The organism is Mycobacterium sp. ITM-2016-00316 (assembly GCF_002968335.2).
Lineage (GTDB): Bacteria > Actinomycetota > Actinomycetes > Mycobacteriales > Mycobacteriaceae > Mycobacterium.
In genome coordinates this window covers 3,819,950-3,877,620 of sequence record NZ_CP134398.1, presented here as the reverse complement: position 1 = coordinate 3,877,620, position 57,671 = coordinate 3,819,950, and the positions used below count along the sequence as shown (strand labels likewise).

The window sequence follows — 57,671 nt, the reverse complement described above, 5'->3', positions numbered from 1 at the left end:
GAAACCGAGGTCGGTGTCGCCGGTGGCCGCGGTGAAGGTGACGTCGAAGGTCATCCGGTCCAGTTTCGCGCCGATCGCATCGGCCATCATCGCCGCGGATTCGGCGAACACTTCGCTTTCCCGGCGCACGCTCTCGGCCAGCCCAGGGGTGTCCGGGTCCTGTGAGAATCCCATGGCGGTCTGGGTTTCCGCGGATTCGTAGGTCGAGCAGTCCACCGACTCGGTGATCCTGATCTCGTCGACCCGCTCGCACGAGCCCGAGAGCACCATGGCGACCATATTCGTCATTCCTGGGTGTGCGCCGCTGCCGAAGATCGTGGAATTGCCTGTTGCGCAGGCTGTTCTGATGCGATCCAGATCTTCGGGCGACTGCTTGCCGCCGGTGATCCAGGCCGCACTCGAACAGACGTTGATGCCGGCCGCCAGCAGGGCGACAAGCTCGTCGATGCTGGGCCACAGCGGGTTGTAACAACAGGCATCCGGTTTGAGGGCGATCAGCGCGTTGATGTCGTTGGTGGCCGTGATCCCGGTGGGGGTCGGCCAGCCCGCGAGCTCGGCCGCATCGAGACCGACCTTGTCCGCGCCGTGGGCGTAGACGCCCACCAGTTCCATATCGTCGCGGCCGATGATGGCGTGCAGCGAGCGGGTGCCGATGTTTCCGGTGGTCCACTGGATGACGCGGAGGGGGTCACTCATGGATGTGAACATTATTCGAAAGATGTTCACCCGTGTAACCCGGGTCACAAATCGTCTCCTCCCGGTTTTCGGGTTACGATACGAAACGTGTCGTACTTGAACCGGTCTGCAGATGAGGCGCGGCGCGGAGGTCGTCCCCGCGACGAGGCGCGGGAAGCCGAGATCCTTGGCGTCACCTATGCGCTGCTGACCGAGGTCGGCTACGACAATGTCACCTTCGAGGAGGTGGCCCGGCGGGCCGGCGCCTCCAAGGCCACGCTGTACCGGCGCTGGAAGTCCAAGCGCGAGATGGTGACCGCCGCGTTGAAGGCCATCCCCGCGCACCGCGACGGACCCGACGAGATCGACACCGGCAGTCTGCGCGGAGACCTGCTGGCCCTGTGCCGGAGGCTGATCACCACGATGCGTTCGACCGACGGGCAGACCGCATTACTGCTGCTGCAGGCCGGTCTGGAGGATCCGGCGTTGTGCGAGGAGATCGAGCGGACCGTGGGACCCACCGGTGCTCGGTTGCCGCCGACCGTCATTTCAGCCGCCGTCCGGCGCGGCGAACTGCCGCACGATATCGATCCGTTCGCCTTCGAAGAGGTGGCCGGTGCGGTCCTGCTGCTGCGACGGATGAACGGCCTCGACACCGACGACGCCTACCTGGAGGCGCTCATCGACGCCATCCTGTTGCCCGCGCTGCGCGCCGCGCCACCGGCAGCGGCGCGGCTGCCCGCCGGGATCTTCTCCGGCCATCCCGTCCATGCGAAGGAAACCCATTGAGCACCATGACCATCCACGGATTCAGCTACTCGACCGAGATCGGCGAGGACGGTGTCGAGATCAACGTTGCCGTCGGCGGCCACGGCCCGGCTGTCGTTCTGCTGCACGGCTTTCCCCAGACGCACTACATGTGGCGCCGGGTCGCCGAGGACCTGGCCGACGAGTTCACCGTCATCGTCCCCGACCTGCGGGGCTACGGAGACAGCGGAAAGCCGGCGGAGGCCGGCGCTGACACCTACTCCAAGCGCACCATGGCGCGCGACGTGACGAAGGTCGCGGCCGCGTTGGGGCACCACCGATTCGGTGTGGTGGGCCATGACCGCGGCGCGCTCGTCGCGGTGCGCGCCGGGCTCGACCAGCCGGAGACCGTGCAGTTCCTCGGGATTCTTGACGTGCTGCCCACCCTGGACACCTGGGATGTGCTGCACGGGGTGAATGCCAAGGTCGCTTGGCATCTCTATTTGATGGCGCAACCGGTGGGACTGCCGGAGAAGATGATCACGGCGGTGGCCGAGGAGTTCTTCGCATCCTTCCTGGACGCCTGGGACACCGACGGGGCCACCTTCAGCCCCGAGGTCCGGCGGCACTACATCGACAGATCGGCGGCCGCCGTGGACTCCATCGTCGCCGACTACCGGGCCACCGCCGGGATCGACCTGGACATGGACCGCGCCGATCGCGAGGCCGGCAGGCAACTGCAGATGCCGGTCGGGGTCATCTCGCAGGACTGGGGTGCGCAACTGGGCTTCGACCCCGCCGCCATCTGGGCAGCGTGGGCACCCGACTTCAGCTACGAACCGATCGACGCCGGCCATTTCATGGCCGAGGAGAAGCCCGCCGAGATCTCACAGTTCGTCCGGAAACTCGCCGGGCGCCGCCGGTGATCAGCGGTCCTGCGCTCTAAACTCCCGGCATGGCTGTGGATTCCGGGACGGTGGGCCGCTGGTTCGACGAGTACCTCGAGGTGTTCGCGGCGGTTGTCCGCGGGGAACGTCCGATCGCGGCACTGCTGGACTGCTATGCCGTGCCGCTGACATTGACCACCGACGAGGGGGCCATCAGCCTGTCCACCCATGACCAGCTCGCCGCTGTGATCCAGGGCCAGGTGGACGGTTTGCGCGCCCAGAACTACCACCACACCACGTTGTCTCACGCCGAGGTCACGGTGCTGAACGCCTCCTCGGCGCTCTACCGGGGAGCATTCGTGCGCCACGACGTCGACGGCGCCGAACTGGGCCGGGTCGCGGTCACCTACCTGTTGGTCGAAGGCCCGGACGCTGCGCAGATCGCGGTGCTCGCCTCGCACGGCACCTGATCCGGTTCATCCACAATGCCGGATCCATCCACAACCTGAGGTGTCACGACCCGCGACGACGCCGGTAGGTCGGTCCGCGTGCCTACCGTCGGCTCATGGACACCGAATCGCCCGCGCAGCGTCTGACGCGTCGCATCGGGACCGATCGTGACGCGGTAACCGAAGCGCCAGAAGAGGAATCGGACACCGTACTGGCCCGGTGGCTGCCCGATGGGGACAGTCACTCCGCACGGGATTGGCTCGGTACGCTGCGGGCAGATCCGGGCCGTGCCGGTGTGATCGCGCTGCTCGGCGTCGGGATCATCGCCGTGCTGGTCACGGTGTTCACCGTGTTGCGTGATTCACCTGCGCCGGTCTCCTCGGCCAATCTTCCTGCGGTGCAGATGGTTTCCGGATCTCCCACCGCGCAGGCCGGCGCCGCGCCAGGCCCGGCGGAGCCGCCGGATGGACCGGTGGTGGTCAGCGTCGTCGGCCTGGTCAACACGCCCGGGCTGGTGACGCTGACGGCGGGGGACCGGATAGCCGACGCACTGGAGGCCGCCGGCGGCGCGGTGGACGGCGCGGATCTGGTCGGGCTGAATCTGGCCCGCCGCGTCGCGGACGGCGAACAGATCATCGTCGGGTTGGCGGCACCACCTGGATCACCGTCACCGATGGGCAGCTCGGTGAGTTCGGCGGCTCCACCCGCACAGGCGTCCCCTGCGGCGCCGAACGCAACCGCCGCGCCCGGGGCCCGGGTCAACCTGAACACCGCGACCGCGGAGGACCTCGACGCCTTGCCCGGCGTCGGGCCGGTGACCGCCGCGGCGATCATCGCGTGGCGGGAGGCCAACGGACGATTCACCAGCGTCGACCAGCTCAGCGAGGTGGACGGTATCGGCCCGGCCCGCCTGGACAAGCTCCGTGGCCTGGTCGATGTGTGAACACCGACGAGCGCCACATCGATATCCGGCTGGTCCCGGGCGCGGTGACCTGTTGGACGGTGACCGCCGCCGGGATCCTCTGGTCACCCGCGGTCATCGTGGCGATCGTGGTCGGTGCCGTCGCGGGGACGGCGATGGCGGGGCGGTGGTGCGCGCGGCGCGGGATCGCGCTGGGGGCCGCCGGGGTGGCCGCGGTCGCGGTCATCGGCACCGCCTTCGGTCTGTCGATCGCCCTGCGTGCCCACGATGCGCGGCATCATCCGATTGCTGCGCGGCACGGCCACACCGCGACCGTCGGTGTGGTCCCCACGGAGTCGCCGCGATCACTGGGGCAGGGCCGCATCATGTTCCGGGGCGGGCTGCTGGAACTGGACGGCAACCCGCTGACCGGCATGGTGCTGGTCTTCGCGCCGGTGACGGATTTTGCCGAACTGACCGTCGGCCGCCCGGCCACCTTCCGGGCACGCATCGGGCGTCCGCTGCGGCCAGATCTCAGCGTCGCCGTGCTCACCGCGATCGGCGAGCCGACGCTCGGAGCTATCCCTACGGTGCGCCGCCTGTCCGGGCACATCCGCTCGGAGTTCGCCGACACCGCGCGCCGGGTGCTGCCCGCCGAACAGTCCGCGATGCTGCCCGCCTTGGTGCTCGGCGACATGTCCGCGGTCCCTGCGACGACGGCCGATGACTTCAAGATCGCGGGCCTGACCCATCTGACGGCGGTTTCGGGAGCCAACGTCACCATCGTGTGCGGCACCGCCCTGCTCGTCGCCGCGTTGGTAGGACCCCGGATGGCGGCCCTGCTGGCGTTGGCGGTGCTGATCGGTTTCGTCGTCGTGGTCGAACCGTCGGCGAGCGTGCTGCGCGCGGCCGTCATGGGCGGGATCGCCCTGCTCGCGGTGCTCACCCATCGCCGTCGGCAGGCGATCCCGGTGCTCTCGGCGAGCGTCGTCGCGCTGATGGCGGTGGCGCCACAGCTGGCCGTCGATGCGGGGTTTGCGCTGTCGGTGGTGGCGACGGCCGCCCTGGTCGTGATCGCCCCGACCTGGTCGGCCCGCCTGGTCGAGCGCGGCTGGCCCACACCGCTGGCCGCCGCGGTGAGCATCGCGCTGGCCGCTCAGCTGGTCACCGCCCCGCTGATTGCCGGGATCTCGGGCCGGTTCAGCGTGCTCGCGGTCCTGGCCAATCTGCTGGTCGCCGTCGTCATCCCGCCGATCACGGTGATCGGCACCGTCGCGGCGGCGCTGTCGGCCTTCTCGCCGGAGGCAGCGGGCATCCTGATCCGCTTCACCGGGCCCGAGCTGTGGTGGCTGCTGTCGGTGGCGGACCGGATCGCGGCGGTGCCGGGGGCCTCGGTCACCGTTCCGTCCGGCTTCGTCGGTATGGCGTTGGTCACCGCGGTGAGCATCACGCTGATTCTGAGCCTGCGGCGGCGGTGGGGCCGGATGTTGTGTGCCACCGCGGCCTGCTGCCTACTGGCCTGGACCCTCTCCGGGGTTGTCGGCGCGGCGTGAAACGATCCTTGGGTGACAGACACCGCGGAACTGCACCTCGTCCTCGGCGACGAGGAACTGCTCATCGAGCGTGCGGTGGCCGGCGTGCTGAAGACCGCCCGCAAGAAAGCGGGCACGGTCGACGTCCCAGTGGACCGGTTGCGCGCCGGTGAGGTCAGCACCAGTGAGCTCGCCGAACTGCTGAGCCCGTCGCTGTTCGCCGATGAACGGGTCGTGGTGCTGGAATCCGCCGGTGAGGCGGGCAAGGAGGCGGCAGCCCTGATCGTCAGCTCGGCGGCCGACCTGCCGCCGGGTACCCAGCTGGTCGTGGTGCACTCCGGCGGAGGTCGCGCCAAGGCGATGGCCGACCAACTCAAAAAACTTGGTGCTCAGGTGCATCCGTGCGCGAAGATCGCCAAACCCGCCGACCGTGCCGACTTCGTGCGCCGTGAGTTCCGGACGTTGAAGGTGAAGGTCGACGATGACACCGTCACGGCGATCCTCGATGCGGTCGGTTCGGACATCCGTGAATTGGCGGCGGTGTGCTCACAGTTGGTTGCCGACACCGACGGCACCGTCGATGCCGCAGCGGTGCGCCAGTACCACCAGGGCAAGGCCGAGGTGAAGGGCTTCGACATCGCCGACAAAGCGGTCCTGGGTGACGTGCCCGGAGCGGCGGAGGCGCTGCGGTGGGCGATGCTCAGCGGGGAACCCCATGTGGTGCTCGCCGATGCGCTGGCCGAGGCGGTGCACACCATCGCCCGGGTGGGCCCGCTGCGGGGTGACCCGTACCAGTTGGCCGGGGAACTGGGCATGCCGCCGTGGCGGGTGCAGAAGGCGCAGAAGCAGTCGCGGCGTTGGTCGCCCGACCGGGTGGCCGAAGCACTGCGGGTGGTCGCGTCGTTGAACGCCGACGTCAAGGGCGCGGCGGCCGATGCGGATTACGCGCTGGAGGCTGCGGTGCGCAAGGTCGCCGAACTCGCTACCGACTGAGCCCGGACACGCAAAAACCCGCGCGTGACAGTGGATCGTCGACGCGCGGGTGTGCGGACAGAAATCAGAGCTGGTTGACGGCCAGCGACAGCGCGGACTTCTTGTTGGCGGCCTGGTTCTTGTGGATGACGCCCGCGCTGGCAGCCTTGTCCAGCTTGCGGTTGGTCACGACCAGCAGTTCGCCTGCTTTGTCCTTCTCACCGGCGTCGATGGCCTCGCGCAGCCCGCGCACAGCCGTACGCAGCGACGACTTCACCGACTGGTTGCGCAGTCGACGACGCTCGTTGGTCTTGATGCGCTTTTCCTGCGACTTGATGTTGGCCACGCGTGTAGTTCCTTCGTAAAACGTCGGTTGGGATACGTCTTGGACGCCCGGCCGTGCAATCGCGGCTGGGCAGCGGTTGTTCAGGTTACCAGCGAGGGCGCCAAACCCCCAAAGCGGAGCGACTGGCCTGCCGAAATGACGGACTTACGGCAGCATGGCAGTGGTGAGCCTACGAACCCTGCCGAACGAAACTGCCCGTACGTCGCGCTCGGGTTCCCGCGCGGTCAAACGCCAGGCCGGCATTTTCGACGGCTACGAGAATCTGGGCAGGTACTCGGCGGCCTTCGACGAGATGTTCGACGCCGAAGGCAACGTCCGCGGGCCCTACAAGGGGATCTTCGCTGAACTTTCGCCGTCGGACGCCTCCGAGCTGGCCGCCCGCTCCGAAGCCCTCGGCCGCGCCTTCATCGACCAGGGCATCACCTTCTCGTTGTCCGGTCAGGAACGCCCGTTCCCGCTCGACCTGGTGCCCCGCGTCATCTCCGCGGCCGAGTGGTCACGCCTGGAGAAGGGCATCGCGCAGCGCGTCAAAGCGCTCGAGCTCTACCTCGACGACATCTATGGGGAACAGGAGATCCTGCGCGACGGGGTGATCCCGCGCCGGCTCATCACCTCCTGCGAGCACTTCCACCGCGAGGCGGTCGGCATCGTGCCCCCCAACGGCGTGCGCATCCACGTCGCGGGCATCGACCTGGTCCGCGACGCGCAGGGCACGTTCCGGGTCCTGGAGGACAACCTGCGTTCGCCGTCGGGGGTGTCCTACGTGATGGAGAACCGCCGCACCATGGCGCGGGTGTTCCCGAACCTGTTCGCCTCCCACCGGGTTCGGGCGGTGGGTGACTACTCCTCGCACCTGTTGCGCGCGCTGCGCAAGGCGGCGGCCACCAACGAGGCCGATCCGACCGTCGTCGTGCTGACCCCCGGCGTCTACAACTCCGCCTACTTCGAGCATTCGCTGCTGGCCCGCCAGATGGGTGTCGAACTGGTGGAGGGCCGAGACCTGTTCTGCCGCGACAACACCGTCTACATGCGCACCACCGAGGGGGAGCGTCAGGTCGACGTCATCTACCGCCGCATCGACGACGAGTATTTGGATCCGATGCAGTTCCGGCCGGATTCGGTCCTCGGGGTGGCCGGGGTTCTCAACGCCGCCCGCGCGGGCAACGTGGTGATCTCCAGCGCGGTCGGAAACGGCGTCGGCGATGACAAGCTGGTGTACACCTACGTGCCGACCATCATCGAGTACTACCTGGGCGAAAAGCCGTTGCTGGCCAACGTCGACACCTTCCGTTGCTGGCTGGATGAGGAGTGCGAAGAGGTGCTCGACCGGGTCGACGAATTGGTGATCAAACCCGTGGAGGGCTCTGGCGGCTACGGCATCGTGTTCGGTCCGGATGCCAATGAAAAGGAACTCGCGACGATCAGCAAGAAGATTCGCGCCGACCCGCGGGGCTGGATCGCACAGCCGGTCGTGCAGCTCTCGACGGTGCCGACCCAGATCGGCGACCACCTGGCGCCGCGGCATGTGGACCTTCGCCCGTTCGCGGTCAACGATGGCGACGAGGTCTGGGTGCTCCCCGGCGGCTTGACCCGGGTCGCGCTTCCGGAGGGCTCGCTGGTGGTGAACTCCAGCCAGGGCGGTGGATCCAAGGACACCTGGGTGCTGGCATCGCGGACGTCGGCAGCAGATCGTGAGCTGGCCGCCGCCGAGGTGGTGCGTTCGTTGCCCGACGCTCCGAAGCCCGGCAAACCGTCGGTCGCTGAGAAGGCTGCCCGCAACGGCAAACCCGGCCGAGAGGCCAAGAGCGAACAAACCCAACAGCAGCAGACCCAGGGGGCCCGTGGCTCAAGTCAACAGGACCAACAACAACAGCAGCAGCAGCAGCAGCAGGCGGTGGTCGACTGATGTTGGCCCGTAACGCGGAATCGCTGTACTGGATCGGCCGCTACGTCGAGCGCGCCGACGACACCGCTCGCATCCTCGATGTCGTGGTGCATCAACTGCTGGAAGACTCCAGCGTCGATCCCGATCAGACCTCACGGGTGCTGCTGCAGGTGCTCGATATCGAACCCCCGGAACAGCAGCTGGACGTCTGGTCGCTGACCGATCTGGTGGCCTTCGGCAAGGACACCAAGGGCGGCTGTTCGATCGTCGAGTCCATCACCGCGGCACGCGAAAATGCCCGAGGCGCACGCGAGGTCACGTCCACCGAGATGTGGGAGTGCCTCAACACCACCTACAACGCCCTGGCCGAGCGGGAACGCGCGGCACGACGCCTCGGCCCGCACGAGTTTCTGGCCTACGTGGAGGGCCGGGCTGCGATGTTCGCGGGCCTGGCCGATTCGACGCTGTCGCGCGATGACGGTTACCGCTTCATGGTGCTGGGACGGGCCATCGAACGCGTCGACATGACGGTGCGCATGCTGTTGTCGCGGGTCGGTGACAGCGGTTCATCGCCGGCCTGGGTCACGGTGCTGCGTTCGGCGGGCGCCCACGACACCTACCTGCGCACCTACCGTGGTGTCCTCGACGCCAGCAGGGTCGTCGAGTTCATGTTGCTGGACCGGCTTTTCCCGCGATCGATCTACTACTCGCTGCGATTGGCCGAGCACAGTCTCGACGAACTGCTGCACCGCAGGCACAGTCGGGTCGGATCGACCGCCGAGGCGCAGCGGTTGCTCGGCCGGGCCCGAAGTGAGCTGGAGTTCCTGCCGCCCGGCGCACTGCTGGAGTCACTGGAAGATCAATTGGCGGCCCTGCAGCAGACGTGTGTCGACGTCGGAGACGCCCTGGCGCTGCAGTACTTTCACTCGGCGCCCTGGGTGGCGTGGACCGACGCCGGACGCGCGGGTGGCACCGTCATCGAAGAGGGGGAGATCTGATGTGGCGCATGCGAGTGGTCCACGCAACGGGCTATGCGTACAAGTCGCCGGTCACCGCGTCGTTCAACGAGGCGCGGCTGACGCCGCGGTCGGATTCGCGCCAGAACGTGATCCTCAACCGGGTGGAGACCACTCCGGCCACCAGGCAGTACCGGTACGTGGACTACTGGGGCACCGCCGTCACGACCTTCGACCTGCATGCGCCGCACACCGAGTTGGAGGTCACCGCATCCTCGGTGGTCGAGACCGAGAAGCCGGACGCCCCACAGTCAACGGTGACCTGGGCGGACCTGGAGACCGCGGCGGTGATCGACCGTTTCGACGAGCTGCTCACTCCGACGGTCTACACACCGGCCAGCAAGCGCATCGAACGAGTGGGCCGGCGCATCGCCAAGTACCACGAACCCCAGCAGGCGGTCATCGAGGCGGCGCGCTGGGTGCATGGCGAACTCAAGTACGTATCCGGCACCACCGGTGTGCACTCGTCCGGCCTGGACGCGCTTCGTGAAGGCAAGGGTGTCTGCCAGGACTATGCCCACCTGACGCTGATCCTGTTGCGCGGCATGGGAATTCCAGCCCGTTACGTCTCGGGATACCTGCACCCCAAGCGCACCGCGAAGGTGGGCGACACCATCGAAGGACAGAGCCATGCCTGGATCCAGGCGTGGACGGGTGACTGGTGGCACTACGACCCCACCAACGACAAGGCCATCAACGAGCAGTACATCAGCGTCGGCGTCGGCCGCGACTACGCCGATGTGACACCGCTGAAGGGCATCTACTCCGGGGAGGGGTCCACGGACCTCGATGTGGTCGTGGAGATCACCCGGCTGGCCTGACGCGGTTTGAGGAGTTTTTGTCGGAATGAGTCCGACAAAAACTCCACAAATCACTGGGGTTTGGTGCAGACGCCGGGATGTACCTGCACCCGGTGCAGGTCGTCGCCGAGTTCGATCTGGCGGTCGAACACCGTGGCCGCCAGGGCGCGCCAGTCGTCGTACTGGCCTCGGGCGGGGCTCGGCACGTAGTGGGTGAGGATCAGGATGCCCACTCCGGCGCGTGCGGCGGTGTCGGCGGCCTGCTCGACCGACGAGTGGTAGTCGCAGATGTCGCGGATTCGCTGCAGCGGCATGGCGTCGATGAGATCGTGACGGATCGCGGTGTGCACCAACGCCCCTGCGCCCGAGGCGAGCTCGTCCAGGGTGTCGCACGGCACGGTGTCACCGGCCAGCACCACCGACGCGCCGTCGTGTTCGATGCGGAAGCCGATGGTCGGTGCGACCGGACGATGGTCGGTCGGCGCCGCCTGAATCCGCACACCGTCGACGTCCCACACCACACCTTCGGTGTACTCGTGCACCTCGATGGCCGGTGGTTCGGTGAGGTCGGCGTGATGGGCGATGCGGTAGCCGATGTCGTGGGCGAATGCCGCCAGCGTGGCGGACACCACGTCCGCGGTCCCCGGTGGGCCGATGATCTGGAACGGTGCGGGGTCTGGGGTGAACGTGGAGATCCAGCGGGTGATGATCACATCGCCCAGATCGGCGATGTGATCGCTGTGCAGGTGCGTCAGCAGCAGTGCCGTCAGCAGGTTGGCCGCGGATCCGGCGGCGGCCAGTCGCTGCTGGACCCCGCGACCGCAGTCGACGAGAAAGGTCTGACCACCCGCGCGGATCAGCGTGGACGGGCCGGCCCGATCGGGGTCGGGGATGGGGCTGCCCGTGCCCAGGAGCGTCACTTCGATCATGGCTCACATATACGCGTCCATCGGCGTGGGTTCGACTCAATCGGCCAAACGGATGCGGATCCGACGTAGCCTGGACTGTGTTCGAGGTCACATTCTGGCGGGAGGTTGCCATGCGCATCGCCGACGTACTGAAGGCCAAGGGTGCCGCCGTCGCGACGATCACCCCGGAGACCCCGGTGTCCGTGCTGCTCACCGGCCTCGTCGACCGCAATATCGGTGCGATGGTGGTCGTCGGCCCGGACGGGCCGGTGGGCATCGTGTCCGAACGCGATGTGGTGCGCAGACTGCATGACCTCGGTGCGGACCTACTGAGCAGGCCGGTCAGCGAGATCATGACCAAACATCTGCTGTTCTGTTCGCCCGAGGATTCGGTGGACAGCCTCAGCGCTGCGATGACCCACAACCGGGTCCGCCATATCCCGGTTCTGGTGGACGGCCGGCTGGCCGGCATCGTGAGCATCGGTGACGTGGTCAAGACCCGCATGCAGGAGTTGGAGTCCACCAGGGAGCAGTTGCAGGCGTACATCACGCAGGGCTGAATGGACGGCGTGAACAACTCCGACGACGTCGCGGTGCGGTCCGCGGCGCGAGCCGATATCCCGGCGCTGTCGCACGCGCTGGGCCGCGCGTTCTTCGATGATCCGGTGATGACCTGGCTGTTGCCCGACGCGCAGGCCCGGCGGCGCAAGCTGCACAAGCTGTTCGCGGGACTGACCCGCCATCACCACCTGGCCCACGGTGGTGTCGAGGTCGCGTCGGTGGGGACGAACATCGGCGCCGCGGCACTGTGGGATCCGCCGGGCAAGTGGCAGCACACCACCGTCGAGGAGTTGCGTGCCGCGCCGAGCATGCTGCTTGCCTTCGGCACCGCGGTGCGTCGCGGCATGCGGATCACCGAACTCATGAAACACGAGCATCCCGAAGAGCCGCACTGGTATCTGGGGGTCATCGGCAGCGACCCGCAGGTGCGCGGAGCCGGGCTCGGGCACGCCTTGATGCGGTCCCGGCTGGACCGTTGCGACGCCGAATTCGCACCGGCGTATCTGGAGTCGAGCAATCCCGACAACATCGGTTACTACCAGCGGTTCGGTTTCGAGGTGACCGGGGAGATCGAGCTGCCCGACGGAGGTCCCGTCATGTATCCGATGTGGCGGAATCCACGATGAGGTGCAGGCGGTAGAGTGCGGGTGCTGACCTGCAGGGAAATCCGGTGAGAACCCGGAGCTGACGCGCAACGGTATGAGGCCTGACCTCTGAGCCCGAATGCCTGCGGTCGTTGAACCGTCGACGGCTCCGCGCCTGGGCCCTGCACCGAAGGAAGTCACCGCCGTGCGTGCACTCATCACGCTTGTATCCCTGCTGCTCCTCGTGACCGCGTGTAGCCGAACCGAGACGCCGGCGCCTGCACCGTCGCAGGCCGACCACCCCGACGCCACCAGTTACCCTCTGACACTGCAGAACTGCGGCGTGGAGGTCACCTTCGAACACGCGCCGCAGCGGGCGGTGTCGCTGTATCAGGCCTCCACCGAGATCCTGCTCTCCCTCGGGCTGGCCGACCGCATGGTGGGCACGTCGACCTGGTTCGACCCGGTGCTCCCCGAACTGGCGGCCGACAACGACCGGGTACCCCGCCTCGCGGACAACGACCCGAGCCTGGAAGCCGTACTCGATCTGGAACCCGACATCATCACCTCGGCGAGCGCGCACACCTTCACCCCGGCGGTCGTCGGTGAACGTGAACGCCTGGCCGAACTGGGGATCCCCACCTACCAGTCGCCGTCGGTGTGCACCGACGCGGTGGTGGACGGGGAGACGGTGACCCGCACCGCGCCGCTGGAAATGGACACCCTGTTTCGTGAGATCACCGAACTGGCGCAGATTTTCGATGTACAGGACCGCGGTGCACAGCTGGTGCGTGATCTGCGGCAGCGGCTGGGCGATGCGCCGGGGATCCCGCAGCAGGGTGCCACCGTCGCGTTCTGGTTTTCCGGGTTGCGCACGCCGTATCTGGCCGGATGCTGTTCGGCTCCGGGCCTCTACGCCCGGGAGGTCGGTGCCACCAACGTGTTCGCCGATGCCAGGGAGGACTGGCCCGAGATCAGCTGGGAGGCGCTTGCCGATCGCGACCCCGACGTGCTGGTACTTGCGGATCTGAGTCGCAAGCGCATCGACGGTGACGCGCTGGACACCAAAATCACGTTCCTGGAGTCCAATCCGGTGACCCGCAACATGACGGCGGTCCGGGAGAAACGCTATGTCGTGCTGACCGGCTCGGAGCTCGATCCGGGCATCCGGCAGGTCGACGCCGTCGAAAAGCTCGCCGCGGGTTTCGCGACCGTCGGGCAGCCCGGATGATCGGCCACCGGATCCTCGTCGCGGCTTCGTTGATGGTGCTGACCGCGTGCGGTCAGCCCGACGCTCCCGTCGAACAGGGCGCCGCGGCAGCGGGTTTCCCGATCACGGTGCAGAACTGCGGCCGTGACGTGGTGATCGACACGCCTCCGCAGCGGGCGGTGTCGCTGAACCAGGGCTCCACCGAGATCCTGCTGTCGCTGGGCCTGGCCGACCGCATGGTCGGCTCCGCGACGTGGACGGATCCAGTGCGGGAGAACCTCGCCGAGGACAACGCCAAGGTCCCACAGCTGGCGGTCAACAAACCCTCCCTGGAGACCGTGCTGGACGCCGAGCCGGACTTCGTGTCCGCCTCGTTCGCCGGGACGCTGGGACCGGGTGGTGTCGCCGACCGCGATCAGTTCGACTCGCTGGGTGTACCCACCTACCTTGCGCCCAGCGACTGTGTGGGCAAGGTGTCGGTCAACGCCGACGGTGCCCGCACCGAGCCGTTCACGATGGACGCGATCTACGGCGAGATCCGGGATCTGGCGCGGATATTCGATGTCCCCGAGCGTGGTGAGGAACTGATCGCGGGTCTGGAGCAGCGGATGCGCGACAGCAGGCTGCGCGCCGATGCCGACCTGGCGTACTGGTTCTCCGATATCCGGGCCCCGTACTTCGGCGGCTGCTGCGGCTCACCGGGGGTGATCACCGACACCGTCGGCGCGCGCAACATCTTCCTGGACACCACCGAGGAGTGGCCGCAGGTGAGCTGGGAGGTGATCGCCGACCGAGACCCGGATGTGCTGGTGCTCGCCGACCTCAGCCGGCGCACCATCGACGGCGACGCGCTGGCCGCCAAGATCGCGTTCCTGGAATCGAATCCGGTCACCGCGCGGTTGACCGCCGTCCGGGAGAAGCGCTATGTCGTGGTCAACGGCGCTGACCTGAATCCCTCGATCCGGACCGTCGACGGCACCGAGAAGGTGGCAGACGGCCTGCGCCGACTCGGATTCGCCGCCGGCCGTTGACCGTGCGTACGCGTTCGCTGCCAGTCCTGTGGGTGCTCGGACTGGCCTTGCTGGTCGTCTCGGCGGCGGTGGCCATCACGATCGGTCCGGCGGCACTGTCGGTGCGCGACGTGTACGGGATCGTCGCCGAGCATCTGGGTGCCGGACCGTCGGGCGCCACCCGGATCCAGGACGGCATCGTCTGGCAGCTGCGGCTGCCCAGGGTGCTGCTGGCCGCGGTGTGCGGTGCGGGCCTGGCGCTGTGCGGGGCGATCCTGCAGTCCTTGCTGCGCAACCCACTCGCCGATCCGTTCGTGCTGGGGGTCTCCTCGGGCGCGTCGACCGGGGCGGTGCTGATCGCGGTGCTCGGCGTGGGTGCCGGCACGCTGACCCTGTCCGGTGGCGCGTTCGTCGGGGCGGTGCTGTCCTTTGGGGTGGTGCTGCTGCTGGCGCACGCCGCGGGCGGCGGTACCGATCGGGTGGTGCTCGCCGGAGTGGCAGCCACCCAACTGTTTTCGGCGCTCACATCGTTCATCGTGCTGTCCTCGGCGGATGCCGAGCAGACCCGCGGGGTGCTGTTCTGGCTCCTCGGCTCGCTGGCCGGGGTGTCCTGGAACGATGTCGCGGTGTGCAGCGTCGTCGTCGGCGCCGGCCTGGTGTGCTGCCTGGCCTACGCACGCGCCCTGGACGCCTTCGCCTTCGGCGACGATGCCGCCGCCACGCTCGGCGTGTCGGTGCGGCAGGCGCGGATCGTGCTGCTGGTCATGACCGCACTGATCACCGCGTCACTGGTCAGCGCGGCGGGCGCCATCGGCTTCGTCGGCCTGGTGCTGCCGCACGCGGCGCGATTCGTGGTCGGGCCGGCGCACCTGCGGCTGCTGCCGACGGTCGCCATCTTCGGCGCGGTGTTCATGGTGTGGGTCGACACGCTGGCCCGCACCGTGTTCGCGCCGCAGGAACTGCCCACCGGCGTGGTGACGGCGCTGCTGGGTGTCCCGGCGTTCGCGCTGATCCTGTTGCGCCGCCGGGGGATACCGTCATGACCCTGCATGCGGACCAGGTCAGCTGGACGCGGTCGGGCCGGCTCGTGCTCGACGGTGTCACGGTGGAACCGGCGCCCGGGGCCACGGTCGGCCTGCTGGGGCCGAACGGCTCCGGTAAGTCTTCGCTGCTGAGACTGCTGGCCGGGGTGGACCGGCCGAGTCGCGGCACGGTGCACCTCGACGACGAGCCGGTGGCCCGGATGCCTCGGCGCGCACTGGCCCGCCGGGTGGCGATGGTCGCCCAGCACGCCGAGACCGAACTGCACGTCACGGTGCGCGATGTGGTGCGGCTGGGCCGCATTCCGTACACCGGGATGATCGGCGCGGACCCGGACGGCGCGCGGGTGGTCGACGCCGCGCTGGCCGCCACCGGGCTCGCCGGCATGACCGACCGCTACTGGCACATGCTCTCGGGCGGGGAACGCCAGCGGGTCCAGATCGCCAGAGCCTTGGCCCAGGATCCCGATCATCTGCTCCTGGATGAGCCGACCAACCACCTCGACATCGCCCACCAGCTGGAGATCTTGGCACTGGTGCGGCAATTGAACGTCACCACGGTGGTGGCGCTACACGACCTGAACCTGGCTGCGATGTTCTGCGACCACGTCGTGGTGCTCTCCGCCGGCCGGGTCGTGGCCACCGGCGCCCCCGTTCAGGTGCTCACCGAGCCTCTCATCGCCGCCGTCTACGGCGTGCGGTGCCGCGTCAGCATCGAGGACGGCCTGCCGCACGTGCGGTTCGCGCGGGGTTGATCAGGCGCTGGTGCTGAGACTCTGTCGCTGGTGCGGGGCGGGCTCCGGTACCTGATCGGCCAGCGAGTTGTCGGTGAACGCGCCGCGGTACCTGGCCGCCGGATGACTGGCCGGCAGCCGGTCACCGCGCCCGAGCAGCTTCTGGCGCAGCGTGCCCGACTTGTCGGTGCCGATCAGCCCACGCTCGCGCAGGGTCGGGAACAATCGGTCTGCCACCTCGCGGAACGACTGGGGCACGGTGGCGTGGTAGACGTTGATGCCGTCGACACCGGCCTCCCGCCACTCTTCCAGGCGATCCGCGATCTCCTCGGGCGTGCCGACCACGCGGTTGGCGCCCTCGAGCACCCAGGCCATATCGCGGATGGTGGGTTCCTCGTTGCCGGATACCTCGGCGGCCCAGCGCTTGAAGCTCTGGATGCCGGTGAACTCGCCGAGTTCACTGATCGGGGTGTCCAGCGGCAGACCACCGGCGTCGATACCGGCATCGCCGAGCGCGTGCAGGGCGATGCCCTCCAGATCGAGATAGCGCTTGAGTTCGTCGTTGCGACGGATCGCGTCGGCATGGCTGTCACCGATGACGAACGACAGGCCCTGCGCGAAGGTGATGTCCTGCGGGTCGCGGCCGTGTTCGGCGGCCAGCGCCCGGGTTTCGGTGGTCAGCGTGTAGGCGTCGGCCGGCGTGGGGCTCCCGATATAGACGCCTTCGGCGTTTCGGGCGGAGAACAGCTGGCCCGCCGGTGACGAGCCGGCCTGGAAGAGTACCGGCGTGCGCTGCGGGGACGGGGAGGTGAAATGCGGCCCCTCGACGCTGTAGCGCTGCCCGACATGGTTGATCTTGTGGATCTTGGCCGGATCGGAGTGCACGCTGCGCTCCTTGTCCTGCACCAGCGCGTCCTCGTCCCACGAGCCCTCCCACAGCTTGTAGGCGACGTCGACGTACTCGTAGGCCCACTCGTAGCGTTCGTCGTGGGCGAGGGTGCCTTCGTGGCCGAAGCTGCGAAACATGTTGGCGTTGAAGCTGGTGACGATGTTCCAGCCGAGCCGGCCCTCGGTGTAGTGATCCAGCGAGGACATTCTTCTGGCGAAGTTGAACGGGTGGTCCTGGATGATCGAGCTGGTGAACACGATGCCCAGGTTGTCCGTCGCCGCCGCCAGCGCCGACGCCAGTACGGAGGGATCGTTGACCGGGATCTGGATCCCGCCCTCGACCGACTTGCGCCAGTTACCGTTCCACGGCGCCCGCAGACCGAACACGTCGGCGAAGAACAGCAGGTCGTAGCCGGCCCTGTCGACCTCGGCGGCCAGCGATGTCCAGTGCCGCAGCGAGTTGAACTTGTGGTTCTGCGCTTCCGGTGCCCGCCAAAGACCGTGCAGCACATGGGAGGCGGTGTTCATGACGAACGCCGAGTAGTAGAGCGGCTTCTTGGTGGTCACGATGTGGATTCCGCGCTCTCGGTGCCGGACGCGCCGATCGGTCCAAGGGTGTCGCGAATCAGCGCATTGTCGGTGGTCTCCAGGAACTCGGCGATCCTCGGATCTTCGAAGGTGGCGATCAGCTTCTGTACGTTCGGGTCGTCGAGATGCTTGTTGCTGACCACCAGGCCGCCCTCACTGCCCTCCGGCGCGGGGTGACGGTCCAGGATCTGATCCTCGCGAAGGCCGGCCGCGTACACGTCGGAGATGTGCACGACGACGGCGTCGACATCGGGCAGGCTGCGGGCCAACTGCCCGATCGGCACCTGGACGAACTCGTAGTTCTTCGGGTTCGTGGCGACATCATCGAGCTGGGGCAGCCCCGCGACGGTGTCCTTGCCCGGCTTCAGCGTGATCTGGCCGACCTCGGCCAGGTCGAGCAGTGCGATGGCCTGACCCGCCGGATCGTCGCGCAGCGCGACCTTCGCCCCGCGGGGCAGCTCATCCCAGCTGTTGTACTTGTCGGAGTAGGTGGCCTGATCCCAGGTGAATGTCGGTGCGGCCAAGGTGAGTTCGAAACCGTTGGCGGCGATGGCGTCGTTGAGGAAGGGCTGGTGTTCGAAGAAGTTCCCGGCCACGGTGCCCGCGTCGACGGCCCGGTTGATCTCGATGAGGTTGTCGATCTGGACCGGCTTGATGGTGATGCCGTGCTCGGGGGCGATATTCTCGGCGATGTAGGCCAGCAGGTTCTCCGCGGCGATATCGGTGCTCCAGGTTGCCACCTCGAGCTCGGTGCCGAACGGCTTGTCGCGGTGGGAGAGCTGACCGTAGGCCACTCCGCCGGCGATCGCGACCACCGCCACCACCGCGCCCGCGACCCAGGGCCAACGCGTGCGTTTCTTGATCTCGATCTCCAGGCCGGGAGTGCTGCTCTGATCTGCCACAGTCGTTCCTTCTGCTTGTATGGGGTGTATGGGGTTCAGCGGGTGAGCGCTTTGACGGCACGATCGCCGGTGAACTGCACCAGCTGAATGGTGAGGATCAGCGCGATCACCGTGGCGATCATGATGTTGTCGTCGAAGCGGTTGTAGCCGTAGGTGATTGCCAGGTGCCCGACACCACCGGCACCGATGGATCCGGCGATGGCCGAGTATTCGATCATGGCGATGGTGTTGACCGTCAGTGCCCCGGCAAGCGCAGGCAGCGCCTCGGACAGCTGTACCGAGCGGATGACCTGGACGTGAGATCCGCCCGACACCAGACCCATATCGGTGACATCGGAGCGGACCTCGCGCAGCGCGTTCTGGACGAGGCGGGCGAAGAACGGCACGCCCGCAACCGTCATCGGAACGATGGCCGCCGCGACACCGATGGTGGTGCCGACGATGAATCGCGTGACCGGGATGATGGCTGCCATCAGGATGAGAAAGGGCAGCGACCGGCCGACGTTGACGATCGTGTTCAGCACGTTGAACACCCGTGGGTCCGGAAACAGCCCGAGGGTCGAGGTGTTGTGCAGCACGATGCCGACCGGGGTGCCGATCAGCACGACAAGCGCCATCGTGATGCCCACCATCAGCCAGGTCTGGCCGTAGGCGGGCAGCAGTAGATCGGGAACCCTGGACCACGGTGTGCTGAAGTCCTCCTGGGCCAGATAGTTCACGCCGCTTCCTCGTCGGAGGTGGTGCTCACAGGCCGCACGTGCAGGCCGCGGTCACGCAGCTGCCGCTCGAAACCGGCTGGGGTGGTGGGGGACAGGGCCAGCACGGCGCGTCCTACGGCGACCCCTCGAATGGCCTCGACACTGGCGCTGAGCACGCTGACCCGGGTACTCGCCAGGCCCGGCATCGTTTGGATGGAGGTCAGCCAGTCCAGCGGGACATCGCGGGACGCGTAGGACACTTCCCAGACGTCACCGGCTCCGCTCAGCGGCACGCTGGGCCGGTCGGGCAGCAGCTCGTGGGCCAGCGGCGACGCCGGATCCAGGATGATGTCCTCCACCGAACCGCTTTCGATGATGCGACCCTCATCGATCCGCGCCACCGAGTCGGCGACCTCCCGGACCACTTCCATCTCGTGGGTGATCAGGATGATCGACAGACCGAACTCGTCGCGAAGATGACTGAGCAGGTTGAGGATCGACTTCGTGGTGGCCGGGTCCAGACCCGACGTCGCCTCGTCGGACAGCAGATTCGACGGCCCCAGCGCCAGGGCGCGGGCAATGCCGACACGCTGCTTCTGCCCGCCGGAGAGCTGAGCGGGAAAGAACTCGCGGCGATCGCTCAAGCCCACCCGGTCCAGCAGCTCTGTGACCCGCGTGTCGACCGAGCCGTCGGTGGCGTGCAGGTATTGCAGGGGCAGCGCGATGTTCTGCGCCACGGTGCGGCGCCGCAGCAGCGGCGCGGTCTGGAAGATCACCCCGACACTGCGCCGTGCGTTCACCAACTCGTCGGCGTCGAGGCGGGAAAAGTCCTTCCCGTCGACCCGGACGGTGCCGTTGGTGGGACGCTCCAGGAAACTGACACACCGCGACAACGTGCTCTTGCCGGCGCCACTGGGCCCGACCACGGCCAGGATTTCTCCGCTCTCGACGGACAGGGAGATGTCGTCGAGGACGGTGCGGTCACCGAACCGTTTGGTCAGGTTTTCGATCTCGATCACGGGAATGCTCTCTTGGTCGAACGGCTTTCGGTCGCGCGGCGTCGCGCTCCGTTGTGTGGCAACACATATGGGTTGATCGCAGGTGGATCCGTCTTGCGGTGTGGTCGGGTTGTGGGGTTCGCCTGCGGACCACGGTCGAGGGACGTATCGAAGCTACGCATGCCGGCGGATCGGCGAAAGAGTAGTGATCGGGCTGATCCGAAGTGGCTCTGATCTGCTCAAAGTGTGTGCACGCGAGTATCTTTGTAACGTGTCATCTGAAAATCGTCATCCGAGGTTCGGCGTGTGGCAGCAGGCGAGGGCCGCATCATGAAGTTCCATTGGTACCTGCCGACCCATGGCGACACCACCACCATCGCGGACAATCGGGGTAGCGCCTCGGAGCGGGTGCAGTCGCATCTGCAGCCGACGCTGGAGAACCTGACCGCGTTGGTGCGCAGCGCCGAGGATCTGGGCTTCGAGGCGGCGCTGACCCCGACCGGCTCGCACTGCGAGGATTCCTGGCTGGCCACCGCCGCACTGGCGCAACACAGCCGCCGGCTCAAGTTCCTGGTGGCGTTCCGCCCTGGAGTGCTGTCGCCGACGCTGGCCTCCCAGCAGGTCAGTACCTATCAGCGATTCACCGGAAATCGGTTGGCGCTCAACATCGTCACCGGCGGTGACGATCTGGAGATGCGCCGCTACGGCGACGGCATCGACAAGGCCGCCCGGTACCGGCGCACCGCAGAGTTCCTCACGGTGGTGCGCGGCGCCTGGAGCAATCCGGAGTTCACCTTTCACGGCGAGTTCTACGACGTCGAGGCGGCCAGGATGGCGTACCCGGTGGACGCCCTGCCGACCATTTACTTCGGCGGTTCCTCACCGGAGGCCATCGAGGTGGCCGCCGAGCACGCCGACGTCTATCTCACCTGGGGTGAGCCGCCGGCGCAGGTCGCCGAGAAGATCGAGCGGGTGCGCGACGCCGCCGCACGACGCGGACGGGAGCTGAGGTTCGGTCTGCGATTGCACACGGTGGCGCGTCCCACCGAGGACCAGGCCTGGCGGCGTGCCGACGAGCTGATCGCCGGGCTGTCCGCCGATGAGGTGCGTCGCGCCCACGAGCGCTACCTGGCCAGCGGATCGGAAGGTCAGCGCCGGATGGCGGCGCTGACCACCGGCGAACTGGTCGGTGCCCGCCGTCTCGAAGTCCATTCCGGGCTGTGGGCCGGGCCGAGTCTGCTGCGCGATGGCGCAGGCACCGCGGCGATCGGGAGCTATCGGCAAGTGGCCGACGTGTTCGCCGAATACGCCCGCCTCGGCATCAGTGAGTTCGTGTTGTCGGGCTACCCGCAGGCCGACGAGATCCGCCACGTCGGCGAGGGGGTGCTGCCGCTGGTGCGGGCGGGCATCCCGGTCGGCTGACTCAGCTCCAGGAGAACTCGGCGCGCAACCGGGTCGCGATGATCTCGAAACGATCCTTGTCGAGGATGGCGCCCTCCCGGCGGATGCCGTCCTCGGGCACGTCGAGCACCCGGTCCAGCCGCACCCAGGAGGGCCGGCCGTCGTAGTCCCAGCTGCCCGTCCCGATCCCGACCCAGCCGTCGTCACCGGCGTGGTGGTCCTGGCTGGACAGCATGAGTCCGAGCAGGGTGCGCTGATCGCGACCGACCACCAGCACCGGGCGGTCCTTGCCGCGGGTCGGATCGTCCTCGTAGACCACCCAGGTCCAGACGATCTCGCCCGGATCGGCCCGGCCGTCCAGGTCGGGGGAGTAGGAGATGCGCCGGGCCCGCTGTGCGGTGGGCACGCCGGTGCTGGTCACCGGTCGTCCACTGGTGAGGGCGACCGGTGACGGGTTGGCCTGGGCCGCCAGCGCCTCCATGCCGATCCGCAGACCCTGTTGAAGGACGCGTTCGGGGTTGGGCAGCTGGCGGATGAGCTTTGGGGCCTCGCTGAACACGAGTTTCTCCGCAAACCTCTGGAAGGCCTTCCACTGGGACGCCATAGCCGCCAAGCATAGCGAGGGCGCCGCATGCCCGATTGTGTCCAGCGGGCCCGCTGTCGATACCCTGGGACTACACGATCACGCCAGGACCAGGAGATTCCCATCAGCAGTTTCGCCGACAAGACGTTCACCGCGCCGGCGCAGATACGGAACTTCTGCATCATCGCTCATATCGACCACGGCAAGTCGACGCTGGCCGACCGCATGCTCGGCATCACCGGGGTGGTGGCCGACCGCGATATGCGGGCCCAGTACCTGGACCGCATGGATATCGAGCGCGAACGCGGCATCACCATCAAGGCGCAGAACGTCCGGCTGCCGTGGCAGGTCAACGGCGAAGACTTCGTCCTGCACCTGATCGACACCCCCGGCCACGTCGACTTCACCTACGAGGTGTCCCGGGCCTTGGAGGCCTGTGAGGGCGCAGTGCTGCTGGTCGACGCCGCCCAGGGCATCGAGGCGCAGACGCTGGCCAACCTCTACCTGGCCCTGGACCGGGAACTGACCATCATCCCGGTGCTCAACAAGATCGACCTGCCCGCCGCCGACCCGGACCGCTACGCCGGCGAAATCGCCCACATCATCGGCTGCGAACCCAGCGACGTGCTGCGGGTCTCCGGCAAGACCGGTGTGGGCGTGCGTGAGCTGCTCGACGAGGTCGTCCGTCTGGTCCCCGCCCCGGTCGGGAAGGACGACGCACCGGCGCGGGCGATGATCTTCGACTCGGTCTACGACATCTACCGCGGTGTGGTGACCTACGTCCGGGTGGTGGACGGCAAGCTTCATCCCCGCGAGAAGATCAAGATGATGTCCACCGGGGCGACCCACGAGCTGCTCGAGGTCGGCATCGTCTCCCCAGATCCGAAGGCCTCCGACGGGCTCGGCGTCGGCGAGGTCGGCTACCTCATCACCGGTGTGAAGGACGTCCGGCAGTCCAAGGTCGGCGACACCGTGACCTCGGCGCGGCACGGTGCCACCGAAGCGCTTGTCGGTTACCGCGAGCCGCGGCCGATGGTCTACTCGGGCCTGTACCCGGTGGACGGCTCGGACTATCCCGTGCTCCGCGAGGCCCTGGACAAGCTGCAGCTCAACGACGCGGCGCTGACCTACGAACCGGAGACCTCGGTGGCGCTCGGGTTCGGTTTCCGCTGCGGCTTCCTCGGTCTGCTGCACATGGAGATCACCCGGGAGCGCCTGGAGCGGGAGTTCAACCTCGATCTGATCTCCACCGCGCCCAACGTCGTCTACCGCGTGGTCAAGGAAGACAACACGGAGATGATCGTCACCAACCCGTCGGACTGGCCCGAGGGCAAGGTGCGGGCGGTCTACGAGCCGGTGGTGAAGACGACGGTCATCGCGCCCAGCGAGTTCATCGGCACCATCATGGAGCTGTGCCAGGCTCGCCGCGGCGAACTGGGCGGGATGGACTATCTGTCCCCGGAGCGCGTCGAACTGCGCTACACGATGCCGCTCGGCGAGATCATCTTCGATTTCTTCGACTCGCTGAAATCGCGCACCCGCGGTTACGCCAGCCTCGACTACGAGGAGGCCGGTGAGCAGGAGGCCGACCTGGTGAAGGTCGACATCCTGCTGCAGGGCGAGGCCGTCGATGCGTTCAGCGCCATCGTGCACAAGGACGGCGCGGCGGCCTACGGAAACAAGATGACCACCAAGCTCAAGGAGCTCATCCCGCGCCAGCAGTTCGAGGTGCCCATCCAGGCGGCCATCGGATCGAGAATCATTGCCCGCGAAAATATCCGGGCCATCCGTAAGGACGTGCTGTCCAAGTGCTACGGCGGTGACATCACCCGTAAGCGCAAGCTGCTGGAGAAGCAGAAAGAGGGCAAGAAGCGGATGAAGACGATCGGCCGGGTCGAGGTACCCCAGGAGGCGTTCGTCGCCGCGCTGTCGACCGATGCGGCAGGCGACAAAGCCAAGAAGTGACTCCGGGCCCGTCATCGGTCACAATGACGCGGTGAACAGTGCCGCAGGATTGCCGCGCGCGCGGTATGCCCGTCATGCCCTCATCGCCGTGTCGGTCGGATGCGCGCTGCTGACCGGGTGTTCGGCCACCGTCACCGGTCAGGCCGTCCGGGACCAGAACGCGGCGCCCGTCGACGCGCCGCCGTTGAAGGAAAGCCAGCTCGACGACGTCCTGCTGTCCATCGGCGACATCAACGACATCATGGGCTCGGACAGCATGGAGGTCACCGGTGAGCTCGACCAGATGGTCGACCACTCCAGCGATGTGTCCGAACCGGATTGCCTCGGTTCGATCTTCGGCGCCGAACAGCCGGTCTACGGGGACAGCGGGTACACCGCGGTCCGCGACCAGGTGTCGCGCGAACCCGACGAGGACAACGCGCACTGGGTGGAACAGACCGCGGTGCTCTACCCGTCGGCGGACAAGGCGCAGCGCTTCTTCGACGATGCGCAGTCCAGCTGGGACGCCTGCGCGGGGACGTCGATCGCCATCGACGACGGGATGGACAGCTACACCTGGCAGATCGAGGACCTGACGGCGACCGACACGGTGCTGACCCAGGTCACCACCCAGGATGACGCCGACGGCTGGGAATGCCAGCACGCGCTCTCCGCGGTCACCAATGTGATCGTCGAGGCCTGGGCCTGCAGCTACGGCGCGGGCGACGAGGCAGCCCAGATCGCGGCAAAGATGGTCGAGAACGCCGTCGAGTAGTGGGCGACGCCGACCGCACCCGCTGGGACGCGGCGTACGCCGCGCGGGCCGTCGCGTTGACACCCGCGCTGCCCCCGGTGTTCATCGGATACGAGGACCTGTTCCCGCGCCGCGGCACCGCACTGGAAATCGCCTGTGGCGCAGGCGGTGCCGCGGTGTGGCTGGCGCAACGCGGTCTGAACGTACACGCCGTCGATGTCTCGGGGATCGCCATCGGACAGGCTCGGGTGCTGGCCGAACAACACGGCGTCACAGTACGTTTCGACACTGTCGCTCTCGATGGCGGGCTACCACCCGGTGACCCGGCCGATCTGGTGTTGTGTCACAAGTTCCGCGCCCCCGACCTCTACGCGGATCTGTCCGCCCGGCTGAAGCCGGGCGGACTGTTGGCGATCTGTGTGCTCAGCGAGGTCGGCGCCTCGCCTGGGCGGTTCCGGGCTGCTGCCGGTGAACTGCGCTCGACGTTCGCCGGCCTTGATGAGCTGGCGGCGGGGGAGGGCGACGGGCAGGCCTGGTTGATTGCCCGTCGCCGCTGACCGCGAGCTGTCGGTACGGAAAAACGTGTCATACCGGCGTGGCATACTCGAACACATGTTCGAAGATCGGGGTGCTACTGCTCACCTCGATGCTGCGCGCGATCAGCTGCGCGCCGAGCGGATGGCCGTTGCGCTCAAGGTGATCGAGGCCGGCCGGTTCGCGCTGGCCAGGATGGCCGAACTGGGGCACGCGTTCGAGGACCTCATCGTCGATGACTGGGAACTGGCCGCCGCCGAACTGGGTGCCGAACTCGGGATCAGCCGCGGCCGGGCCTGCACCCTGATCACCCAGGGCCGCGACCTGCTCACCCGGCTGCCGGCGTTCACCGACATCTTGGCCACCGGCACCGTGGACCTTCGCGTCCTGCGCGTCATCCTGCACCGCACCGCCCTGATCACCGATCCCGACGTCCTGTCGGTCCTCGACACGCAGCTGGCCGCGGCGGCACCGGCATGGAACGCGCGCTCGGATGAACGCATCACCGAACTGGTGGACTGGATGATCATCGAGGTGGACCCCGAGGCCGTACGCCGGGCACGGCAGGCGCGCCGGCAGCGTGGGATCACTGTCGAACCCGTCGGGGACGGGATGGTCGAGATCCACGGGCGCGTCGATGCCGCCAAGGGCGCGGTCTTCGACCAGCGCCTCGATGAACTGGCCCGCACCACCTGCCCCGATGACCCCCGCACCTTCGATGAGCGCCGTGCCGATGCCATCGACCTGCCGGCCCTGGGTGCGACCGCGTTGCCGTGCGAGTGCGGCAAGGACACCTGCGCGGCCGCCGGTACCGAAGCACCCGCCGGCCATATCGTCCTTCACCTGCATGGTGACCGTGACACTGTCGAGGGCCGCTCGGATCGTCCGGCCCTGCTGCCCGGGTATGGGCCGATTCCGGCCGAGCAGGTCCGCAGGATGGCCCCGCGGGCCGAGGTCCGGCCCGTGCCGGCGGCGGCCGATCTGGGAACCGAACGCGGCTACCAGCCATCGCGCACGCTCGCCGAGTTCATCGCCTGCCGTGATCTGACGTGCCGCTGGCCCGGCTGCAACGTCCCGGTTGCCCGCTGCGATATCGACCACACCACGCCGTGGCCCTACGGCCCGACCCATCCGTCCAACACGAAGCTGTATTGCCGGATCCATCACTTGATCAAGACTTTTCACTGCGGCCCGCAGGGTTGGCGCGATCAGCAACACCCGGACGGCACCATCACGATCACTGCACCCAACGGCCGGACGTACACCACTACACCCGATGGCGCCCTGTACTTCCCACAGTTCGCGGTGCGCACGGCTGAACTGGGGCCGATCACGATGCCGCCGCCGAGCCGACATCGCGAACTCGCCGCACCCAAGCGCTCCCGCACCCGGGCACAGAACCTCGCCTACCGAATAGCCCACGAACGAGCGCTCAACCGTGCGGACTACGAGGCCAACCCACCGCCCTTCTAGGTGCGAACCGTCAGGCCGGCGCGTTCGCGGGCTGGAAGACGCCGGTGCTGTCGGCCTCCTCCTCGGCGCGGATGACGTGCACCACCGCGTTGATCAGTGCCAGGTGGGTGAACGCCTGCGGGAAGTTACCCAGGTGGCGTCCGGTGCGCGGCTCGATCTCCTCGGCGTAGAGGTGCAGTGGGCTGGCGAAGGACAGCAGCCGCTCGCACAACCGCTTGGCGCGGCTGACCTCGCCGATCTCGACCAGCGCCGACACCAACCAGAACGAACAGATGGTGAAGGTGCCTTCCTCGCCAGACAGGCCGTCGTCGGTTTCCTCGGTGCGGTAGCGCAGCACCAGTCCGTCCTCGGTGAGTTCCTCGGCGATGGCCAGCACGGTGGCCCGGATGCGCGGATCGTCCGACGGCAGGAACCGGGTGAGCACCGCGAGCAGCAGCGACGCGTCGAGCGCATCGTCGCCGTAGCGCTGGGTGAGCACACCGCGGGAGTCCACACCGTGGGCCAGGATGTCGGCCTGGATCTCCTCGGCGATCGTGCTCCACTGCTGGGCGTAGCTCTTCTCGCCCTGCAGCTCGGCCAGTTTGGCTCCGCGATCCAGTGCCACCCAGCACATGATCTTGCTGGAGGTGAAGTGCTGCGGCTCGCCGCGAACCTCCCAGATGCCGCGGTCGGGTTCGCGCCAGTGCTTGATGGCCTCCTCGACCTGATTCTTCAGGATCGGCCACAACGCCTCGGGCATCTGCTCACGCGACTTGGCGTGCAGGTACACCGAATCCAGCATGGTGCCCCAGATATCGTGCTGCATCTGGTTGTACGCGCCGTTGCCGATGCGCACCGGCCGGGAGTTGTCATAGCCGGACAGGTGGTGCAGTTCCTCCTCGACCAGGCTGCGTTCCCCACCCACGCCGTACATCACCTGTAACGGGTGCCGTTCGCCGTTGGTGGCCCCGGATACGTCGGCGATGAAGGAGAAGAAGTCGTCCGCCTCGCGGTCCAGTCCGAGGGTGTACAGACCCCACAACGCGAAGGTGGAATCCCGTATCCACGAATAGCGGTAGTCCCAGTTGCGTTCTCCCTGAGGAGTTTCCGGCAACGACGTGCTGCTGGCCGCCAGCAGCGCGCCGGTCGGCGAGTACACCAGACCCTTCAGCGTCAGCGCGCTGCGTTGCAGGTACGCCCGCCACGGATGGTCGGGGAAGTCACCGATGTTGATCCACTGCCGCCACGACTCACTGGTCTTCCACATCTTGTCGGCGGCTTCTTCGAAATTCTGCGGCGCAGGGTGTTTGGACCAGCTGAGCGCCACGAACACCTTGTCACCCTCGGTGAGCCGGGTGCGCGCGCGGGCCTCGTGGCCTTCCAGGCCGATGCGCAGGTTGGTGGTCAGACGCAGCGTCGGGTTGGCCTCGGGATCCTTCCGGGCGCGGGCGATCGCCTCACCGTAGGCCGAGGAGGAGTATTCCCAGGTCGCCGGACTGCGGCCGTAGTCGAAGTTCGGCTCGCAGCTCATCACCAGCTCGACGGTGCCGCTGACGCAGCGCACGGTGCGCAGCAGGATGTGCTCGGCGTCCCAGTCGGTGGGGGTGCGGCGGTGGGTCCGCGAGCGGGTCTCGGTGTCGTGCCAGGGGCCCATTACCAGGGCGTCCCGCACGATGATCCAGCCGGTATGGGTCTGCCAGGTGGTTTCCATGATGAGGCTGCCGGGCAGGTAGCGCCGCGCCGAGGGCACCGAGACGCCGTACGGGCTCAGCTTGAAGTGACCGGCGCCACGGTCCAGGATGGCGCCGAACACACTGGGCGAATCCGGCCGCGGCACGCACAGCCACTCCACGGCCCCCGCCGAGGACACCAGGCAGGTGCTCTCGCAGTCGGACAGGAACGCGTAATCCGCGATGGGCGGGAACGGGTTTCGCAGGGCTCCGGACGGGGCGTAGGCGATGGGAGCCGATGCCGTGAACGGTGTCGGCGTCGGATCGTGCTCGGTATGTTCCAGAACCATGTCGCCCATCATGAGTGCAGAAACCGCCGCCGTCTAGTCGCGGGGAACCGGGTGTCAGCGCCGGGCGAAGGCGGGTATGTGCTCGGGTAGCGGCCCGATCGCCACGCCGTAACCGATGATCCTGCGCAACAGCGCAACCCGGCCGACCAGTCGGACGGCGGCCGGCGCCCGTGCGGGGGCGCCCTCGGACACCGCGACCGCGATGACCCGGTTGTGAACGGTCTTCTGCACGCCCTGGACCAGCACCGTGGGTAGCCAGCGGCGGGCCTGTACGCGCCGCAGTCGGCGCGTCGGCACCTCACCGGCACACAACGGGGCGGCGAGCAGCCGCGCGGCCGCCACCGCGTCGGCCACCGCCAGGTTGATGCCGACGCCGCCCACCGGGGACATCGCATGGGCCGCGTCACCGATGAACAACACTCCGTCGGCGTACCAGCGCCTCAACCGATTCAACTGCACATCAAGCAATTTGACCTCGTCGAAGGATCCCACCGAGCCGACCCGGTCGGCGATCCACGGTACGACCGCGGTGACCCGCCGGTGCAGCGACTCGATGCCCTCGGAGCGCAGTCGCTGATCCGACCCCTTCGGGATGACGAACGCGCACTGGTAGTAGTCGCCACGGTCGATCATGGCCACCACGTGACCGGCGCCCATCGCCCCGGCAAGGCCTGCGGGGTCGTTCTCGGTGCGCGGCACCCGGAACCACCAGACATCCATCGGTGCGCCAAAGCTTCTGGGCACCAACCCCATTGCCGATCTCAACGTCGATCCCCGGCCATCACAGGCCACCGTCAACGGGGCGTGGATCTCGCGTTCGGCGCCATGCTCATCGCGGTAGCGCACACCGCGCACCCGCCCCGAGCGCAGCACCGGACCGAGCACCTCGCTGTTGCGCAACAGGGTGAACGTCGACTCCTGCTCGGCCGCGTCGGCGAGCAGTTCGAGAAAATCCCACTGTGGCACCAGGGCGATGTGCTGATGTGCGCCGGGCAGGTGGCGCAGATCCACCTCGACCGGCACTCCCTGCACCGACAGGCGCAGCGATTCGATGAGCCGGTGCGGTAGCGCGGCGAAGAGTTCGCCGAGCCCGAGTTCGTCGAGCAGGCGCAGAGTGCTGGCATGCACGGTGTCCCCACGGAAATCGCGCAGGAAGTCGGCGTGCTTCTCCAACACGGTGACATTCACGCCGGCCCTGGCCAGCAGCAGGCCCAGCATCATCCCGGCCGGTCCGCCGCCGACGATCACACATCCGGTGGGCATGACTCCATGGTGGCACCGAACCCGGCCGCACTACTGTAGAACTCATGGGTGGATTCCTGAGCTGGTGGGACGGCGTCGAGCTGTGGCTGTCCGGGCTCGGTTTCGTTGCCCAAACCGCCATTGTGATGCCGGTCGTGCTGCTGTTGGCCTATGGGATCGCCGTCGTTCTGGACGGCGCGCTCGGCAACGGCATCCGGCTGCTGCGCCGCGCATCGCACCAGGATGAGGAGCCCTTGTGAACCAGATGCCGCGGTCGCGGGTGACGCTGGCGCTGGTCGCTTTACTGGTGCTGGTGATCGTGATGTGGCTGTTGACCCGCTGACGTTGCCCTCATCAGGCAGTCTGCGTCAGTTCTGATACTCTTCCGGCCATGCGCGCAGCGACCGGCAACAAGAGCGGCCACATCTTGGCCCTCATTGCCGTGGGTTTTTCCGCTGTTGCTGATGTCTGTTGTTGTCGCTGACACCACACCCGTCTGCGGTTTGGCGTTGGTAGCGGCATGTGAACGCGTCGCGCACTGATCCATCACCTTTCCGTGTGTACGGCAGCCCCTGCCCCGTATCCCGCCCCTGGAAAGGTCCTCAATGAACAACATCCTCACCACTACCAAACGTTGGAGCGCGCTCACCGCGTTCGCGCTGTCCACCACGCTCGTCGCGGCGTGCGGCGGCGGTGCCAGCGATGTCGCCGGCGAGGGGAACACCGCGGCGGCCGACACCACGCTGACTCTGGTGGCGTTCGCGGTGCCGGAGCCGGGTTGGTCGAAGATCGCCCCGGCGTTCGCGGGCACCGAGGAGGGCCAGGGGGTCGGTGTCACGGCCTCCTACGGCGCCTCCGGGGACCAGTCCCGCGGTGTCGAATCCGGAAAGCCGGCCGATGTCGTCAACTTCTCCGTCGAGCCCGATATCACCCGGCTGGTGAAGGCCGGACTGGTCGACGAGGACTGGAATTCCGGTGCCCAGAAGGGTTTGCCGTTCGGGTCCGTGGTGACCTTCGCCGTGCGAGAGGGAAACCCGAAGAACATCCGCGACTGGGACGATCTGCTCAAGCCGGGTATCGAGGTCATCACGCCCAGCCCGTTGAGCTCGGGTGCGGCGAAGTGGAACCTGCTGGCCCCGTACGCGGCCAAGAGCAACGGCGGCCAGGACCATGCCGCCGGCATCGCCTACGTCCAGGAATTGGTCAGCCAGCACGTCAAGCTGCGCCCGGGCTCGGGTCGTGAGGCCACCGATGTGTTCCGCCAGGGCACCGGCGATGTGCTGCTCGCCTACGAGAACGAGGCACTGCACTACAACCTGGAGCACGTGAACCCGCCGCAGACCTTCAAGATCGAGAACCCGGTCGCTGTGGTCAACACCAGCAAGCACCTGGACAAGGCCACCGAGTTCGTGAACTTCCAATACACGCCCGAGGCGCAGAAGGTGTGGGCCGAGGCCGGTTTCCGGCCGTCCGACCCGGCGGTTGCCGCGGAGTTCGCGGACAAGTTCCCGGCCCCGGAGAAGCTGTGGAGCATCACCGATCTCGGTGGCTGGTCCGAGGTCGATCCGCAGCTGTTCGACAAGGACAACGGTGAGATCACCAAGATCTACAAGCAGGCCACCGGGTGACGACCCAGACCAATCCTGAGGCGAGTCGCCCGGAGCTTTCTTCTGGCGACCCGCCTGCGGTGGGGCGGCTGCCGCGTCGCGCCAGCGGCGCCCCCTTGCAGGTTGGGGTGGCGGTGTTGTGGTTGTCGCTGATCGTGCTGCTGCCGCTGGCGGCGATCCTGTGGACCTCGGCCGAGGGTGGTTGGGGCGCGTTCTGGTCGGCGGTCACCTCGCCGTCGGCGCTGGCCTCGTTCCGGGTGACGCTGACCATCTCGATCGGCGTGACGCTGGTCAACGTCGTGTTCGGGCTGCTGATCGCCTGGGTTCTGGTCCGCGACGACTTCCCGCTCAAGCGCGTGGTGGACGCCATCATCGATCTCCCGTTCGCGCTGCCGACCATCGTGGCCAGCCTGGTACTGCTGTCCCTGTACGGGCCCGGTAGCCCGGTGGGGATCCACATCCAGCACACCGCGTGGGGCGTGGCACTGGCGCTGGCCTTCGTGACGCTGCCGTTCGTCGTCCGCGCCGTGCAGCCTGTTCTGCTGGAACTCGATCGCGAGGTCGAGGAGGCCGCGGCCTCGCTGGGTGCCAACAGCACGACGATCTTCCTCAAGGTCATCCTGCCCGCGCTGGCGCCGTCGCTGCTGTCGGGGGCCGGCTTGGCGTTCTCCCGGGCCATCGGCGAATTCGGATCCATCGTGCTGATCGGCGGCGCCATTCCCGGCGAGACCGAGGTGTCCTCGCAGTGGATCCGGACACTCATCGAGAACGATGACCGGGTGGGCGCGGCGGCGATCTCGATTGTGCTGCTGCTGATCTCGTTCGTCGTGTTGTTCGTGCTGCGCTACTTCGGTGCGCGGGCGGCCAAACGGGAGGAGTCGGCCCGATGACGCTGTCCCGGTCCACCCGGCGGATCCTGCGGGTCATCGCGCTGCTGTACGTCTTTGCGCTGCTGGTGGTGCCGTTGGGGGCCATTCTGTGGCGCGCGCTCGCACCCGGCCTGGGGGAGTTCTTCGCCTCCATTTCCACACCCGCCGCGCAGTCCGCCCTGCAGTTGTCGCTGCTGGTGGTGGCGATCGTGGTGCCGCTGAACGTGATCTTCGGTGTCCCGACGGCCATCGTGCTGGCCCGGCGCAAGTTCCGCGGCAAGAATGCGCTGCAGGCGGCGATCGATCTGCCGTTCGCGGTGTCCCCCGTGGTCATCGGCGTGGCGCTCATCGTGCTGTGGGGAAGCGCCGGCCTATTCGGGTTCGTGGAGAACAGCTGGGGATTCAAGATCATCTTCGGCTTCCCTGGCATCGTGCTGGCCAGCCTGTTCGTCACCATCCCGTTCGTCATCCGGGAGGTCGAACCGGTGCTGCACGAGGTCGGCACCGACCAGGAGGAAGCCGCGTCCACCCTGGGCGCCAACTGGTGGCAGACCTTCTGGCGGATCACCTTGCCGTCGATCCGGTGGGGCCTCACCTATGGTGTGGTGCTCACCGTGGCCCGCACCCTCGGCGAATTCGGTGCGGTACTGATGGTGTCGTCCAATCTGCCCGGCCAATCGCAGACGCTGACCCTGCTGGTGCATGACCGCTACACCCTGGGCAACCCGTACGGCGCGTACACCATCTCGGTGGTGCTGATGGCGGTAGCGCTCATTGTGCTGGTGGCCCAGATCGTGTTTGACGCCCAGCGTTCGCGTGTCAAGACTGAAGACTGAAGGAGACCACCCGATGAGCGATATCGCCATTTCGGTGCAGGGCGCGAACAAGCGTTACGGTGACTTCGCGGCGCTGGACAATATCGATTTCGTGGTGCCCAAGGGCTCGCTGACCGCGTTGCTGGGGCCCAGCGGATCGGGCAAGTCGACGCTGCTGCGTGCGATCGCCGGTCTCGATCAGCCCGATACCGGGACGATCACCATCAACGACCGCGATGTGACGGGGGTGCCGGCGCAGAAGCGCGGTATCGGCTTCGTCTTCCAGCACTACGCCGCGTTCAAGCACCTCACGGTGCGCGACAACGTCGCCTTCGGCCTGTCGATCCGCAAGAGGCCCAAGCACGAGATCAAGGAGAAGGTCGACAACCTGCTCGAGGTGGTCGGTCTGGCGGGCTTCCAGACCCGGTATCCGGCGCAGTTGTCGGGCGGGCAGCGACAGCGCATGGCCTTGGCCCGTGCCCTGGCCGTCGACCCCGAGGTGCTGCTGCTTGACGAGCCGTTCGGCGCGCTGGACGCCAAGGTCCGGGAGGATCTGCGGGCCTGGCTGCGCCGGCTGCACGACGAGGTCCACGTCACCACGGTGCTGGTCACCCACGATCAGGCCGAGGCGCTCGACGTCGCCGACCGGATCGCCGTGCTCAACAAGGGCCGGATCGAACAGGTGGGCTCACCGACCGAGGTGTACGACGCACCGGCGAATCCGTTCGTCATGTCCTTCCTGGGCACGGTGTCACTGCTCAACGGAATCCTGGTGCGCCCGCACGATATCCGGGTCGGCCGCAATCCCGACATGGCCATCGCCGCCGGTGACGGGACCGCCGAGTCGACCGGGGTCACCAGGGCCACCATCGACCGGATCGTCACCCTGGGTTTCGAGGTGCGCGTCGAACTGATCAGCGCGGTCAACGGCACGCCGTTCACCGCGCAGATCACCCGTGGTGACGCCGAGGCCCTGGGGCTACGTGCCGGGGACACCGTGTACGTGCGGGCCACCCGGGTGCCCGCCATCGCCGGTGAATTGCCGAGCGCCGAGGCGCTCACCTAGCAGGGTGCCACCCGCTCGGCCCACGGCAACGCCACCTCGAGCTGGGCGGCCAGCCGGATCAGCAGGGCCTCCCCGGCCAGTGGCGCCACGAACTGGACGCCGAGGGGAAGGCCGTCCGCGGTCCAGTGCAGCGGCAGGCTGATCGCCGGGCGCCCGGTGAGGTTGGCCAGCTGGGTGTAGGGCACCCAGCCGAGGTTCTTGTCGACCATATCGTCGACGATCTTGGTGTAGCGCAACAGTTTTGCGGTGCGTGTCTTGAGTAGCAGGTCGGCACCGCGCGCCAGTGCGGCGGGCAGGTCGAACTCGCCGATCCGGGGCGGCGGGCTGGCCAGGGTGGGTGTGAGCAGCAGGTCGTAGCTCTCGAAGTAGGTGCTCAGCCTGCGGGTGTGTTCATGGCGGCGCTGCACCGCGTCGACGTAGGCGACGCTGCCGGTCGCCCGGCCGAGGGCGGCCATGATGAGGGTGTCGCGCTCGAAGGCGTCATCGCCGGCACCGGTCAACCGTTTTGCCTCGTCGACCTCCCACGCCAGGTAGACGAACCAGGTGAGCAGGAAGTCGCGCGCCAGCTCGGCATCGTCGAAGGGTGCGGTGGGCAGTTCCTCGACGTGGTGCCCGAGATCGGTCAGCACCCGGATTGCCGTCTCCACCGCGGCGTAGGCCTCGCGGTGGGGTTGCGGTGTGATCGCCGAGGGCACCCGGACACCGATGCGCAGGGTGCCGGGATCCTGTCCGACCGCCGACGCATAGGACGACTCGGCCAGAGCCGGTGAATAGGGTCCGAATGGTTCACCGCCGGCGATGACGTCGAACATCGCGGCGGTGTCCCGGACGGTTCGCGAGACCACGCCCTGCACGGCCGAACCATGCATCGACTCGGCGTTGGTCGGACCCATCGGGGTGAGACCACGCCCTGGTTTGAGGCCCACCAGCCCGCAGCAGGCGGCCGGGATGCGGATCGACCCGCCACCGTCGTTGGCGCCCGCGCAGGGCACGATCCCGGCCGCGACGGCGGCCGCCGAACCGCCGGAGGAGCCCCCCGGGGTGTGAGCCAGGTTCCACGGGTTGCGCGCGGGACCCCACAGCTCCGGTTCGGAGACCCCCTTGGCGCCGAACTCGGGCAGGTTGGTCTTGCCGAAGATCACCAGCCCGGCATCGAGCCAGCGCGCCACGATCGTGGAGTGCTCGGCGGCCGGCAGGTGCCGCAACGACCGGGAGCCCGCGGAGCTGGGCAGCCCCGCGTAGTCCTGGGCGAGATCCTTGATCAGGAACGGCACTCCGGCGAACGGCCCGGTCAGCTCATCCGACGGCGTGGCGGGCACATCGCGCACGATGGCGTTGATCTTCGGATTCACCGCCGCGGCGCGTTCGGAGGCCAGCGTGAGCAGCTCGGTGGCCTGTATCTGCTTGTCGGCGACCAGCTTCGCCAGACCGGTCGCGTCATGACTGCGGTACTCGTCGAACCTCATGGCGTCAGACTAGGTGAGCCGCCCGTCAGTGACGTGTGCTTGCACGTTCCGGCTCGGATGTGGCCGGTGTCGCATCGATCCACCCCGGTGGCTGGAGCAGGTAGCCGGCCCGCGCCCGCCAGCTCGTGGCGCGCCACACGTCGCGGACCATCAGCGCGAACTCGTGGAAGTTCACCTTGATCGGGTTGTAGGTGTCGATGTTGTGGGTGAGACCGTAGCGGACCTGCTCGACCTCGTCGGCGTAGCTGTTGAACAGCCGGTCCCAGAGGATCAGGATGCCCCCGTAGTTCTTGTCCAGGTAGGGGTTGTTGGAGCCGTGGTGCACGCGGTGGTGCGATGGCGTGTTGAAGACGAATTCGATTGCCGGGTGCAGCTTTCCGATGCGTTCGGTGTGTAGCGGGTACTGGAACAGCAGGATGATCGCCTGGGAGAGGAAGATCACCCAGACCGGCACGCCGACCACGGCCAGCGGGATGTAGACCACCGATGTCAGGAAGCGCCCCGGAATCAGCCACGGCAGCCGCACCGCGGTGGACATGTTGAAGTGCTGACTGGAGTGGTGCACGCTGTGCGCCGCCCAGAACAGCCGCACCCGGTGCTGCATCCGGTGCTGGGCGTAGTAGCCGAGATCGGCCCCGACGATGGCCAGCACCCACACCCACCAGTCCGATGCCGACAGCGAAATCGGGGCGAGCATCGCGGCGAGCAGCACGATGGGCAACTGGATGAAATCCTCGACCAGGTTGGCGAACCGGCCCAGCCCGTAGACTCCCAGGCTGGCGAAGGTGTCGCGGGCCGAGAAGCCCACGCGCCGAGGGCTTTCCGTGGATCCTCCGGTCCGGCGGTCGCGGCGGCGCTCCAGATAGTCGCCCAGAAACTCGATGCCGAGCAGCACCAGGAACGCCGGGATCGCGTACAGGCCGATATTGCCGATCCACTCCATGTCAGGGTGCCTCTTCCGCTTTGCGGGGCATGCCGGCGATCTGCCAGCGCAGCGCCTGGCCGAACATCTCCTCGGTGACCCGCTCGGGTTCGATGCGGCGCTGCCGGATCAGTCCGCCGAACAGAGCGAGTGTGGTGGTGGCGAAGTCGTCGATGTTGATCGCCCCGACATCGACCCCGTGGCGGTCCAGCATGTCGGTGAGGATGCCGCGCACCGATTCCAGGGTCTTCGCCGAGGAGGCCGCCTCGATCCGCATGAGTTCGGGATTGCGGACCGCGTGCAGCCAGAACTCGGTACGCAGCACGGCGACGTCGATCTCCTTGTCCGCCATGGCGATCAGCATCGCGCCCAGCGCGCGCAGGGGATCGCCGGCCGCGGCCTTCGCCTCCCGGATGGCATGGGCCACCTCGCTCATCCGGTCGACGGCCCGATCGGTCATCAGCGCTTCGAAGAGCTGTTCCTTGTTGCTGAAGTTCGAGTACACCGCGCCGACGGAATAGCCCGCCGACTCGGCGATCTCCTCGACCGACGCGGCGGTGTACCCGCGGTGCGCGAACACCTGCGCCGCCGCTTCGAGGAGGCGTCGCCTGGTCTGCTCTTTGCTCTCGGCGCGGGTGAGGCGGCGCGGTCTCTCATCGGACGACATATTCAGATAGTAACGACTATTTGAATCGCGCGCACTATCCCAGTGTGGATGGTCGGATTCGCGGGGTGGGAGCTGTGCGGCCGACCGGGGGAGTAAAGGACCTGCTCAGAGTTCAATTGAGCGTGATCGAATCATCGATGACGGCGATGCTCTTCGCATCGAGTGGCCGCGTGGCCGGGCCCTTGGCCACGGTGCCGTCGAGGTTGAAGCCGCTGCCATGGCACGGACAGTTGATCACTGCGCCGACCACCTCGGACACCGAGCATCCGGCGTGGGTGCAGACCGACGAGAAGCAGTTGAACTTTCCCGGCGAAGGCTGGGTGAGCACGACAGCGCGGTCCCCGGTTCCGACGATCACGCCGGAGCCGACCGGTACCTCGGACGTTCTGGCGATGGCCGCAGCGGGCACCTGTGTGGTGTTCTCGGGTGCCGGTTTCTGGGGTTCCGGTTCGGGAGCGGGCGGCTTGCCGTAGGTGGCGCAGCCCGCGACCGTAGACGCGGCAAACGTGACTCCGGTGCAGACCAGGGCTTGGCGGCGGGAGACTGACATGGGGAACCTGCTTTCAGAACGTCAGGCCGGTGGTGTCGAAGAACCACAGCGCAGAGGTGAGCCAGACATAGACGAGAACGAAGAACAACAGACCGCCGACGATCGGAATCACCCAAGGCCGAAGACCTTTGCGGGTGAGCAGCATCATCTTCGTGACGAACACGCCGTAGAAGAAGCAACCGAACAGCGAGTGGAAGAACACCCGGGAATCCCCGGACTGGAAGCCGAGCGCGTACAGGCAGTGCACCGCCACAGGAACGCTGGCCAGGACGGCGAACCGACCGGACCACACGTGCGCCGAGGCGATCCACGACGGCAACCGGTCGCCGGGGATCAACCGGTACATGATGAACGCGGACATCAGCTGAAAGACCGCCAACGTGAGCGCAAGCGTCGCAAGCCAGGCTTTGGCAGCGGTGCCGCCGGAGAACCCGGCCACGTTCACCGAAAAGAACTGTGGATCATGCACTTTGCCGAACACGCCGAGGGCGACAGCCGCAGCCGCGCCCACCAGGACGGGTATCAGGACAACGACCGCTCCGGTACCGGAGATGACCGGTATCGGACTGGTCGGAGTTGAGTCTGCGCGGTCGGCGGACTCAGAAAACATCGGTGTCTCCCGGCGCTGCCGCGAAATCCCAGTGCTTTTCCGCGATCGTCAGCTTCCCGACGATGGTGTTCCCGACGTGGCGACCCTCCAGTCGGGCGGTCTTGTCGGCGCTGCTCAGATTCAGCAGTCCGCCCGCGGAACTGCCCGACAGCCAGGTTTCGATGCCGTAGTTGTCGCAGGCGTACGCCCTGGCGGTCTCACCGGTAACGCTGATCTGCAGGCCGAGGATGCCGGTCTTGACAGGGATGTCGGTCACGAAGTCTTCGCGCGTGCCGAAGGGGGCAGCAGCCGGTTCACCCGGCGCGGTCGACGGCGGTGGCACCGCCGCCGGCGCGGTGGCCACCGCGGGCTGCGGCGGTGCGGCGAGTCGCGGCTGCTGCGCGACGTTGGCGAAAAATACCCCGGTGCCCAGTGCGGCAACCGCAGCGAGGGTCACGATGGGTCCTTTGATCAACATGGCGACAAGCATGCTCGCGGGCCCGGGCCACCGCATGAAGAAAGTGTGGAGATCGCCTGGAGATGTGGCGCAGTGGAAGTCGGCGCCGACCGGTCAGGCGGCGACGGACAGCGCCAGGGCTGCGTCGAAACGGTCCAGCACGGTCTCGGCCACCAGGCGGTGCGCTCCGAGCGGAGACGCCATCGGAATGCCTTGAGCCGCAGCAAAATCGGCGACCCTGTCGGTGATCCTGCCGTGCGCGAGGAACCACGGCGCGATGACGATCCGTTCGGCGCCGCGGCGCCGCAGGCGGTGCGCGGCGGCCGGCAGTGACGGTGTCGGTCCGGTGGCGAACGCGGTGGTCGTACCGATCCACCGGGTGCCGATCGCGACCGCGGAGGCCACCGTCGAGGTACGCGTGTTGGCCTCCGAGCGGGACGACCCGACCGCGGTCACGATCACACCGACATCCGAATCCTCGGCGGAGACCCCGGCTTCGGCGATCCGGCGGCGCAGCACCGCGAGCAGCTGATCGTCCTCGCCGAGCACCTGCGCCTGCCGTGCGCGCACACCACTGTCGGCGATCATCGCCGGGATATCGGTGCGCGCATGGAAGGCGTTGGCCAGCAGCAGGGGAGTGACGACCGCGCGGTCACCGACCTCGCGCAGCACGTCGACCAGGTTGGGCGCAGTCTGCTCGCAGAACGCGGGCACCACCTCGATGTCCCGCCGCAATCTGCGGATCGTCTCGGCCACCGCATAGGTGGTCTCCGCGGAGCGTGGGTCGGCGCTACCGTGCGCGGTCAGCACCAGAACCGGTGGGTTCACCACCGCCGAACTCATGACGCGTGCAGTCCGCATTCCGTCTTCGCCTGCCCGGCCCAGCGGCCGCTGCGCGGATCGGCGCCCTCGACCGGCTTGCTGGTGCACGGCGCGCACCCGATCGAGGGATATCCCTCATAGACCAGCGGATTGACCAGGATGCCGTTGGCGTCAATATATGCCTGCATGTCCTCGTCGGTCCACGCGGCGATCGGATTGATCTTCACCAGGCCGAATGCCGCGTCCCAGCTGATCAGCGGCGCATTCGCGCGGGTCGGCGCCTCGACTCGGCGGATACCGGTCACCCACGCCGAATATCCGCGCAGCGACTTGCCCAGCGGCTCGACCTTGCGCATCCGGCAGCAGGCCGCGGCGTCACGGGCGAAGAGATCCTTGCCGTGCAGCTCGTCCTGGCGGGCCACGGTGTTCTCGGGGGAGACATTCACCACATGCACGCCGTAAACGGCCTCGACGGCGTCGCGGGTGCCGATCGTCTCGGCGAAGTGGTAGCCGGTGTCCAGGAACAGCACGTCCACGCCGGGACGTACCTTGGCGGCCATCTCGACGAGCACGCCGTCCTGCATGTTCGACGCCACGATGTAGTTGCCGCCGAAGTTCTCGTCGGTCCAGCGCAGGAGTTCCTCGGGACCGGCATCGGCCAGTTCGGCCGCGCCGCGCTCCGCCAACTGCTGCAATTCGCTTTCTGAACGTGTCACCGCTGTCACACCATCACCTCAAGTCCGCTTCGTCGGCGCGTACCGCCCACTCAGCGAAACGCTCGCCGGCCTCGCGTTGTTTCACGAAGTTGCGAACAACTCGCTCGATGTAGTCGCCGAGCTCACTGGAGAGCACCTTGTGCTGGCGCAGTTTGCGGCCGAAACCGCTGTCCAGGCCCAGGCTGCCGCCCAGGTGGACCTGGAAACCCTCCTCGGGGCCGTCGCCCTCGTCGATCATCTGCCCCTTGAAGCCGATATCGGCGACCTGGATGCGCGCGCACGAGTTGGGGCAGCCGTTGATGTTGATCGTCACCGGCACGTCGAGCTGGGCGTTGATGTCTTCGAGCCGCTTCTCCAGCTCGGGCACCAGCACCTGCGAGCGGCTGCGGGTCTCGGCGAAGCTCAACTTGCAGAACTCGATGCCCGTGCAGGCCATCAGATTGCGTCGCCAGTGCGACGGGGCCGACGGCAGGCCCAGGGCGTCCAGGCCGGCCCGCAGCTCGGCCAGGTTCTCGTCGGGGACGTCCAGGACGATCAGCTTCTGATACGGCGTGAAGCGCACCCGGTGGGAGCCGGCGGCCTCGGCCAGGTCGGCGACCTTGGTCAGGATGGTGCCCGAGACGCGGCCCGCGATGGGCGCGACGCCGACGGCGTTCAGCCCGTTCTTGAGCTTCGTCACGCCGACGTGGTCGATGGGCCGCGGCACCGGTGCCGGCGCGGGCCCGTCGAGCAGCGGGCGCTTGAGGTACTCGGTTTCGAGAACTTCCCTGAACTTTGCTACGCCCCAGTCCTTGATCAGGAACTTCAGCCGAGCCTTGGCGCGCAGCCGGCGGTAGCCGTAGTCGCGGAAGGCACTGACCACGGCTTCCCACACGTCGGGCACCTCGTCCAGTGGCACCCAGGCGCCGAGGCGCTGGCCCAGCATCGGGTTGGTGGACAGCCCGCCGCCGACCCACACGTCGAAACCGGGTCCGTGTTCGGGGTGGTTGACCCCGATGAACGCGACGTCGTTGATCTCGTGCACGACGTCCTGCAGTCCGGAGATCGCGGTCTTGAACTTGCGCGGCAGGTTGGAGTATTCGGGCTTGCCGATGTAGCGCTTGAGGATCTCGTCGATGGCGGGCGTGCCGTCGATGATCTCGTCGGGGTGCTCACCGGCCAGCGGGGAGCCCAGCACGATGCGGGGGCAGTCGCCGCAGGCCTCGGTGGTCTGCAGGCCGACCTCGTCGAGGCGACGCCAGATCTCCGGCATGTTCTCGACCTCGATCCAGTGGTACTGGACGTTCTGCCGGTCGGAGATGTCGGCGGTGTCGCGGCCGAACTCGGTGGAGATGCCGCCGAGGGTGCGCAGCGCGGCAGTGGTCAGGGCGCCGCCGTCGCTGCGGACCCGCAGCATGAAGTACGAGTCCTCCAGCATGTCGGTGTTCTCGTCGCCGGTCCAGGTGCCGTCATAGCCGGGCTTGCGCTGGGTGTAGAGGCCCCACCAACGGAAACGACCCCGCAGGTCACCCTTGTCGATGCTGTCGAAGCCACCGTGGGCGTAGATGTTCTCGATCCGCTGGCGCACGTTGAGCGGGTTGTCGTCCTTCTTGGCCTGCTCGTTGGCGTTGAGTGGCTCGCGGTAACCCAGGGCCCACTGGCCCTCGCCGCGGGGCCGCTTGACCGGCTTCGCCGGCTTCGCCGGCTTCTCAGGGGCGTTGGAGACAGTGTCTGTCATGTTGTCGGTGGCTCCTAGTCGGAGGAGCGGGCTCGCAAATCGCGCCATCGCCGGGGGCTGGCCGGCGGCGCAGATCCGGCGGCCGGCTCAGGATGTGGGCGGGCTGATTCCGATATCGACGCGGGTCAGGACGGACAACAACAGCTGCAGATGCGCTTGAGGTCGACATGCCGCCGGACCACCAGCGCAATGCGGGTGGTGCTGTCAACGGCGGCGGTCACGGCCGCCATTCTGCCACGAAAGCCCCCACCTGCCCTAACCGGGCCAGATTTGCGCTCAGGGTGAGCAGAACAGGTTCTGCGATGATGCGGGGCATGAGCAGTGACGGCCCCTTCGGCATCTACATCCATGTGCCGTTCTGTGCGACCCGCTGCGGTTACTGCGACTTCAACACCTACACACCGTCCGAGCTAGGGGGCGCCAACCCCGACGGCTGGCTGGCCGCCGTGCGGGTCGAGCTGGAACTGGCGGCCCGGCAGGTCGGCCCGCGGGCGGTCGACACCGTCTTCGTCGGCGGAGGCACCCCGACGATGCTGGGAGGACACGGGCTGGCGGCGGTGCTGGCGGCGGTGCGCGACCACTTTCAGCTGGCGCCCGGCGCGGAGGTGACCACCGAAGCCAACCCGGAGTCCAGCTCGCCCGAACTGTTCGGGACGCTGCGCGCGGCCGGCTACACCCGTATCTCGCTGGGTATGCAGTCGGCCGCGACGCATGTGCTCAAGGTGCTGGACCGCGTGCACTCGGCGGGCCGGGCCCCGGCCGCCGCGCTGGAGGCCCGCGCCGAGGGGTTCGAGCATGTCAATCTCGATCTGATCTACGGCACGCCCGGCGAGACCGACGATGATCTGGTGCGCTCCATCGAGACCGCACTGGGCGCGGATGTCGACCATGTGTCGGCCTATGCGCTGATCGTGGAGGACGGCACCGCGCTGGCCCGCCGGGTGCGCCGCGGCGAACTGCCGGCACCGGACAACGATGTGCTGGCCGACCGCTACGAACTGCTCGACGCGCATCTGTCGGCGGCCGGTCTGCAGTGGTACGAGGTGTCCAACTGGAGCCGTCCCGGCGGTGAGTGCCGGCACAACCTCGGGTACTGGGACGGTGGCCACTGGTGGGGTGCCGGGCCGGGCGCACACAGCTTCCTCGGGGCGCGCAGATGGTGGAACATCAAGCACCCCAACGCATATGCGCAGGCGCTGGCCGAGCGCCGGCTACCGGTGGCGGATTCCGAGGAGATCGATGCCGCCGCCCGGCACATGGAGGACGTGATGCTGCGGATGCGGCTGCGCAGCGGCCTGCCGCGCGGGGTGCTCACCGAACCCGAGCGGCGGCGCGCCGATATCGCGCTCACCGATGGACTGGTGGTCGCCGCCGCCGACCGGCTGGTGCTCACCGACCGGGGTCGGCTGCTGGCCGACGCGGTGGTGCGGGACCTGCTCGAGGACTGAGATCCCCGGGAGTCAGGCGCAGGACGCCCCGACCTGCTCGGTCACCGAATGATCGTGCGGTGCCAGCATTTCCACGATTCTGGTGGTCACCGCGGCGGCGGTCGGGTGCTCCCACAGCAGGGTCGGCGGTAACGCCAGCCCGGTCTTGCGCTCCAGCTGCTTGCGCAATGCGACCGTCATGATCGAGTCCACACCTATCTCGGCCAGCGGCGAGCGCGGGTCCACACCGTCGTCGGGCAGACCCAGTTCGGCGGCCACCGCGCCGACCACCAGTTCGGCCACCCACACCGCGGTGTCCACCCCCTCGCGCCCGACCGGCAGCGCCAGCCCATCCAGGCCGGTGTCCTCGTCGTCGCGGGGTGCGATATCGGCGAGCATCGGCACCGAGGCGGCATCGGTAGTCACCGGTAGCACCACGATATGGGCCTGATCGGCACGCACCGCGAGATCCAGTGCACGCATCGCATCGTCGGCCCCGACGGTACCCATGCCCAGCGCGTTCAGCTGTGCGGCGACAAAGCTTGACGCCGAACCCATTCCGAGGCCGCGCCAGGCAGTCCAGGCCACCGCGGTCGTCCGGTCGCCCAGGCTGCGGCGGTGCTGGGCGAACGCGTCGAGGAAGGCGTTCGCACAGGCATAGGCGCCCTGGCCGGGGAAGCCCGCCAGATAGCCGCAGGAGGAGAACAGCACCAGCCAGTCCAGCTCGCCGGGTGGGAACAGCTCGTGCAGGGTCAGGGTGCCGTCGACCTTGGGGCGCATGGCTTGTGCGAAATCCTCGGCGGTGGTGCCCGCCAGCAGGGCGCCGGCCTCCACGCCGGCGGCATGCACCACGCCCCGCACCGGGGGCAGATCACCCAGAACGGACCGCAGCTCGGCGGCTGCACCGGAGGCGGCGATATCGACGGCGGCGACCCGCACCGACACACCGCGTTCCTCCAGCGACAGGATGGTGCGTGCGGGCTCGGCCCCGGTATCCCAGGACGCGCGGTCGGCAATACCGCTGCGGGACACCAGCACGATGCGGCGTGCCCCCAGATCGGCCAGTCGCGCGGCGACGCGCACACCGAGGGCCCCGGTGCCGCCGGTGATCAGGTAGGTGCCGGCCGGCGAGCAGGACAGTGTGGTTCTCCTGGTCGATTCGGCGTGGGTCAGGCGTGCGGTCAGCGCGATATCGTCGCGGACCACGACGACACCCTGGCCGCCGAGCGTGGCGAGCACCCCGATCGGCAGGCTGTCATCGGCCACGTCGAGGACGCCGCCCCACACTCCGGGGTGTTCGGCGGCGGCGATGCGGGAAAAACCCCACAACGGTGAACTGTCGATATCGCTGCCCTCGTAGACACCGCGGGTCAGCGCCCACAGCTGAGCCGGGGCCGCCCGGTCCAGCAGCGTGGTCAGCGCCTGATGTAGCAGGCCGACCGTCTCGATCGGCGCATCAGCGGGCCGGGGCAGCACCAGCACCACCGCGCCGGGCGCCAGCGCGGCGGGGATCTCGTCCGGCGATGTGCACAGCCGGTGGTCCACATCGGCGGCGGCGAGATCACGCATGCACCAGGCCAGCGTCTGCGCGTCGCCACCCACCAGGATCACCTGCGACGGCCGTGCTGATTCGGTCCAGGTCGTCGGATGCCACTGGAGCTGCTGCATCATCCGGCTGACGTCGTTGCCGCCGGGATTCTCCAGCTGGTCGAAGAACATGCCGTCGATCGCACCGACCACCGTGCCCCCGGCGTCGGCGATCGTCACATCGGCGATCGTGCCGTCGGTCGCGCGGCGAATATGCATCAGCGCCAACGCAACCGGTGCGCCGCGCAGCGTCACCCGGTCGACGCGCGCCGGCATCCGCAACCGCAGCGGGCTCTCGAACACGATCGACGCCGCCGAGGTCGCGGCATCCACCAGACCGGCCCAGGTGGCCGGCGCGGAACCGTCCGGCTCGGCGCGCACCACGGCCAGCAACTCGCCGTCACCGCGCAGCAGTTCGGTGATCTCCCAGGGGAACCCCATGGCCGCCACGCCCAGCTCGGCCAGCGTGTCCACGACGTGTCCGGCGGGCAGCGTCTCGGTGCAGCGCGCCCGCGCGCCCGCGATATCGAGTGCGGGCAGCGATGATTCGGTGCCGGTCGCGGATACGGCGGTGCAGTGGGTGAGCCAGCCGCCATCGGAATCGGTGCTCGCGTCGGTGTCTTCGATCCGTGAAGCCAGGGCCAGCGCTCGGTCCTGCAACACGACCTGCACCGAACGGGCCCGACCCGGAGCCACCGGGGTGCGCAGCCGCACATCGGCGAGATCGCCACCGGTCGCGGTCAGGAAGGTGTTCAGCAGCACCGCGGCCGGGATGATCTCGGTGCCCTGCACCGGGTGATCGCCCGGGTAGGGCCGGGTGTCCATGTCCAGCTGGGTCTGCCAGACCTTGGCGGGCACCGCGGCGGTCACCTCGAGGCGGCCGCCGAGCAGCGTGTTGGTCTGCGGGTCGTGCACCGCGCCGCCACCGGGTGGCGCGGCGGGGGTGCGCCAGAACCGGCGGTGCTGCCACTGCGTGCCGGGCAGGCCGTGGGCCCACCGGGTGTGGGACGGGCGCAGCGCCACGGGAGCGCCGTGACAATGCAGGGCAGCGATCGCGGTGGTGACCGAGCGCACTTCCGGCATGTTGCGGCGGTGCAGGGGCAACACCGCGAATTCGTCGATTTCGTTGTGCGACAGGGTGTCGACGATGGAATGCGAGACCACCGGGTGCGCGGCGATCTCCAGGAACAGGCGGTGGCCGTCCTCGGCAGCGGCGGTGACGGCTTCGCTGAACCGGACCCGCCCGCGCAGGTTGGTCACCCAGTAGTCGGGACCGCGCAGCGCGGTCGACCGCGGATCGGCCATCGCCGTGCTGTAGAGCGGGATGGCCGGTGCCTGCGGTGACAGCGCACCGGTGAGGCGGGCCAGTTCGGCGGTCAGGCCGTCCATGGCGGGACTGTGGAACGCGACATCGGTGTTCACCGCGCGGGTCATGATGCCCTGGGCCGACCAGTCGGCGGTGATGGCCCGCACCTCGTCGGCGGTGCCGGAGATGACGGTGGATTGCGGCGCCGCACTGATCGCGGCGACCACAGCGCTCTGCCCGGCGAGGCGCTGCTCGGCCTCGGCGAAGGACAGCGCGACCAGGGCCATCGCACCCTGGCCCTGCACGGTGCGGAAACCGCGGGCGCGGTAGCAGGCGATCCTGGCGCCGTCGGTCAGGTCGAACACCCCGGCGATGACGCACGCGGCGACCTCGCCGACGGAGTGCCCGATGACCGCCGCGGGTGCCGCCCCGCGGGAGCGCAGCACCGCGGCCAGCCCGACCTGCATCGCGAAGGTCAGTGCCTGCACCTGATCGGTACCACCATGCTCGCCACTGGAGAGCGCCGCACGGGCGGAGAAGCCCAGCTCGGCATCGAAGATCGGGTCGATCGCGTCGATGACTGCGGCGAAATCGGGTTCCTCGCACAGCAGTTCGGCACCCATGCCGACCCAGTGCGAGCCGTGTCCTGAGCACACCCAGACCGCACCGTCGGCGGCGCCGGGCACCACCGAGCCGGTGGCCACCGAGGAGTGGCGTTCGCCGCCCGCCAATGCGTCCAGGCCGACGACCAGTTGCTTGTGGTCCTCGGCGATGATCGCGGCACGCACGGGCTCGTGGGACCGCCGCGACCACAGCGTGCCGGCCACCTCGGTCAGCGAATGGTGTGCCGACCGCAGCTGGTCGCTCAGCGCCTCGGCGTTGGCAGACAGCCGGGACGGGGACCGTCCGGAGACCGGAATGACCTGGTAGGTGGTGTCTTTCGGGGTCTCGATGGCCACCGGTGCGGGCGCCTCTTCGAGCAGGACGTGCGCGATGGTCCCGCCGTAGCCGTAGCTGCACACCGCGGCGCGGCGCGGCTGCTCGGTGCGCGGCCAGATCTCGGTCTCGGTGTTGACCCGCAGGCCGTTGGTGGACCAGTCCACCGCGGTGGTGGGGGTCTGCACGCCGGCGGTCGGCGGGATCGCCTCGTGGTGCAGCGCCAGCGCGGCCTTGACCAGACCGACCACGCCGGCGCCGCCCTCCAGGTGCCCGGTGTTGGGTTTGACCGAGCCGACCACGCACGGTCGATCCGCGCGACCCGCTCCGTACACCGCCGACAGCGCGGTCAGTTCCACCGGGTCGCCGGTCGGGGTTCCGGTGCCGTGCGCCTCCACGAAGTCGATACTCGCCGGGTCGATACCCGCGGTGCGGCAGGTGAGCCGGAACATCTGCTCCTGCGCGTCACCGTTGGGCGACATGATGCCGACGGTCTTGCCGTCCTGGGCGACCGCGCCGCCGCGCACGATCGCCAGCACCCGGTCGTCGTCGCGTTGCGCGTCGGCCAGGCGCTTGAGCACCACCACGGCGGCACCTTCGCCACGGCCGTAACCGTCGGCGGACTCGTCGAACGATTTGCACCGTCCGTCCGGGGCGGTCGCCCCGGCCACGTCCAGCACCCGGGTCAGTCCGGGGCCGATCAGTGCGCTGACACCGCCGGCCAGAGCCAGCGATGTCTCGCCGGCCCGCAACAGTTGGCAGGCCTGATGCACGGCCACCAGGGAGGCCGCGCAGGCGGCGTCGAGGGCGACGCTGGGGCCGCGCAGATCGAGGAGGTGCGAGACCCGGTTGGCGATACCGCACAGCGCGGTGCCGATCCCGGTCCAGGCCTCGATCCCGGGCAGGTCCTCCATGACGAGCTTGCCGTAGTCGTCGGAGTTGACGCCCATCAGCACCGCGGTGTCGCTGCCGGCCAGCGAACGGGGCGGCACACCCGCGTCTTCCAGCGCTTCCCAGCTGACCTCGAGGGCCAGTCGCTGCTGCGGGTCCATCAGTTCGGCCTCGCGCGGGGAGACCCCGAAGAACTCGGCGTCGAAGCCGGGCAGGTCGGACAGGAAGCTGCCCCAGGGTGTGGTGGCCTTCAGGATCGCGGCGTTGCGAGGATCCCGGCGCAGGTAGGGCTCCCACCGTTCGGCCGGAACCTCGCCCACCGCGGTACCGCTGTCGAGCAGGAACCGCCAGAAGTCGGCCGGGTTGTTGACGTCGCCGGCGAGCCGGCACCCGATACCGACGATGGCGATCGGTTCCAGGGTGGGGTCCTGGTTAAGCGTCACGGCTGCGAATCCTCTTCACATCATTGGCGTTGACAGAGATCGTGGCACGTGGCGGCGGCCGGTGGAGGGCTACCTGGTGTGCCCCAGGGCACACTGGTCGGCCAGAATCCAAGTACGTGAACGGATTAACGGTCACGAAGACTCCAGCACCGCGATGATCTGTTTCTTGTCGACCTTGCCGACGGCGGTCTTGGGCAATGCCGGCAGTGGGGCGAGCATGTCCGGCTTGGTGTGCGCGGACACGCCACGGCTGTCCAGGAAGCTGTTCAGCTCGGCCAGCGTCAGCGCCTTCCCGGAGAAAACGACTGCGGCGCAGATCTTCTCGCCGAGATACTCGTCCGGCATGGCCACCGCGGCGGCCGCGTAGATCCCCGGGTGCGCGAACAGGTGCTCCTCCAGATCGGAGGCCGACACGGTCTCGCCGCCGCGGTGGATGACGTCCTTGATGCGCCCGGTCACCTCGACGTAGCCGGCCAGCGGGCCGTCGGCGAAAATCCGCACCCGGTCCCCGGAGCGGTAGTAGCCGTCCGGGCTGAACGAGCGCGCGTTGGCTTCCTCGGCACGGTAGTACCCATTGATGGTGTTGGGCCCGCGCACCAGGAGTTCGCCCTCCTGGCCGGGGGCCACGGCGTCGCCGTGCTCGTCGACGACGAGCATCTCGTCGAGCGGGGACATCGGCCGGCCCTGGGTGTGCAGCAGGACGTCGACCGGGTCACCGGGGCGGGTGAAGTTCAACATGCCCTCGGCCATCCCGAAGATCTGGGACAGGCCGCCGGTGAGGTTGTCGAGAATGAACTTCGCCTCGTCCGCCGTCATCCGCGATCCGCCCACCTGCACCACCCGCAGCGACGTCGGCAGCACCGGTTCCCAGTCACAGGCCTGCGCCCAGACCTTGGCCAGGGCGTTGACCAGGCCCGTCACCGTCACGCGGTGCTTGTCGATGAGCGCGAATGTGTTCTCCGGGCTCGGGTCGTGGGTGAACACGGTGGGGGCGCCGACGGTCATCGCGCCCAGCAGCCCGGGGCAGCCCAGCGGGAAGTTGTGCCCGGCGGGCAATGCGACGAGGTAGGTGTCCTCGCTGGTCATCAGGTATTCCTGGGCCGAGGCGACCGCGGTGTAGACGTAGTCGTCATGGGTGCGGGGGATCAGCTTGGGCAGGCCGGTGGTGCCGCCGGAGACGAGCAGCAGGGCGGGTTCGGCCGGGTCGACGTCCCCCCGGGCGGGCGCTGCGGTGGGCGCGTCGCCGGCCGGATCGGTCAGCGCGGACCACGCAAGGTAGTCGCCGGGGTCGCCGTCGACGATGACATGGCGCAGCGCGGGATGGTCCTTCTGCAGTTGCGCGGCCATGGTGCGGAAATCGAAACCGGCTGCGGTGTCGGTGATCACGAGCCCGACCGCGCCGCTGACACCGGCGAAGTGGCTCAGTTCGGCCGAACGGTGGCCGGACAGGCACATCACCGGAACCACGCCCGCGCGCAACAGGCCGAAGAAGGCGACGGCGAACTGGGTGGTGTTGGGCAACTGGAGCAGCACCCGGTCACCGGGCCGCAATCCCAGGGCGGTGAGCCGAGCGGCCACCAGGTCGGCGGTGGCGTCCAGTTCGGCGAACGTGTAGCTGCGCTCGCTATCGACGATCGCGGTGACGTCGGGCCATGTCGCGGCGCCGTTGCTGAGAATGGAATCCAGCGGCGCGCCGGTCCAATAGCCGGCCTTCCGGTACGCGGCGGCCCGTTCGGCCGGGAACGTGACGAAACCGTCGGTCAGGCTGTCGTGTTCCTGCGAAAAAACCGTGCTCATGCTGGAAAAACCGTCCCTCTGGGTAGGTGCGTTACCGATACGAATATAGGGTAGCCTCACTGCAGTTAGGGCAGCCTGTACTAAATCTTCGGAGGAAAAGCGTGTCCGTCGTTGCGACGACATCAGAATCGGTGCGGTCCGAGGTGGCAGAACTTCTCGGGGTCGCCCCGGAATCGCTGGACCCGAATGCTGATCTCATCGCCTCCGGACTCGACTCCATCCGGATGATGTCGCTGTCCGGGCGCTGGCGTAAGCAGGGCATCGAGGTCGGATTCGCCGCGCTCGCGGCCAACCCCACCGTTGCCGCCTGGCAGGACCTGGTCGCCGAACACGCCCCCGCCGGTGCGGTACCCGTCGCCGAGGTCGCCGCCGGGGATGCCGACGCGCCGTTTTCGCTGGCCCCCATTGCGCACGCGATGTGGGTGGGCCGACACGGTGAGCAAGAGCTCGGCGGAGTCGCCGCACATCTCTACGTCGAATTCGACGGTGCCGGGGTGGATCCCGGGCAGTTGCAGCAGGCGGCGTCCAAACTGGTTGCGCGCCATCCGATGCTGCGCCAGGAGATCCTGCCCGACGGCACCCAGCGGATCAGCGACAGGGGGCTGCCGGTCACCGTCTACGACCTGCGCGACGCGCCGGACGCCGACGAACAGCTGACGAGGATCCGCGACGACAAGTCACATCAGTTGCTGGACAACGAGGTTCTGCAAATCTCGCTGTCCCTGCTGGCGGATGGACGGACCCGTCTGCACGTGGATATGGACATGCAGGCCGCCGACGCGGTCAGCTACCGCAACTTCATGGCCGACCTGGCCGCGTTCTACCGCGGCGCCGAACTGCCCGACCTCGGGTACACCTACCGCGAGTACCGGGCCCGGCTGACCGCGTCGACGCCGCCGCCCTCGCCCGAAGACCTGCAGTGGTGGGCCGAGCGGATCCCCGATCTACCGGAACCGCCTGCACTGCCGCTGGTTCCGCGCGATGAACAGCGTAACCCGTTGCGCAGCATCAGGTTGTGGCACATCTTCGACGTCCCGACCCGCGATGCGCTGTTCGCCGCGGCGCACCGGCGTGGTCTGACCCCGGCGATGGCCATCGCCGCCGCCTACTCCCATGCGCTGGCCCGCTGGTCGACCGATTCACGTTTCCTGCTCAACCTGCCCATGTTCGGGCGCGAGCCCTACCACCCCGACGTCGACAAGCTGGTGGGCTGTTTCACCTCGTCGCTGATGCTGGACATCGACCTGGCCGAGACCGGCTCCGCCGCGGCGAGAGCGCGGGCGGTGCAGGAGACCCTGCACGCCACCGCCCGGCATTCGTCGGTGTCCGGGCTGAGCGTCCTGCGCGATATGAGCAGGCACCGCGGCACCCAGACGCTGGCGACCATCGTCTACACCAGCGCGCTGGGCCTGGGCGATCTGTTCGCCGGTGACGTGACCGATCAGTTCGGTGAACCGGTGTGGACCATCTCGCAGGGCCCACAGGTGCTCATCGACGCCCAGGCCACCCCGTTGGCCAACGGGCTGATGATCAACTGGGACGTGCGGGTGGAGGCCTTCCCGCCCGGCGTGCCCGAGGCGATGTTCGCCTACGAGGTCGCCGAACTCGCCCGACTGGCCGCCGATGGCGCGGCCTGGGACGAACCGGATCCGCCGGCGCTGGCCGAGGCCTCGCGCGCGGTCCGGGACGCGGTCAATGCGAGCACCGCACCACCGACCGGCGACACTCTCGTCGACGGCTTCTTCCGGCACGCCGCCGCCACCCCGGAGGCCACCGCGCTGATCGCGCGTTCGGGGACACTGCGCTACGGCGAACTCGCCGACCGGGTGCTGGCCGTCGCCGGCACGCTGCAGGCCGCCGGTATCGGCCCCGGCGACATCGTCGCCGTCATGGGACCCAAAGGCGCCCAACAGGTACCCGCTCTGCTGGGCATCCTGACCGCCGGTGCCGCCTACCTGCCGATCGGCGTCGATCAGCCTGCCGACCGCGCCCGGCGCATGTTGGCCACCGGGGGAGTGGCATTCGCACTCGTCTGCGGTGACGACATTCCCGACGTCCTCGCGGACGCGGATGTCCCCGCCCGGCGCATCGCCGATATCGACACGGACGCAACGACGTTCGATGCCGTCACCGTCGCACCGAGCGATCTGGCCTATGTGCTGTTCACCTCCGGTTCCACCGGTGAACCCAAGGGTGTGGAGCTGACCCACGATGCGGTGATGAACACCCTGGAATTCCTCTACCGGCACTTCGAGGTCGGACCCGAAGATCGCGAGCTGGCGCTGTCGCATCTGGAATCGGACATGTCGGTACCCGATGTGTTCGGCATCCTGGGTGCCGGCGGCGCCATCGTCATGGTCGACGAGGACCAGCGGCGCGATCCGGACGCCTGGGCGCGGCTCATCGAGGCGCACCAGGTGTCGGTGGTCAACTTCCTGCCCGGATGGTTGCAGATGCTCACCGAGGTGCCCGGCTCCCTGGAATCGCTGCGGGTGGTGCTCACCGGCGGCGACTGGGTGCGACCCGACATGGTCAGGGCGCTGCGCGCGCGGGCGCCGCGGATGCGGTTCGCCGGGCTGGGCGGGGCCACCGAGACCGCCATCCACGGCACCATCTTCGAGATCGGGCCCGCCGACCAGATTCCCGCGAAGCCCTCGGTGCCCTACGGTGTGCCGTTTCCCAACAACGCCTGCCGGGTGGTCAGCCCCAGCGGTGAGGACTGCCCGGACTGGGTGCCCGGCGAACTGTGGTTCACCGGGCGCGGTATCGCCCGCGGCTACCGTGGTCGCCCGGACCTGACCGCGGAGAAGTTCGTCGAGCACGACGGGCGCATCTGGTACCGCACCGGAGACCTGGCCCGCTACTGGCCCGACGGCACCCTGGAGTTCATCGGCCGCACCGATCACCGCGTCAAACTCAGCGGGTACCGCATCGAACTCGGCGAGGTGGAAGCCGCGCTGGGCCGGGTGCCCGGCGTCGGCGCGGCGGTCGCCGCCGTGGTCCCCGTCGAGGGCGGCCGCGATGTGCTCGGCGCGCTGGTGCGCATCGATACCGCCGACGTCGGCGCCGACGCGGTGCTGGACGCGATGGCCGACCTGGTTCCGCCCCATATGATTCCGCAGGTCATCGTGACCACGGACCGGATTCCGTTCACCGTCGGCGGCAAGATCGACCGCAAGGCGGTGGCGCTGCGTCTGGCCGAGGCCGAACTGCCCGCCGAGCGCGGCTACCGCGCCCCGTCCACCGCCCTGGAAACGGCCATCGCGCGGATCATGTCCGACCTGCTGGGCCGCGACTCCATCGGCGTCGACGACGACTTCTTCGGGCTCGGCGGCGATTCGGTGATGGCCACCCAGGTGGTGGCGCACGTGCGCGACTGGCTTGACACGCCGACGATCATGGTGCCCGATGTCTTCGCGACCCGGACGGTGGCCGCGATGGCGCAGCGCCTGATCGAGCGGGAATCCGACGCGCAGCGCCTCGAGCTGGTGGCCGAGCTGTACCTGGAGGTCGCCGCCATGGACGACGCCGACGTGGTGGCCGAGCTGGATACCGCGGGCCGATCGTGAACTCGTTCAAACCGTGGATCAAGCAGTACCCGGGATCCGGAAATGGGTCCGGCGGGCAGGAGCGCAGCGACCGGCGGAATGTCTCGGCCCTTGTATTTCCGCATGCCGGGGGCGCGGCGCTGGCCTACCGCTCGCTGGGCACCGCGCTGGCCGCGGCGGGCGCCGACACCTACGTCATGCAGTACCCGCAGCGTGGGGACCGGCTGACCCACCCCGCCCCGGATACCGTCGGCGAACTGGCCGAGGACCTGTTCGAGGGCGGTGACTGGGCCGCGCTCGGGCCGCTGCGGCTGTTCGGGCACTGCATGGGCGCGGTGGTGGCCTTCGAGTTCGCCCGCGTCGCCGAGAGCAAGGGCATCGAGATCAGCTCGCTGTGGGTGTCGGCCAGTGAGGCCCCGTCGACGGTTGCCGCGGCGCCGTCGCTGCCGATGGCCGAAGCCGAGATCATCGCCGAGATGGTCGATCTGGGCGGCACCGACCCGCAGCTGCTGGCCGATGACGACTTCGTGGAACTGCTGCTGATGGCGGTGCGCGCGGACTACGCCGCCTTCAACCGATACGCCTGCGACGACGATGTCCGCATCGCGGCCGATATCCACACCCTGGGCGGCCGGACCGATCACCGGGTGAGCGAGAACATGTTGCGCCGCTGGGAAGCCCACACCGGCGGGGCGTTCACGGTCTCGATGTTCGACGGTGGTCACTTCTACGTCAACGACCACACCGCGGATGTGGCGGAGCTGGTCAATGTCCTCTGAAAGCCGCGTCTACGATCACGATCCCGTGGTGATCATCGGCATGGCGGTGGAGGCACCCGGTGGTGTCGACTCCGCCGATTCCTTCTGGGACCTGCTGTCCGGGCGCCGGGAGGCCCTCGGCCCATTCCCGACCGACCGCGGCTGGTCGGTGTCCGAGCTACTGGAGGGGTCGCGCCGCGACGGCTTCAAGCGGATCCACGACCTGGGCGGATTCCTCTCCGACGCAGCCAGTTTCGACCCGGCATTCTTCGGTATCTCGCCGCGGGAGGCGGTGGCGATGGACCCGCAGCAGCGGGTGGCGCTGCGCCTGGCCTGGCGCGCCCTGGAGAACAGCGGAATCAACCCCGACGATGTCGCCGGCCACGACGTGGGGTGCTACATCGGGGCTTCGGCGCTGGAGTACGGGCCGCGGCTCTCCGAGTACTCGAATCACAGCGGCCATCTGATCACCGGCACCTCGCTGGGCGTGATCTCCGGTCGCATCGCCTACACGCTGGACCTGGCCGGACCCGCGCTCACCGTGGACACCTCGTGTTCCTCGGCGCTGGCCGCGCTGCACACCGCGGCGAGCGCGGTGCGGGCTGGGGACTGCGACATGGCGCTGACCGGCGGGGTGTGCGTGATGGGCACTCCCGGCTACTTCGTCGAATTCTCCAAGCAACACGCCCTTTCCGATGACGGTCACTGCCGGCCCTACAGCGCCGCCGCCAGCGGCACCGTGTGGGCCGAAGGGGCCGGCCTGTTCGTGCTGGCGCGGCGTTCGGCGGCTATCCGTGACGGCAGGCAGATACTGGCCGAGGTGCGCGCCACCGGTGTCAACTCCGACGGCCGCACCATCGGGCTGACCGCACCCAGCGGCGAGGCCCAGCAGCGGCTGTTCACCCGCGCCATCGAGCGCGCCGGGGTTCGGCCCGAGGACGTCGGCATGATCGAGGGCCACGGCACCGCCACCCGGCTCGGTGACCGCACCGAATTGCGGGCGCTGGCCCAGACCTACGGTGCCACCGCACCCGGCGCGGGTGCGCTGCTCGGCTCGGTCAAATCCAATGTGGGACATGCCCAGGCCGCCGCCGGTGCGCTCGGGCTGGCCAAGGTGATCCTGGCCGCCCAGCACGGGGCGGTGCCGGCCAGCCTGCACATCGATACCGCCAGCCGCGAAATCGACTGGGAAGCACAGGGTCTGCGGCCGGCCACCGAGCTCACCGAATGGCCCGCGGTCAATGGCGAGCGCATCGCCGCGGTGTCGGCGTTCGGGATGAGTGGCACCAACACCCATGCCGTGGTGGCGATCCCGGACACCGCTGGGCAGGCCGCATGATGACCATCACCACGCTGCCCGACGGGCGCATCCCGGTCGTGCTCAGCGCGCACGCCGAAGAACTGATCGGCCAAGACGCCGGCGCCATCCTGGATCACCTGCACCGGAGACCGGCACTGCGCACCGCTGCCGACGTGGCCCGGGTGGCCGCGACCCTGGCCACGACCCGGCGGGCGCGCAAGTTCCGGGCGCTGATCCGGGCCGCCGACATCGCCGAACTCACCGACGCCCTGCGTGCGCTGCAGGCCGGTGCGGACCATCCGCTTGTCACCCGGTCCGGGCAGGCAGGGGAATCGCGCGTCGCGTTCGTCTTCCCCGGGCAGGGCAGCCAGTGGCCGTCCATGGGGGCCGAGGCCTACGAGCGGCTGAGCGTCTACCGCGTCGAGGCCGACCGCTGCGCAACGGCATTCGCCGATGCCGGGCACGCCTCACCGTTGTCCTATCTGCTCGCCGATCCCGGCGCGCAGACCAACGACTTCTCCCAGGTGCAGATTCAGGGTGCACAATTCGTGCACGGCGTCGCGCTGGCCCGGGTGTGGCAGTCCTGCGGGGTGAGCCCGGACATCACCGTCGGGCACAGCCTCGGCGAGATCGGTGCCGCCCATATCGCCGGTGCCATGACGCTGTCCGAGGCCGTCGGTGTGGTCGCCGCGCGCGCCACCGTGCTGGACGCGCTCACCGGCCCGTACCGGGTCGCCGTGCTCGGGATCGACCCGCAGCAGGCGCGGGACGCGATCGCACAGACGCCGGGCTGGCTGGAACTGTCGGTGGTGAACTCGACATCGTCGGTGGCGGTCTCCGGTGACACCGCGGCCATCGCCGCGGTGGTGCGCCGGGTCAGCGAGAGCGGCCGGTTCGCCAAAGAGATCGAGATGTGGTTTCCCGCCCACACCACGAAACTGGACACCAAGCGCGCGGAGCTCGAATCCATGCTCCCCGCAGGCGAATTCGTCGCGGCGCCGGTCCAGTTCATCGGTTCGGCGACCGCGCAGGTGGTGCCGGCCGGCACCGATTTCGCCGACTACTGGTACACCAACCTGCGCAGCACGGTGCGTTTCGATGAGGCCGTGCGGGCCGCCGTCAGCGCAGGTGCCCAGACATTCGTGGAACTCTC

51 protein-coding genes, 1 pseudogene and 1 riboswitch (2 of these 53 running past the window's edge) are annotated in these 57,671 nt (G+C 68.3%); of the genes and pseudogenes, 31 read left to right on the top strand and 21 right to left on the bottom strand.

Annotation, left to right across the window (positions count from 1 at the left end; translation table 11 throughout):
- Nucleotides 1-708, bottom strand: partial view of a dihydrodipicolinate reductase gene (locus tag C6A86_RS18630; RefSeq protein WP_105364469.1) — the 5' portion only. The gene continues 348 nt to the left of window position 1, outside the view; the window shows 708 of its 1,056 coding nt (coding positions 1-708); its start codon is at nt 706-708; the stop codon falls past the left edge of the window.
- Nucleotides 709-783: 75 nt separating this feature from the next.
- Here C6A86_RS18630 and C6A86_RS18625 point away from each other — a divergent pair, with 75 nt between their 5' ends.
- From C6A86_RS18625 to holA, 6 genes are all read left to right on the top strand, one after another.
- Complete coding sequence (locus C6A86_RS18625) at nt 784-1,464, top strand: TetR/AcrR family transcriptional regulator (protein WP_105364468.1); 681 nt, start codon at nt 784-786, stop codon at nt 1,462-1,464.
- Between the two features lie 5 nt (nt 1,465-1,469).
- Nucleotides 1,470-2,348, top strand: coding sequence for an alpha/beta fold hydrolase (locus C6A86_RS18620; RefSeq protein ID WP_105364467.1), 879 nt, complete (start codon nt 1,470-1,472; stop codon nt 2,346-2,348).
- Between the two features lie 29 nt (nt 2,349-2,377).
- On the top strand, nt 2,378-2,779 hold the full coding sequence (locus C6A86_RS18615; protein WP_105364466.1) for a hypothetical protein: 402 nt from the start codon (nt 2,378-2,380) through the stop codon (nt 2,777-2,779).
- A gap of 95 nt (nt 2,780-2,874) precedes the next feature.
- Nucleotides 2,875-3,702 (top strand): ComEA family DNA-binding protein, encoded by an 828-nt coding sequence (locus C6A86_RS18610; RefSeq protein ID WP_105364465.1) that lies wholly within the window; start codon nt 2,875-2,877, stop codon nt 3,700-3,702.
- Nucleotides 3,699-5,213 (top strand): ComEC/Rec2 family competence protein, encoded by a 1,515-nt coding sequence (locus C6A86_RS18605; protein ID WP_105364464.1) that lies wholly within the window; start codon nt 3,699-3,701, stop codon nt 5,211-5,213. Before C6A86_RS18610 ends, C6A86_RS18605 begins: the two co-directional genes overlap by 4 nt.
- 30 nt (nt 5,214-5,243) lie before the next feature.
- Nucleotides 5,244-6,185 carry a DNA polymerase III subunit delta gene (gene holA, locus C6A86_RS18600; RefSeq protein ID WP_199196286.1) on the top strand — a complete coding sequence of 314 codons (942 nt, stop codon included), beginning with the start codon at nt 5,244-5,246 and terminating at the stop codon, nt 6,183-6,185.
- Nucleotides 6,186-6,249: 64 nt separating this feature from the next.
- Here holA and rpsT read toward each other — a convergent pair whose 3' ends face one another.
- Entirely contained in the window at nt 6,250-6,510 is a 261-nt protein-coding gene (gene rpsT, locus C6A86_RS18595; protein WP_105364462.1) for a 30S ribosomal protein S20, read from the bottom strand.
- Nucleotides 6,511-6,802: 292 nt separating this feature from the next.
- Here rpsT and C6A86_RS18590 point away from each other — a divergent pair, with 292 nt between their 5' ends.
- Genes C6A86_RS18590 through C6A86_RS18580 form a run of 3 tightly spaced genes read left to right on the top strand, consistent with a single transcriptional unit; the run spans nt 6,803 to nt 10,232 of the window.
- Nucleotides 6,803-8,416 (top strand): circularly permuted type 2 ATP-grasp protein, encoded by a 1,614-nt coding sequence (locus tag C6A86_RS18590; protein WP_105364481.1) that lies wholly within the window; start codon nt 6,803-6,805, stop codon nt 8,414-8,416.
- Nucleotides 8,416-9,393: an alpha-E domain-containing protein gene (locus C6A86_RS18585; protein WP_105364461.1), complete on the top strand. Its 978-nt coding sequence runs from the start codon at nt 8,416-8,418 to the stop codon at nt 9,391-9,393. The genes C6A86_RS18590 and C6A86_RS18585 overlap by 1 nt, the downstream gene beginning before the upstream one ends.
- Entirely contained in the window at nt 9,393-10,232 is an 840-nt protein-coding gene (locus tag C6A86_RS18580) for a transglutaminase family protein (RefSeq protein WP_105364460.1), read from the top strand. The genes C6A86_RS18585 and C6A86_RS18580 overlap by 1 nt, the downstream gene beginning before the upstream one ends.
- A 50-nt stretch (nt 10,233-10,282) precedes the next feature.
- Here C6A86_RS18580 and C6A86_RS18575 read toward each other — a convergent pair whose 3' ends face one another.
- On the bottom strand, nt 10,283-11,140 hold the full coding sequence (locus C6A86_RS18575; RefSeq protein WP_105364459.1) for a ribonuclease Z: 858 nt from the start codon (nt 11,138-11,140) through the stop codon (nt 10,283-10,285).
- 110 nt (nt 11,141-11,250) lie between these two features.
- Here C6A86_RS18575 and C6A86_RS18570 point away from each other — a divergent pair, with 110 nt between their 5' ends.
- From C6A86_RS18570 to C6A86_RS18545, 6 genes are all read left to right on the top strand, one after another.
- Nucleotides 11,251-11,679, top strand: coding sequence for a CBS domain-containing protein (locus tag C6A86_RS18570; RefSeq protein ID WP_105364480.1), 429 nt, complete (start codon nt 11,251-11,253; stop codon nt 11,677-11,679).
- Between the two features lie 9 nt (nt 11,680-11,688).
- Nucleotides 11,689-12,306: a GNAT family N-acetyltransferase gene (locus tag C6A86_RS18565; protein ID WP_311100821.1), complete on the top strand. Its 618-nt coding sequence runs from the start codon at nt 11,689-11,691 to the stop codon at nt 12,304-12,306.
- 2 nt (nt 12,307-12,308) lie between these two features.
- Nucleotides 12,309-12,426, top strand: a riboswitch (cobalamin riboswitch).
- Nucleotides 12,427-12,469: 43 nt separating this feature from the next.
- The gene (locus tag C6A86_RS18560; protein ID WP_105364457.1) at nt 12,470-13,495 is read left to right on the top strand and encodes an ABC transporter substrate-binding protein; all 1,026 of its coding nucleotides are present in this window, start codon (nt 12,470-12,472) and stop codon (nt 13,493-13,495) included.
- Nucleotides 13,492-14,505, top strand: coding sequence for an ABC transporter substrate-binding protein (locus C6A86_RS18555; protein ID WP_105364456.1), 1,014 nt, complete (start codon nt 13,492-13,494; stop codon nt 14,503-14,505). The genes C6A86_RS18560 and C6A86_RS18555 overlap by 4 nt, the downstream gene beginning before the upstream one ends.
- Nucleotides 14,502-15,527 carry an iron ABC transporter permease gene (locus tag C6A86_RS18550; RefSeq protein WP_199196283.1) on the top strand — a complete coding sequence of 342 codons (1,026 nt, stop codon included), beginning with the start codon at nt 14,502-14,504 and terminating at the stop codon, nt 15,525-15,527. Before C6A86_RS18555 ends, C6A86_RS18550 begins: the two co-directional genes overlap by 4 nt.
- Nucleotides 15,524-16,279, top strand: coding sequence for an ABC transporter ATP-binding protein (locus tag C6A86_RS18545; protein WP_105364454.1), 756 nt, complete (start codon nt 15,524-15,526; stop codon nt 16,277-16,279). The genes C6A86_RS18550 and C6A86_RS18545 overlap by 4 nt, the downstream gene beginning before the upstream one ends.
- Here the strand turns inward: C6A86_RS18545 and C6A86_RS18540 are convergent, their stop codons facing one another.
- The 4 genes from C6A86_RS18540 to C6A86_RS18525 are packed head-to-tail and all read right to left on the bottom strand — an operon-like array spanning nt 16,280 to nt 20,353.
- The gene (locus C6A86_RS18540) at nt 16,280-17,674 is read right to left on the bottom strand and encodes an NtaA/DmoA family FMN-dependent monooxygenase (protein ID WP_105364479.1); all 1,395 of its coding nucleotides are present in this window, start codon (nt 17,672-17,674) and stop codon (nt 16,280-16,282) included.
- Between the two features lie 35 nt (nt 17,675-17,709).
- Nucleotides 17,710-18,636: a MetQ/NlpA family ABC transporter substrate-binding protein gene (locus tag C6A86_RS18535; protein ID WP_105364453.1), complete on the bottom strand. Its 927-nt coding sequence runs from the start codon at nt 18,634-18,636 to the stop codon at nt 17,710-17,712.
- Nucleotides 18,637-18,671: 35 nt separating this feature from the next.
- Nucleotides 18,672-19,355: a methionine ABC transporter permease gene (locus tag C6A86_RS18530; protein WP_105364452.1), complete on the bottom strand. Its 684-nt coding sequence runs from the start codon at nt 19,353-19,355 to the stop codon at nt 18,672-18,674.
- Nucleotides 19,352-20,353: a methionine ABC transporter ATP-binding protein gene (locus tag C6A86_RS18525; protein WP_105364451.1), complete on the bottom strand. Its 1,002-nt coding sequence runs from the start codon at nt 20,351-20,353 to the stop codon at nt 19,352-19,354. The genes C6A86_RS18530 and C6A86_RS18525 overlap by 4 nt, the downstream gene beginning before the upstream one ends.
- Before the next feature lie 309 nt (nt 20,354-20,662).
- Here C6A86_RS18525 and C6A86_RS18520 point away from each other — a divergent pair, with 309 nt between their 5' ends.
- The gene (locus C6A86_RS18520) at nt 20,663-21,754 is read left to right on the top strand and encodes an LLM class flavin-dependent oxidoreductase (protein ID WP_105364478.1); all 1,092 of its coding nucleotides are present in this window, start codon (nt 20,663-20,665) and stop codon (nt 21,752-21,754) included.
- Nucleotide 21,755: 1 nt separating this feature from the next.
- On the opposite strand, the gene C6A86_RS18515 is transcribed toward C6A86_RS18520, so the two are convergent.
- Nucleotides 21,756-22,337, bottom strand: coding sequence for a type II toxin-antitoxin system PemK/MazF family toxin (locus tag C6A86_RS18515; RefSeq protein ID WP_105364450.1), 582 nt, complete (start codon nt 22,335-22,337; stop codon nt 21,756-21,758).
- Between the two features lie 34 nt (nt 22,338-22,371).
- On the opposite strand from C6A86_RS18515, the pseudogene lepA reads away from it, so the two are divergent.
- From lepA to C6A86_RS18495, 4 genes and pseudogenes are all read left to right on the top strand, one after another.
- Nucleotides 22,372-24,281, top strand: a pseudogene (gene lepA, locus C6A86_RS18510) (translation elongation factor 4).
- 31 nt (nt 24,282-24,312) lie between these two features.
- On the top strand, nt 24,313-25,035 hold the full coding sequence (locus C6A86_RS18505; RefSeq protein WP_233213094.1) for a sensor domain-containing protein: 723 nt from the start codon (nt 24,313-24,315) through the stop codon (nt 25,033-25,035).
- Nucleotides 25,035-25,571: a bifunctional 2-polyprenyl-6-hydroxyphenol methylase/3-demethylubiquinol 3-O-methyltransferase UbiG gene (locus C6A86_RS18500; RefSeq protein ID WP_105364448.1), complete on the top strand. Its 537-nt coding sequence runs from the start codon at nt 25,035-25,037 to the stop codon at nt 25,569-25,571. Before C6A86_RS18505 ends, C6A86_RS18500 begins: the two co-directional genes overlap by 1 nt.
- Before the next feature lie 55 nt (nt 25,572-25,626).
- Nucleotides 25,627-27,021 (top strand): DUF222 domain-containing protein, encoded by a 1,395-nt coding sequence (locus tag C6A86_RS18495; protein WP_311100820.1) that lies wholly within the window; start codon nt 25,627-25,629, stop codon nt 27,019-27,021.
- 10 nt (nt 27,022-27,031) lie between these two features.
- On the opposite strand, the gene C6A86_RS18490 is transcribed toward C6A86_RS18495, so the two are convergent.
- Nucleotides 27,032-29,020 carry a glycoside hydrolase family 15 protein gene (locus tag C6A86_RS18490; RefSeq protein WP_199196043.1) on the bottom strand — a complete coding sequence of 663 codons (1,989 nt, stop codon included), beginning with the start codon at nt 29,018-29,020 and terminating at the stop codon, nt 27,032-27,034.
- Nucleotides 29,021-29,074: 54 nt separating this feature from the next.
- On the bottom strand, nt 29,075-30,283 hold the full coding sequence (locus C6A86_RS18485; RefSeq protein WP_105361536.1) for an FAD-dependent oxidoreductase: 1,209 nt from the start codon (nt 30,281-30,283) through the stop codon (nt 29,075-29,077).
- A 44-nt stretch (nt 30,284-30,327) separates the two neighbouring features.
- Between C6A86_RS18485 and C6A86_RS18480 the strand changes: the two genes are divergently transcribed.
- From C6A86_RS18480 to C6A86_RS18460, 6 genes are all read left to right on the top strand, one after another.
- On the top strand, nt 30,328-30,522 hold the full coding sequence (locus tag C6A86_RS18480) for a hypothetical protein (RefSeq protein WP_105361537.1): 195 nt from the start codon (nt 30,328-30,330) through the stop codon (nt 30,520-30,522).
- Nucleotides 30,523-30,653: 131 nt separating this feature from the next.
- Nucleotides 30,654-30,746 (top strand): Ms4533A family Cys-rich leader peptide, encoded by a 93-nt coding sequence (locus C6A86_RS29215; protein ID WP_366515297.1) that lies wholly within the window; start codon nt 30,654-30,656, stop codon nt 30,744-30,746.
- A gap of 121 nt (nt 30,747-30,867) precedes the next feature.
- A complete protein-coding gene (locus tag C6A86_RS18475) occupies nt 30,868-31,890 on the top strand; it encodes a sulfate ABC transporter substrate-binding protein (RefSeq protein WP_105361884.1) in 1,023 nt (340 codons plus the stop codon).
- Between the two features lie 59 nt (nt 31,891-31,949).
- Nucleotides 31,950-32,759, top strand: a complete 810-nt coding sequence (gene cysT, locus C6A86_RS18470; protein WP_199196061.1) for a sulfate ABC transporter permease subunit CysT — start codon at nt 31,950-31,952, stop codon at nt 32,757-32,759.
- Nucleotides 32,756-33,574: a sulfate ABC transporter permease subunit CysW gene (gene cysW, locus C6A86_RS18465; RefSeq protein ID WP_105361886.1), complete on the top strand. Its 819-nt coding sequence runs from the start codon at nt 32,756-32,758 to the stop codon at nt 33,572-33,574. The genes cysT and cysW overlap by 4 nt, the downstream gene beginning before the upstream one ends.
- Before the next feature lie 13 nt (nt 33,575-33,587).
- Nucleotides 33,588-34,619 (top strand): sulfate/molybdate ABC transporter ATP-binding protein, encoded by a 1,032-nt coding sequence (locus C6A86_RS18460; RefSeq protein ID WP_105361887.1) that lies wholly within the window; start codon nt 33,588-33,590, stop codon nt 34,617-34,619.
- Here C6A86_RS18460 and C6A86_RS18455 read toward each other — a convergent pair.
- The 9 genes from C6A86_RS18455 to C6A86_RS18415 form a co-directional block, all read right to left on the bottom strand.
- Nucleotides 34,616-36,085 carry an amidase gene (locus tag C6A86_RS18455; RefSeq protein WP_105361888.1) on the bottom strand — a complete coding sequence of 490 codons (1,470 nt, stop codon included), beginning with the start codon at nt 36,083-36,085 and terminating at the stop codon, nt 34,616-34,618. The genes C6A86_RS18460 and C6A86_RS18455 overlap by 4 nt on opposite strands.
- 25 nt (nt 36,086-36,110) lie before the next feature.
- Nucleotides 36,111-37,028, bottom strand: a complete 918-nt coding sequence (locus tag C6A86_RS18450; protein WP_105361889.1) for a sterol desaturase family protein — start codon at nt 37,026-37,028, stop codon at nt 36,111-36,113.
- Nucleotide 37,029: 1 nt separating this feature from the next.
- Nucleotides 37,030-37,674: a TetR family transcriptional regulator gene (locus tag C6A86_RS18445; protein WP_105361890.1), complete on the bottom strand. Its 645-nt coding sequence runs from the start codon at nt 37,672-37,674 to the stop codon at nt 37,030-37,032.
- Between the two features lie 112 nt (nt 37,675-37,786).
- Nucleotides 37,787-38,224, bottom strand: coding sequence for a Rieske (2Fe-2S) protein (locus C6A86_RS18440; RefSeq protein WP_105361891.1), 438 nt, complete (start codon nt 38,222-38,224; stop codon nt 37,787-37,789).
- A 13-nt stretch (nt 38,225-38,237) separates the two neighbouring features.
- Nucleotides 38,238-38,834 (bottom strand): DUF6529 family protein, encoded by a 597-nt coding sequence (locus tag C6A86_RS18435; RefSeq protein ID WP_105361892.1) that lies wholly within the window; start codon nt 38,832-38,834, stop codon nt 38,238-38,240.
- Entirely contained in the window at nt 38,824-39,270 is a 447-nt protein-coding gene (locus tag C6A86_RS18430; RefSeq protein WP_233212873.1) for a hypothetical protein, read from the bottom strand. The genes C6A86_RS18435 and C6A86_RS18430 overlap by 11 nt, the downstream gene beginning before the upstream one ends.
- A gap of 114 nt (nt 39,271-39,384) precedes the next feature.
- Nucleotides 39,385-40,131, bottom strand: a complete 747-nt coding sequence (locus C6A86_RS18425) for a sirohydrochlorin chelatase (protein ID WP_311100819.1) — start codon at nt 40,129-40,131, stop codon at nt 39,385-39,387.
- Nucleotides 40,110-40,817, bottom strand: a complete 708-nt coding sequence (locus tag C6A86_RS18420; RefSeq protein ID WP_105365421.1) for a phosphoadenylyl-sulfate reductase — start codon at nt 40,815-40,817, stop codon at nt 40,110-40,112. The genes C6A86_RS18425 and C6A86_RS18420 overlap by 22 nt, the downstream gene beginning before the upstream one ends.
- Before the next feature lie 4 nt (nt 40,818-40,821).
- Nucleotides 40,822-42,525 (bottom strand): nitrite/sulfite reductase, encoded by a 1,704-nt coding sequence (locus C6A86_RS18415; RefSeq protein ID WP_105365420.1) that lies wholly within the window; start codon nt 42,523-42,525, stop codon nt 40,822-40,824.
- A gap of 314 nt (nt 42,526-42,839) precedes the next feature.
- Between C6A86_RS18415 and hemW the strand changes: the two genes are divergently transcribed.
- Nucleotides 42,840-43,973, top strand: coding sequence for a radical SAM family heme chaperone HemW (gene hemW / locus C6A86_RS18410; protein WP_396833827.1), 1,134 nt, complete (start codon nt 42,840-42,842; stop codon nt 43,971-43,973).
- Nucleotides 43,974-43,985: 12 nt separating this feature from the next.
- Here hemW and C6A86_RS18405 read toward each other — a convergent pair whose 3' ends face one another.
- On the bottom strand, nt 43,986-49,115 hold the full coding sequence (locus tag C6A86_RS18405; protein WP_105365418.1) for a type I polyketide synthase: 5,130 nt from the start codon (nt 49,113-49,115) through the stop codon (nt 43,986-43,988).
- Nucleotides 49,116-49,247: 132 nt separating this feature from the next.
- Nucleotides 49,248-50,912, bottom strand: coding sequence for a (2,3-dihydroxybenzoyl)adenylate synthase (locus tag C6A86_RS18400; RefSeq protein WP_105365417.1), 1,665 nt, complete (start codon nt 50,910-50,912; stop codon nt 49,248-49,250).
- A gap of 101 nt (nt 50,913-51,013) precedes the next feature.
- On the opposite strand from C6A86_RS18400, the gene C6A86_RS18395 reads away from it, so the two are divergent.
- The 4 genes in view from C6A86_RS18395 to mbtD are tightly spaced (each overlapping or abutting the next) and all read left to right on the top strand, a layout consistent with a single transcriptional unit that may run on beyond the window.
- Complete coding sequence (locus tag C6A86_RS18395; protein ID WP_105365416.1) at nt 51,014-54,481, top strand: non-ribosomal peptide synthetase; 3,468 nt, start codon at nt 51,014-51,016, stop codon at nt 54,479-54,481.
- Complete coding sequence (locus C6A86_RS18390) at nt 54,478-55,239, top strand: thioesterase II family protein (RefSeq protein WP_233213181.1); 762 nt, start codon at nt 54,478-54,480, stop codon at nt 55,237-55,239. The genes C6A86_RS18395 and C6A86_RS18390 overlap by 4 nt, the downstream gene beginning before the upstream one ends.
- The gene (locus C6A86_RS18385) at nt 55,229-56,557 is read left to right on the top strand and encodes a polyketide synthase (protein ID WP_105365415.1); all 1,329 of its coding nucleotides are present in this window, start codon (nt 55,229-55,231) and stop codon (nt 56,555-56,557) included. The genes C6A86_RS18390 and C6A86_RS18385 overlap by 11 nt, the downstream gene beginning before the upstream one ends.
- Nucleotides 56,557-57,671 carry the beginning of a mycobactin polyketide synthase MbtD gene (mbtD, locus tag C6A86_RS18380; protein ID WP_396835355.1) on the top strand. It continues 1,798 nt past the right edge of the window, so 1,115 of the gene's 2,913 nt are visible here — the first part of the coding sequence; the start codon lies at nt 56,557-56,559; the stop codon falls past the right edge of the window. Before C6A86_RS18385 ends, mbtD begins: the two co-directional genes overlap by 1 nt.

What these genes read in the sequence shown, in the direction of transcription:
- C6A86_RS18620 (WP_105364467.1), top strand. Translation starts at nt 1,470, where the DNA reads ATGACCATCCACGGATTCAGCTACTCGACCGAGATCGGCGAGGACGGT.
- C6A86_RS18615 (WP_105364466.1), top strand. Translation starts at nt 2,378, where the DNA reads ATGGCTGTGGATTCCGGGACGGTGGGCCGCTGGTTCGACGAGTACCTC.
- C6A86_RS18610 (WP_105364465.1), top strand. Translation starts at nt 2,875, where the DNA reads ATGGACACCGAATCGCCCGCGCAGCGTCTGACGCGTCGCATCGGGACC.
- C6A86_RS18590 (WP_105364481.1), top strand. Translation starts at nt 6,803, where the DNA reads ATGTTCGACGCCGAAGGCAACGTCCGCGGGCCCTACAAGGGGATCTTC.
- C6A86_RS18585 (WP_105364461.1), top strand. Translation starts at nt 8,416, where the DNA reads ATGTTGGCCCGTAACGCGGAATCGCTGTACTGGATCGGCCGCTACGTC.
- C6A86_RS18580 (WP_105364460.1), top strand. Translation starts at nt 9,393, where the DNA reads ATGTGGCGCATGCGAGTGGTCCACGCAACGGGCTATGCGTACAAGTCG.
- C6A86_RS18575 (WP_105364459.1), bottom strand. Translation starts at nt 11,140, where the DNA reads ATGATCGAAGTGACGCTCCTGGGCACGGGCAGCCCCATCCCCGACCCC.
- C6A86_RS18570 (WP_105364480.1), top strand. Translation starts at nt 11,251, where the DNA reads ATGCGCATCGCCGACGTACTGAAGGCCAAGGGTGCCGCCGTCGCGACG.
- C6A86_RS18555 (WP_105364456.1), top strand. Translation starts at nt 13,492, where the DNA reads ATGATCGGCCACCGGATCCTCGTCGCGGCTTCGTTGATGGTGCTGACC.
- C6A86_RS18545 (WP_105364454.1), top strand. Translation starts at nt 15,524, where the DNA reads ATGACCCTGCATGCGGACCAGGTCAGCTGGACGCGGTCGGGCCGGCTC.
- C6A86_RS18540 (WP_105364479.1), bottom strand. Translation starts at nt 17,674, where the DNA reads ATGAACACCGCCTCCCATGTGCTGCACGGTCTTTGGCGGGCACCGGAA.
- C6A86_RS18520 (WP_105364478.1), top strand. Translation starts at nt 20,663, where the DNA reads ATGAAGTTCCATTGGTACCTGCCGACCCATGGCGACACCACCACCATC.
- C6A86_RS18515 (WP_105364450.1), bottom strand. Translation starts at nt 22,337, where the DNA reads ATGGCGTCCCAGTGGAAGGCCTTCCAGAGGTTTGCGGAGAAACTCGTG.
- C6A86_RS18495 (WP_311100820.1), top strand. Translation starts at nt 25,627, where the DNA reads ATGTTCGAAGATCGGGGTGCTACTGCTCACCTCGATGCTGCGCGCGAT.
- C6A86_RS18490 (WP_199196043.1), bottom strand. Translation starts at nt 29,020, where the DNA reads ATGGTTCTGGAACATACCGAGCACGATCCGACGCCGACACCGTTCACG.
- C6A86_RS18485 (WP_105361536.1), bottom strand. Translation starts at nt 30,283, where the DNA reads ATGCCCACCGGATGTGTGATCGTCGGCGGCGGACCGGCCGGGATGATG.
- C6A86_RS18480 (WP_105361537.1), top strand. Translation starts at nt 30,328, where the DNA reads ATGGGTGGATTCCTGAGCTGGTGGGACGGCGTCGAGCTGTGGCTGTCC.
- C6A86_RS29215 (WP_366515297.1), top strand. Translation starts at nt 30,654, where the DNA reads ATGCGCGCAGCGACCGGCAACAAGAGCGGCCACATCTTGGCCCTCATT.
- C6A86_RS18475 (WP_105361884.1), top strand. Translation starts at nt 30,868, where the DNA reads ATGAACAACATCCTCACCACTACCAAACGTTGGAGCGCGCTCACCGCG.
- cysW (WP_105361886.1), top strand. Translation starts at nt 32,756, where the DNA reads ATGACGCTGTCCCGGTCCACCCGGCGGATCCTGCGGGTCATCGCGCTG.
- C6A86_RS18460 (WP_105361887.1), top strand. Translation starts at nt 33,588, where the DNA reads ATGAGCGATATCGCCATTTCGGTGCAGGGCGCGAACAAGCGTTACGGT.
- C6A86_RS18455 (WP_105361888.1), bottom strand. Translation starts at nt 36,085, where the DNA reads ATGAGGTTCGACGAGTACCGCAGTCATGACGCGACCGGTCTGGCGAAG.
- C6A86_RS18450 (WP_105361889.1), bottom strand. Translation starts at nt 37,028, where the DNA reads ATGGAGTGGATCGGCAATATCGGCCTGTACGCGATCCCGGCGTTCCTG.
- C6A86_RS18445 (WP_105361890.1), bottom strand. Translation starts at nt 37,674, where the DNA reads ATGTCGTCCGATGAGAGACCGCGCCGCCTCACCCGCGCCGAGAGCAAA.
- C6A86_RS18440 (WP_105361891.1), bottom strand. Translation starts at nt 38,224, where the DNA reads ATGTCAGTCTCCCGCCGCCAAGCCCTGGTCTGCACCGGAGTCACGTTT.
- C6A86_RS18435 (WP_105361892.1), bottom strand. Translation starts at nt 38,834, where the DNA reads ATGTTTTCTGAGTCCGCCGACCGCGCAGACTCAACTCCGACCAGTCCG.
- C6A86_RS18425 (WP_311100819.1), bottom strand. Translation starts at nt 40,131, where the DNA reads ATGCGGACTGCACGCGTCATGAGTTCGGCGGTGGTGAACCCACCGGTT.
- C6A86_RS18415 (WP_105365420.1), bottom strand. Translation starts at nt 42,525, where the DNA reads ATGACAGACACTGTCTCCAACGCCCCTGAGAAGCCGGCGAAGCCGGCG.
- hemW (WP_396833827.1), top strand. Translation starts at nt 42,840, where the DNA reads ATGAGCAGTGACGGCCCCTTCGGCATCTACATCCATGTGCCGTTCTGT.
- C6A86_RS18400 (WP_105365417.1), bottom strand. Translation starts at nt 50,912, where the DNA reads ATGAGCACGGTTTTTTCGCAGGAACACGACAGCCTGACCGACGGTTTC.
- C6A86_RS18385 (WP_105365415.1), top strand. Translation starts at nt 55,229, where the DNA reads ATGTCCTCTGAAAGCCGCGTCTACGATCACGATCCCGTGGTGATCATC.